The sequence below is a fragment of the Microbacterium sp. KUDC0406 genome, assembly GCF_021582875.1.
GTDB lineage: Bacteria > Actinomycetota > Actinomycetes > Actinomycetales > Microbacteriaceae > Microbacterium.
Map to the genome: position 1 here is coordinate 1 of NZ_CP091138.1, position 55,037 is coordinate 55,037.

Annotated in this window: 54 protein-coding genes, 3 rRNA genes and 3 pseudogenes (1 of these 60 running past the window's edge); 33 read left to right on the forward strand and 27 right to left on the reverse strand. The window is 68.1% G+C overall.

The features are described 5' to 3' along the window. The first annotated feature begins 353 nt into the window (after window positions 1-353). The 4 genes from L2X99_RS00005 to L2X99_RS00020 all read left to right on the forward strand — a co-directional run bounded on the left by L2X99_RS00005 (window position 354) and on the right by L2X99_RS00020 (window position 7,712). A 16S ribosomal RNA gene (locus tag L2X99_RS00005) occupies window positions 354-1,878 on the forward strand. Between the two features lie 351 nt (window positions 1,879-2,229). Beyond that, a 23S ribosomal RNA gene (locus L2X99_RS00010) occupies window positions 2,230-5,333 on the forward strand. A 104-nt stretch (window positions 5,334-5,437) separates the two neighbouring features. Next, window positions 5,438-5,554, forward strand: a 5S ribosomal RNA gene (gene rrf / locus L2X99_RS00015). The 16S, 23S and 5S rRNA genes sit together here, the layout of an rRNA operon. A 484-nt stretch (window positions 5,555-6,038) precedes the next feature. Next, the gene (locus tag L2X99_RS00020) at window positions 6,039-7,712 is read left to right on the forward strand and encodes an acyl-CoA dehydrogenase (protein WP_236135888.1); all 1,674 of its coding nucleotides are present in this window, start codon (window positions 6,039-6,041) and stop codon (window positions 7,710-7,712) included. Between the two features lie 90 nt (window positions 7,713-7,802). On the opposite strand, the gene soxR is transcribed toward L2X99_RS00020, so the two are convergent. Continuing rightward, window positions 7,803-8,270, reverse strand: a complete 468-nt coding sequence (soxR, locus tag L2X99_RS00025; protein WP_236125594.1) for a redox-sensitive transcriptional activator SoxR — start codon at window positions 8,268-8,270, stop codon at window positions 7,803-7,805. An 81-nt stretch (window positions 8,271-8,351) separates the two neighbouring features. On the opposite strand from soxR, the gene fdxA reads away from it, so the two are divergent. Both fdxA and L2X99_RS00035 read left to right on the forward strand, forming a co-directional pair. Next, complete coding sequence (fdxA, locus tag L2X99_RS00030) at window positions 8,352-8,678, forward strand: ferredoxin (RefSeq protein ID WP_236135476.1); 327 nt, start codon at window positions 8,352-8,354, stop codon at window positions 8,676-8,678. An 11-nt stretch (window positions 8,679-8,689) separates the two neighbouring features. After that, entirely contained in the window at window positions 8,690-9,202 is a 513-nt protein-coding gene (locus tag L2X99_RS00035; protein WP_236126787.1) for a flavin reductase family protein, read from the forward strand. Between the two features lie 6 nt (window positions 9,203-9,208). Here the strand turns inward: L2X99_RS00035 and L2X99_RS00040 are convergent, their stop codons facing one another. The 3 genes from L2X99_RS00040 to L2X99_RS00050 are packed head-to-tail and all read right to left on the reverse strand — an operon-like array spanning window position 9,209 to window position 11,260. After that, complete coding sequence (locus L2X99_RS00040) at window positions 9,209-10,390, reverse strand: FAD-binding domain (protein WP_236135477.1); 1,182 nt, start codon at window positions 10,388-10,390, stop codon at window positions 9,209-9,211. Window positions 10,391-10,443: 53 nt separating this feature from the next. Continuing rightward, entirely contained in the window at window positions 10,444-10,863 is a 420-nt protein-coding gene (locus L2X99_RS00045; protein WP_236125592.1) for a pilus assembly protein CpaE, read from the reverse strand. Window positions 10,864-10,891: 28 nt separating this feature from the next. Further along, window positions 10,892-11,260 carry a DUF6264 family protein gene (locus L2X99_RS00050; RefSeq protein WP_236125591.1) on the reverse strand — a complete coding sequence of 123 codons (369 nt, stop codon included), beginning with the start codon at window positions 11,258-11,260 and terminating at the stop codon, window positions 10,892-10,894. A gap of 158 nt (window positions 11,261-11,418) precedes the next feature. Here L2X99_RS00050 and L2X99_RS00055 point away from each other — a divergent pair, with 158 nt between their 5' ends. Next, on the forward strand, window positions 11,419-12,747 hold the full coding sequence (locus L2X99_RS00055) for a D-alanyl-D-alanine carboxypeptidase family protein (protein WP_236125590.1): 1,329 nt from the start codon (window positions 11,419-11,421) through the stop codon (window positions 12,745-12,747). A gap of 9 nt (window positions 12,748-12,756) precedes the next feature. Here the strand turns inward: L2X99_RS00055 and cls are convergent, their stop codons facing one another. Further along, window positions 12,757-14,217, reverse strand: coding sequence for a cardiolipin synthase (gene cls, locus L2X99_RS00060; RefSeq protein ID WP_236125589.1), 1,461 nt, complete (start codon window positions 14,215-14,217; stop codon window positions 12,757-12,759). A 121-nt stretch (window positions 14,218-14,338) separates the two neighbouring features. On the opposite strand from cls, the gene L2X99_RS00065 reads away from it, so the two are divergent. From L2X99_RS00065 to L2X99_RS00095, 7 genes and pseudogenes are all read left to right on the forward strand, one after another. After that, window positions 14,339-15,706: a 3' terminal RNA ribose 2'-O-methyltransferase Hen1 gene (locus tag L2X99_RS00065; RefSeq protein ID WP_236135478.1), complete on the forward strand. Its 1,368-nt coding sequence runs from the start codon at window positions 14,339-14,341 to the stop codon at window positions 15,704-15,706. Next, window positions 15,703-18,216, forward strand: coding sequence for a polynucleotide kinase-phosphatase (locus L2X99_RS00070; RefSeq protein ID WP_236135479.1), 2,514 nt, complete (start codon window positions 15,703-15,705; stop codon window positions 18,214-18,216). Before L2X99_RS00065 ends, L2X99_RS00070 begins: the two co-directional genes overlap by 4 nt. A gap of 200 nt (window positions 18,217-18,416) precedes the next feature. Next, a complete protein-coding gene (locus tag L2X99_RS00075; protein WP_236125588.1) occupies window positions 18,417-19,529 on the forward strand; it encodes a 3-deoxy-7-phosphoheptulonate synthase in 1,113 nt (370 codons plus the stop codon). 162 nt (window positions 19,530-19,691) lie between these two features. Further along, complete coding sequence (locus L2X99_RS00080) at window positions 19,692-20,519, forward strand: isocitrate lyase/PEP mutase family protein (protein ID WP_236125587.1); 828 nt, start codon at window positions 19,692-19,694, stop codon at window positions 20,517-20,519. A gap of 3 nt (window positions 20,520-20,522) precedes the next feature. Then, on the forward strand, window positions 20,523-21,035 hold the full coding sequence (locus L2X99_RS00085) for a macro domain-containing protein (RefSeq protein WP_236125586.1): 513 nt from the start codon (window positions 20,523-20,525) through the stop codon (window positions 21,033-21,035). A 150-nt stretch (window positions 21,036-21,185) separates the two neighbouring features. Beyond that, window positions 21,186-22,166 (forward strand): annotated as a pseudogene (locus tag L2X99_RS00090) (iron-containing redox enzyme family protein); the annotation flags it as partial. A gap of 22 nt (window positions 22,167-22,188) precedes the next feature. Beyond that, entirely contained in the window at window positions 22,189-22,380 is a 192-nt protein-coding gene (locus L2X99_RS00095) for a CDGSH iron-sulfur domain-containing protein (RefSeq protein ID WP_236126786.1), read from the forward strand. Window positions 22,381-22,389: 9 nt separating this feature from the next. Here the strand turns inward: L2X99_RS00095 and L2X99_RS00100 are convergent. Then, window positions 22,390-23,768, reverse strand: a pseudogene (locus L2X99_RS00100) (MFS transporter). Window positions 23,769-23,944: 176 nt separating this feature from the next. Between L2X99_RS00100 and L2X99_RS00105 the strand changes: the two are divergent. From L2X99_RS00105 to L2X99_RS00125, 5 genes and pseudogenes are all read left to right on the forward strand, one after another. Continuing rightward, window positions 23,945-24,307, forward strand: coding sequence for a PadR family transcriptional regulator (locus tag L2X99_RS00105; protein ID WP_236125584.1), 363 nt, complete (start codon window positions 23,945-23,947; stop codon window positions 24,305-24,307). A 1-nt stretch (window position 24,308) separates the two neighbouring features. Further along, entirely contained in the window at window positions 24,309-24,677 is a 369-nt protein-coding gene (locus L2X99_RS00110) for a DUF1048 domain-containing protein (RefSeq protein ID WP_236125583.1), read from the forward strand. Further along, window positions 24,674-25,425 (forward strand): annotated as a pseudogene (locus L2X99_RS00115) (ABC transporter ATP-binding protein). Before L2X99_RS00110 ends, L2X99_RS00115 begins: the two are co-directional and overlap by 4 nt. Then, window positions 25,422-26,186 carry an ABC transporter permease gene (locus tag L2X99_RS00120; RefSeq protein WP_236125582.1) on the forward strand — a complete coding sequence of 255 codons (765 nt, stop codon included), beginning with the start codon at window positions 25,422-25,424 and terminating at the stop codon, window positions 26,184-26,186. Before L2X99_RS00115 ends, L2X99_RS00120 begins: the two are co-directional and overlap by 4 nt. 116 nt (window positions 26,187-26,302) lie before the next feature. Beyond that, window positions 26,303-26,704, forward strand: a complete 402-nt coding sequence (locus L2X99_RS00125; protein ID WP_236125581.1) for a hypothetical protein — start codon at window positions 26,303-26,305, stop codon at window positions 26,702-26,704. Window positions 26,705-26,722: 18 nt separating this feature from the next. Here the strand turns inward: L2X99_RS00125 and L2X99_RS00130 are convergent, their stop codons facing one another. The 8 genes from L2X99_RS00130 to L2X99_RS00165 all read right to left on the reverse strand — a co-directional run bounded on the left by L2X99_RS00130 (window position 26,723) and on the right by L2X99_RS00165 (window position 31,782). Then, complete coding sequence (locus L2X99_RS00130; protein WP_236125580.1) at window positions 26,723-27,070, reverse strand: hypothetical protein; 348 nt, start codon at window positions 27,068-27,070, stop codon at window positions 26,723-26,725. A 110-nt stretch (window positions 27,071-27,180) separates the two neighbouring features. Beyond that, the gene (locus tag L2X99_RS00135) at window positions 27,181-27,660 is read right to left on the reverse strand and encodes a hypothetical protein (RefSeq protein ID WP_236135480.1); all 480 of its coding nucleotides are present in this window, start codon (window positions 27,658-27,660) and stop codon (window positions 27,181-27,183) included. Then, window positions 27,657-28,463 carry a prolipoprotein diacylglyceryl transferase gene (locus L2X99_RS00140; RefSeq protein ID WP_236135481.1) on the reverse strand — a complete coding sequence of 269 codons (807 nt, stop codon included), beginning with the start codon at window positions 28,461-28,463 and terminating at the stop codon, window positions 27,657-27,659. Before L2X99_RS00140 ends, L2X99_RS00135 begins: the two co-directional genes overlap by 4 nt. A gap of 1 nt (window position 28,464) precedes the next feature. After that, window positions 28,465-28,779: a hypothetical protein gene (locus L2X99_RS00145; RefSeq protein ID WP_236125578.1), complete on the reverse strand. Its 315-nt coding sequence runs from the start codon at window positions 28,777-28,779 to the stop codon at window positions 28,465-28,467. Then, window positions 28,776-29,153, reverse strand: coding sequence for a hypothetical protein (locus L2X99_RS00150; protein ID WP_236125577.1), 378 nt, complete (start codon window positions 29,151-29,153; stop codon window positions 28,776-28,778). Before L2X99_RS00150 ends, L2X99_RS00145 begins: the two co-directional genes overlap by 4 nt. After that, entirely contained in the window at window positions 29,123-30,406 is a 1,284-nt protein-coding gene (locus tag L2X99_RS00155; protein ID WP_236135482.1) for a radical SAM protein, read from the reverse strand. Before L2X99_RS00155 ends, L2X99_RS00150 begins: the two co-directional genes overlap by 31 nt. A 56-nt stretch (window positions 30,407-30,462) precedes the next feature. After that, window positions 30,463-31,536 (reverse strand): carboxylate-amine ligase, encoded by a 1,074-nt coding sequence (locus L2X99_RS00160; RefSeq protein WP_236135483.1) that lies wholly within the window; start codon window positions 31,534-31,536, stop codon window positions 30,463-30,465. Between the two features lie 24 nt (window positions 31,537-31,560). Next, on the reverse strand, window positions 31,561-31,782 hold the full coding sequence (locus tag L2X99_RS00165) for a CsbD family protein (protein WP_236125574.1): 222 nt from the start codon (window positions 31,780-31,782) through the stop codon (window positions 31,561-31,563). A 248-nt stretch (window positions 31,783-32,030) separates the two neighbouring features. On the opposite strand from L2X99_RS00165, the gene L2X99_RS00170 reads away from it, so the two are divergent. After that, the gene (locus L2X99_RS00170; RefSeq protein ID WP_236125573.1) at window positions 32,031-32,513 is read left to right on the forward strand and encodes an FBP domain-containing protein; all 483 of its coding nucleotides are present in this window, start codon (window positions 32,031-32,033) and stop codon (window positions 32,511-32,513) included. A 79-nt stretch (window positions 32,514-32,592) separates the two neighbouring features. On the opposite strand, the gene L2X99_RS00175 is transcribed toward L2X99_RS00170, so the two are convergent. The 7 genes from L2X99_RS00175 to L2X99_RS00205 form a co-directional block, all read right to left on the reverse strand. Further along, complete coding sequence (locus L2X99_RS00175; protein ID WP_236125572.1) at window positions 32,593-33,378, reverse strand: PaaX family transcriptional regulator; 786 nt, start codon at window positions 33,376-33,378, stop codon at window positions 32,593-32,595. Window positions 33,379-33,479: 101 nt separating this feature from the next. After that, complete coding sequence (locus L2X99_RS00180) at window positions 33,480-34,739, reverse strand: kynureninase (RefSeq protein ID WP_236125571.1); 1,260 nt, start codon at window positions 34,737-34,739, stop codon at window positions 33,480-33,482. A 1-nt stretch (window position 34,740) separates the two neighbouring features. Next, the gene (locus L2X99_RS00185) at window positions 34,741-35,787 is read right to left on the reverse strand and encodes a hypothetical protein (protein ID WP_236135484.1); all 1,047 of its coding nucleotides are present in this window, start codon (window positions 35,785-35,787) and stop codon (window positions 34,741-34,743) included. A 136-nt stretch (window positions 35,788-35,923) separates the two neighbouring features. Further along, on the reverse strand, window positions 35,924-36,814 hold the full coding sequence (locus L2X99_RS00190; protein ID WP_236125569.1) for a tryptophan 2,3-dioxygenase: 891 nt from the start codon (window positions 36,812-36,814) through the stop codon (window positions 35,924-35,926). A 47-nt stretch (window positions 36,815-36,861) separates the two neighbouring features. Beyond that, window positions 36,862-37,434, reverse strand: coding sequence for a cysteine hydrolase family protein (locus L2X99_RS00195; protein ID WP_236125568.1), 573 nt, complete (start codon window positions 37,432-37,434; stop codon window positions 36,862-36,864). Continuing rightward, window positions 37,431-38,882, reverse strand: a complete 1,452-nt coding sequence (locus L2X99_RS00200) for a purine-cytosine permease family protein (protein WP_236135485.1) — start codon at window positions 38,880-38,882, stop codon at window positions 37,431-37,433. Before L2X99_RS00200 ends, L2X99_RS00195 begins: the two co-directional genes overlap by 4 nt. Window positions 38,883-38,940: 58 nt before the next feature. Further along, window positions 38,941-40,263 (reverse strand): M18 family aminopeptidase, encoded by a 1,323-nt coding sequence (locus tag L2X99_RS00205; protein ID WP_236125567.1) that lies wholly within the window; start codon window positions 40,261-40,263, stop codon window positions 38,941-38,943. A 178-nt stretch (window positions 40,264-40,441) separates the two neighbouring features. On the opposite strand from L2X99_RS00205, the gene L2X99_RS00210 reads away from it, so the two are divergent. Next, window positions 40,442-41,305, forward strand: coding sequence for an EamA family transporter (locus L2X99_RS00210; protein WP_236125566.1), 864 nt, complete (start codon window positions 40,442-40,444; stop codon window positions 41,303-41,305). 15 nt (window positions 41,306-41,320) lie between these two features. Here the strand turns inward: L2X99_RS00210 and L2X99_RS00215 are convergent, their stop codons facing one another. Continuing rightward, window positions 41,321-41,914, reverse strand: a complete 594-nt coding sequence (locus tag L2X99_RS00215; protein WP_236125565.1) for a TetR/AcrR family transcriptional regulator — start codon at window positions 41,912-41,914, stop codon at window positions 41,321-41,323. 65 nt (window positions 41,915-41,979) lie between these two features. Between L2X99_RS00215 and L2X99_RS00220 the strand changes: the two genes are divergently transcribed. The 8 genes from L2X99_RS00220 to L2X99_RS00255 all read left to right on the forward strand — a co-directional run bounded on the left by L2X99_RS00220 (window position 41,980) and on the right by L2X99_RS00255 (window position 50,546). After that, window positions 41,980-43,401, forward strand: a complete 1,422-nt coding sequence (locus L2X99_RS00220; RefSeq protein ID WP_236125564.1) for an MDR family MFS transporter — start codon at window positions 41,980-41,982, stop codon at window positions 43,399-43,401. Between the two features lie 179 nt (window positions 43,402-43,580). Beyond that, the gene (locus tag L2X99_RS00225; RefSeq protein WP_236125563.1) at window positions 43,581-44,504 is read left to right on the forward strand and encodes a phosphate/phosphite/phosphonate ABC transporter substrate-binding protein; all 924 of its coding nucleotides are present in this window, start codon (window positions 43,581-43,583) and stop codon (window positions 44,502-44,504) included. A 118-nt stretch (window positions 44,505-44,622) separates the two neighbouring features. Beyond that, on the forward strand, window positions 44,623-45,444 hold the full coding sequence (phnC, locus tag L2X99_RS00230; protein WP_236125562.1) for a phosphonate ABC transporter ATP-binding protein: 822 nt from the start codon (window positions 44,623-44,625) through the stop codon (window positions 45,442-45,444). Beyond that, complete coding sequence (locus tag L2X99_RS00235) at window positions 45,441-47,216, forward strand: PhnE/PtxC family ABC transporter permease (RefSeq protein ID WP_236135486.1); 1,776 nt, start codon at window positions 45,441-45,443, stop codon at window positions 47,214-47,216. The genes phnC and L2X99_RS00235 overlap by 4 nt, the downstream gene beginning before the upstream one ends. Continuing rightward, window positions 47,213-48,358 (forward strand): TIGR03364 family FAD-dependent oxidoreductase, encoded by a 1,146-nt coding sequence (locus L2X99_RS00240; RefSeq protein ID WP_236135487.1) that lies wholly within the window; start codon window positions 47,213-47,215, stop codon window positions 48,356-48,358. Before L2X99_RS00235 ends, L2X99_RS00240 begins: the two co-directional genes overlap by 4 nt. Beyond that, the gene (locus L2X99_RS00245) at window positions 48,355-49,059 is read left to right on the forward strand and encodes a phosphonatase-like hydrolase (protein ID WP_236135488.1); all 705 of its coding nucleotides are present in this window, start codon (window positions 48,355-48,357) and stop codon (window positions 49,057-49,059) included. The genes L2X99_RS00240 and L2X99_RS00245 overlap by 4 nt, the downstream gene beginning before the upstream one ends. 132 nt (window positions 49,060-49,191) lie before the next feature. After that, window positions 49,192-50,277: an alcohol dehydrogenase catalytic domain-containing protein gene (locus L2X99_RS00250; protein WP_236125556.1), complete on the forward strand. Its 1,086-nt coding sequence runs from the start codon at window positions 49,192-49,194 to the stop codon at window positions 50,275-50,277. A gap of 65 nt (window positions 50,278-50,342) precedes the next feature. Further along, the gene (locus L2X99_RS00255; RefSeq protein ID WP_236125555.1) at window positions 50,343-50,546 is read left to right on the forward strand and encodes a hypothetical protein; all 204 of its coding nucleotides are present in this window, start codon (window positions 50,343-50,345) and stop codon (window positions 50,544-50,546) included. Here L2X99_RS00255 and L2X99_RS00260 read toward each other — a convergent pair whose 3' ends face one another. Genes L2X99_RS00260 through L2X99_RS00265 form a run of 3 tightly spaced genes read right to left on the reverse strand, consistent with a single transcriptional unit; the run spans window position 50,547 to window position 51,501 of the window. Next, window positions 50,547-51,077: an FHA domain-containing protein gene (locus L2X99_RS00260; protein WP_236125554.1), complete on the reverse strand. Its 531-nt coding sequence runs from the start codon at window positions 51,075-51,077 to the stop codon at window positions 50,547-50,549. After that, a complete protein-coding gene (locus tag L2X99_RS18065; RefSeq protein ID WP_329608079.1) occupies window positions 51,074-51,229 on the reverse strand; it encodes a CBS domain-containing protein in 156 nt (51 codons plus the stop codon). The genes L2X99_RS00260 and L2X99_RS18065 overlap by 4 nt, the downstream gene beginning before the upstream one ends. After that, the gene (locus L2X99_RS00265; RefSeq protein WP_329608081.1) at window positions 51,208-51,501 is read right to left on the reverse strand and encodes a CBS domain-containing protein; all 294 of its coding nucleotides are present in this window, start codon (window positions 51,499-51,501) and stop codon (window positions 51,208-51,210) included. The genes L2X99_RS18065 and L2X99_RS00265 overlap by 22 nt, the downstream gene beginning before the upstream one ends. Before the next feature lie 251 nt (window positions 51,502-51,752). Here L2X99_RS00265 and L2X99_RS00270 point away from each other — a divergent pair, with 251 nt between their 5' ends. Further along, complete coding sequence (locus tag L2X99_RS00270) at window positions 51,753-52,430, forward strand: DUF6766 family protein (protein ID WP_236126785.1); 678 nt, start codon at window positions 51,753-51,755, stop codon at window positions 52,428-52,430. A gap of 113 nt (window positions 52,431-52,543) precedes the next feature. On the opposite strand, the gene L2X99_RS00275 is transcribed toward L2X99_RS00270, so the two are convergent. Then, window positions 52,544-52,708 (reverse strand): hypothetical protein, encoded by a 165-nt coding sequence (locus L2X99_RS00275; protein WP_236125553.1) that lies wholly within the window; start codon window positions 52,706-52,708, stop codon window positions 52,544-52,546. A gap of 198 nt (window positions 52,709-52,906) precedes the next feature. On the opposite strand from L2X99_RS00275, the gene L2X99_RS00280 reads away from it, so the two are divergent. After that, on the forward strand, window positions 52,907-53,251 hold the full coding sequence (locus tag L2X99_RS00280; RefSeq protein WP_236125552.1) for a DUF7882 family protein: 345 nt from the start codon (window positions 52,907-52,909) through the stop codon (window positions 53,249-53,251). A gap of 10 nt (window positions 53,252-53,261) precedes the next feature. Here L2X99_RS00280 and L2X99_RS00285 read toward each other — a convergent pair whose 3' ends face one another. Continuing rightward, a complete protein-coding gene (locus L2X99_RS00285) occupies window positions 53,262-53,474 on the reverse strand; it encodes a hypothetical protein (protein WP_236125551.1) in 213 nt (70 codons plus the stop codon). A 179-nt stretch (window positions 53,475-53,653) separates the two neighbouring features. On the opposite strand from L2X99_RS00285, the gene L2X99_RS00290 reads away from it, so the two are divergent. Continuing rightward, window positions 53,654-54,541 carry an SDR family oxidoreductase gene (locus L2X99_RS00290; RefSeq protein WP_236125550.1) on the forward strand — a complete coding sequence of 296 codons (888 nt, stop codon included), beginning with the start codon at window positions 53,654-53,656 and terminating at the stop codon, window positions 54,539-54,541. 198 nt (window positions 54,542-54,739) lie between these two features. Then, window positions 54,740-55,037, forward strand: partial view of a hypothetical protein gene (locus L2X99_RS00295; RefSeq protein WP_236125549.1) — the 5' portion only. Its footprint extends 20 nt past the window's final position; only the first 298 of its 318 coding nucleotides appear in the window; the start codon lies at window positions 54,740-54,742; the stop codon falls past the right edge of the window.

The following is a 55,037-nucleotide window of genomic DNA, read 5'->3' on the forward strand; positions in this document are numbered from 1 at the left end:
TTACCTGTTCGCCCCAAGCGGTTGAGCGAAAGGCCGGAAGGCCCAGCTCCCCTCCAAGCGGCGGACACACCACCTCCAGTTCACTCCCGAGTGAACGGCACACGTGCCACGGATGTGGAAGAGATCACCTGCTCTGTTGAGACGGTCGCGAGACCCGACTTCAGGTGCGTCCGATCCTTGAGAACTCAACAGCGTGCACTTGTCAAATGCCAAATAACCTCGACTCTGCTTCGGCAGGGTGAGATTCCTTTGGATCAATTTATATGGATGTCAGCAATGATGTTCGTTTTTTGGTCATGGTTGAACTCGCTGCCTGTTCGCCGTTTTCCCGGTGGATGGGTTTGCATCTGTTTTTTACGGAGAGTTTGATCCTGGCTCAGGATGAACGCTGGCGGCGTGCTTAACACATGCAAGTCGAACGATGAAGCCCCTGCTTGCAGGGGTGGATTAGTGGCGAACGGGTGAGTAACACGTGAGCAACCTGCCCCTGACTCTGGGATAAGCGCTGGAAACGGTGTCTAATACTGGATATGTGCCATGGCCGCATGGTCTGTGGTTGGAAAGATTTTTTGGTTGGGGATGGGCTCGCGGCCTATCAGCTTGTTGGTGGGGTAATGGCTCACCAAGGCGTCGACGGGTAGCCGGCCTGAGAGGGTGACCGGCCACACTGGGACTGAGACACGGCCCAGACTCCTACGGGAGGCAGCAGTGGGGAATATTGCACAATGGGCGGAAGCCTGATGCAGCAACGCCGCGTGAGGGATGACGGCCTTCGGGTTGTAAACCTCTTTTAGCAGGGAAGAAGCGAAAGTGACGGTACCTGCAGAAAAAGCACCGGCTAACTACGTGCCAGCAGCCGCGGTAATACGTAGGGTGCAAGCGTTATCCGGAATTATTGGGCGTAAAGAGCTCGTAGGCGGTTTGTCGCGTCTGCCGTGAAATCCTCAGGCTCAACCTGAGGCTTGCGGTGGGTACGGGCAGACTTGAGTGCGGTAGGGGAGATTGGAATTCCTGGTGTAGCGGTGGAATGCGCAGATATCAGGAGGAACACCGATGGCGAAGGCAGATCTCTGGGCCGTAACTGACGCTGAGGAGCGAAAGGGTGGGGAGCAAACAGGCTTAGATACCCTGGTAGTCCACCCCGTAAACGTTGGGAACTAGTTGTGGGGTCCTTTCCACGGATTCCGTGACGCAGCTAACGCATTAAGTTCCCCGCCTGGGGAGTACGGCCGCAAGGCTAAAACTCAAAGGAATTGACGGGGACCCGCACAAGCGGCGGAGCATGCGGATTAATTCGATGCAACGCGAAGAACCTTACCAAGGCTTGACATACATCAGAACACCCCAGAAATGGGGGACTCTTTGGACACTGGTGAACAGGTGGTGCATGGTTGTCGTCAGCTCGTGTCGTGAGATGTTGGGTTAAGTCCCGCAACGAGCGCAACCCTCGTTCTATGTTGCCAGCACGTAATGGTGGGAACTCATGGGATACTGCCGGGGTCAACTCGGAGGAAGGTGGGGATGACGTCAAATCATCATGCCCCTTATGTCTTGGGCTTCACGCATGCTACAATGGCCGGTACAATGGGCTGCGATACCGTGAGGTGGAGCGAATCCCAAAAAGCCGGTCCCAGTTCGGATCGTAGTCTGCAACTCGACTACGTGAAGTCGGAGTCGCTAGTAATCGCAGATCAGCAACGCTGCGGTGAATACGTTCCCGGGTCTTGTACACACCGCCCGTCAAGTCATGAAAGTCGGTAACACCTGAAGCCGGTGGCCTAACCCTTGTGGAGGGAGCCGTCGAAGGTGGGATCGGTAATTAGGACTAAGTCGTAACAAGGTAGCCGTACCGGAAGGTGCGGCTGGATCACCTCCTTTCTAAGGAGCATCTGACACCTCCGGGTGTCCAGAACCCAGTACGAAGGCACACGTTCTTCGCTGGGGCTCATGGGTGGAACATTTGACATGCCATCACGGATGCGTGGTGTTCTCAGTACGCTGCTTCGGCAGTGGGAACGGGATGCTGCGGGGATGTGGTGGCTGCACGCTGTTGGGTCCTGAGGGACCGGGCCGGCCTTCGGGCTGAACCGTACCTCTAGGCCCTTACTTCTGTTGCCGGTTGGTTTCGGGGTGGGGGACCGCCCGTACTTTGAGAACTACACAGTGGACGCGAGCATCTTAAAGAAAACCGGGTCAACGCTTTTCCTGGCGTTGGCCTATCTCATGTGATTTCAAGTCTTTAAGAGCAAACGGTGGATGCCTTGGCATCTGGAGCCGAAGAAGGACGTAGCAATCTGCGATAAGCCTCGGGGAACTGATAAGCGAGTTTTGATCCGAGGGTGTCCGAATGGGGAAACCCCGCCAGGCGTTTGTGCGACCTGGTGACTCCCGTCTGAATATATAGGGCGGGTAGAGGGAACGCGGGGAAGTGAAACATCTCAGTACCCGCAGGAAGAGAAAACAACATGTGATTCCGTGAGTAGTGGCGAGCGAAAGCGGATGAGGCTAAACCGCTTCTGTGTGATACCCGGCAGGGGTTGCAGGAGCGGGGTTGTGGGACCCTCCTTATTGTTCTGCCGAACAGTGGGCGTGATGCGCGAGTGTAGACGAACGGTCTTGAAAGGCCGGCCATAGTGGGTGCCAGCCCCGTAGTCGAAATGCTTGGTGCAGCGTGGAGGGGATCCCAAGTAGCACGGGGCCCGTGAAATCCCGTGTGAATCTGTCAGGACCACCTGATAAGCCTAAATACTCCCAGATGACCGATAGCGGACAAGTACCGTGAGGGAAAGGTGAAAAGTACCCCGGGAGGGGAGTGAAATAGTACCTGAAACCGTTTGCTTACAAACCGTTGGAGCCTCCATGGTAGGGGTGACAGCGTGCCTTTTGAAGAATGAGCCTGCGAGTTAGTGATATGTGGCGAGGTTAACCCGTGTGGGGTAGCCGTAGCGAAAGCGAGTCTGAATAGGGCGATTCAGTCGCATGTCCTAGACCCGAAGCGAAGTGATCTATCCATGGCCAGGCTGAAGCGACGGTAAGACGTCGTGGAGGGCCGAACCCACTTAGGTTGAAAACTGAGGGGATGAGCTGTGGATAGGGGTGAAAGGCCAATCAAACTTCGTGATAGCTGGTTCTCTCCGAAATGCATTTAGGTGCAGCGTTGCGTGTTTCTTGCCGGAGGTAGAGCTACTGGATGGCCGATGGGCCCGACCAGGTTACTGACGTCAGCCAAACTCCGAATGCCGGTAAGTGAGAGCGCAGCAGTGAGACTGTGGGGGATAAGCTTCATAGTCGAGAGGGAAACAACCCAGACCACCATCTAAGGTCCCTAAGCGCGTGCTAAGTGGAAAAGGATGTGGAGTTGCTTAGACAACCAGGAGGTTGGCTTAGAAGCAGCCACCCTTGAAAGAGTGCGTAATAGCTCACTGGTCAAGTGATTCCGCGCCGACAATGTAACGGGGCTCAAGCACGCCACCGAAGTTGTGGCATTGACATTTTTGGTAGGCCTTCGTGGTCCAGCCGTGTTGATGGGTAGGAGAGCGTCGTGTGGCGGGTGAAGCGGCGGAGTGATCCAGCCGTGGACGCCACACGAGTGAGAATGCAGGCATGAGTAGCGAAAGACGTGTGAGAAACACGTCCTCCGGAAGACCAAGGGTTCCAGGGTCAAGCTAATCTTCCCTGGGTAAGTCGGGACCTAAGGCGAGGCCGACAGGCGTAGTCGATGGACAACGGGTTGATATTCCCGTACCGGCGAAGAACCGCCCACACGAAGTCAGGAGTGCTAAGCATCCCAAGACACGGGGATCCCTTCGGGGACGATCGTGTGGCGGCATGCGACCCCATCTGGTGGAGTGAGCGTATTAACAGGTGTGACGCAGGAAGGTAGCCCATGCCAGGCGATGGTTGTCCTGGTGCAAGTGCGTAGCCCGAGCGATAGGCAAATCCGTCGCTCATGCAGGGTGAGACACGATGCGGATGAAAAGTGGGTGATCCTATGCTGCCGAGAAAAGCATCGACGCGAGGTTCCAGCCGCCCGTACCCCAAACCGACTCAGGTGGTCAGGTAGAGAATACCAAGGAGATCGAGAGAATCGTGGTTAAGGAACTCGGCAAAATGCCCCCGTAACTTCGGGAGAAGGGGGGCCACCCACTTATACCCACTTGCTGGGGAAAGGGTGTGGTGGCCGCAGAGACTAGTGGGTAGCGACTGTTTACTAAAAACACAGGTCCGTGCGAAGACGCAAGTCGATGTATACGGACTGACGCCTGCCCGGTGCTGGAAGGTTAAGAGGACCGGTTAGCCACTTGTGGCGAAGCTGAGAATTTAAGCCCCAGTAAACGGCGGTGGTAACTATAACCATCCTAAGGTAGCGAAATTCCTTGTCGGGTAAGTTCCGACCTGCACGAATGGCGTAACGACTTCCCAACTGTCTCAACCGCGAACTCGGCGAAATTGCATTACGAGTAAAGATGCTCGTTACGCGCAGCAGGACGGAAAGACCCCGTGACCTTTACTACAGCTTGGTATTGGTGTTCGGTGTGGCTTGTGTAGGATAGGTGGGAGACTATGAAGCGGGTACGCCAGTATTCGTGGAGTCATTGTTGAAATACCACTCTGGTCACTCTGGATATCTAACTTCGAACCGTGATCCGGTTCAGGGACAGTGCCTGGTGGGTAGTTTAACTGGGGCGGTTGCCTCCCAAAAAGTAACGGAGGCGCCCAAAGGTTCCCTCAACCTGGTTGGCAATCAGGTGGCGAGTGTAAGTGCACAAGGGAGCTTGACTGTGAGACTGACAGGTCGAGCAGGGACGAAAGTCGGGACTAGTGATCCGGCAGTGGCTTGTGGAAGCGCTGTCGCTCAACGGATAAAAGGTACCTCGGGGATAACAGGCTGATCTTGCCCAAGAGTCCATATCGACGGCATGGTTTGGCACCTCGATGTCGGCTCGTCGCATCCTGGGGCTGGAGTAGGTCCCAAGGGTTGGGCTGTTCGCCCATTAAAGCGGTACGCGAGCTGGGTTTAGAACGTCGTGAGACAGTTCGGTCCCTATCCGCTGCGCGCGTAGGAAGTTTGAGAGGATCTGACCCTAGTACGAGAGGACCGGGTTGGACGAACCTCTGGTGTGCCAGTTGTTCCGCCAGGAGCACCGCTGGTTAGCTACGTTCGGGATGGATAACCGCTGAAAGCATCTAAGCGGGAAGCCGGCCTCAAGATGAGACTTCCATCACCTTCGGGTGGAGAGGCTCCCAGCCAGACTACTGGGTTGATAGGCCAGATGTGGAAGCACGGCAACGTGTGCAGCTGACTGGTACTAATAAGCCGACGACTTGATAACACTCTTGTTCTTCTGCGAGATGAACGCGTCCACTTTGTGGTTCTCGACGTACGGTCGGAACCCAAACAACACACACGTTGTGTTGCTTGAAACGTCAATAGTGTTTCGGCGGCCATAGCGTGAGGGAAACGCCCGGTCACATTCCGAACCCGGAAGCTAAGCCTCACAGCGCCGATGGTACTGCAGGGGGGACCCTGTGGGAGAGTAGGACACCGCCGAACTCCTTCTAAACGAAAGAGCCACCCAAAGCAGGGTGGCTCTTTCGCGTTAACGCACCCTCAACGCACCCGTGATTTGACTTCCCCTGCGGGCGGGCTATGGTCGATGGTTACGCCAGCCATCAGAAGGGGAAGCGAAAATCATGTCTGGAAAGACGCCGCAGTCACGCGCAGGAAAGAAGACGCCTCAGCTCTCGCTCAAGGAGAAGAGGGCGGAGAAGCGCGCAAAACGGGAGCCGGAGACGTTCATCAAGCCTCGCAAGGGCGCGAGCCGCTGATCTGACTCCAACTCCTGCGGGCGCTGCCGTGGACCGTCTTCCTGGTCTCGGCAGCGCCCGACTCCGTTCCTGGGCTCTCTCGTCGGCCGATTCCGCTTTCGGTGAAACTCGATCCCGGCTAGACTGATCCTCAGTGTCACCCTTGCGGTATCGCAGAATGGAGTCCTGATGGCATCCGACTACATCCCCCGGTCTCGGACTACGCGTTCCTGTTCGGCGAGGCCTTCGGCCTCGACCTGGTCGCGCGGGGCACCGGCGGCGCATTCAGCGCCGAGGACGCCACCGAGATCGTCGCGGGTGCCGGTGAGTTCGCGGCATCCGTCCTCGCGCCGCTCGAGACCGTCGGCGACCGCGAGGGCGCCCGTCTCGAAGACGGCCAGGTGCACCTTCCTGCCGGATTCGCCGAGGCGTATCAGGCCTTCGCCGAGGCCGGGTGGGTCACCGCCGAGGCCCCCGAGTCTGCGGGCGGCGACGGCCTGCCCGGCTCGATCCGCGCCGGACTCGGCGAGATCTGGAATGGCTCGAACGCGGCCTTCGCGCTGTGCTGGCTGCTCTCGGCCGGCCAGATCCACGCGCTGGACGCCGCGGCATCCGATGAGATCCGCGAGACGTACCTGACCAGGCTGGTATCCGGCGAGTGGACCGGCACGATGAACCTCACTGAGCCCGAGGCCGGCACCGACCTGGGAGCGATCCGCACCATGGCGACGCCGCGACCGGATGGCTCGTGGGGCATCAGCGGCCAGAAGATCTTCATCACCTGGGGTGACCACGACGTCGCGCCGAACATCGTGCACCTCGTGCTCGCGCGCACCCCGGATGCCCCGGCCGGCGCCAAGGGGCTGTCGCTGTTCGTCGTGCCGAAGTTCCTTCCTGACGCCGCAGGCGGGCCCGGTGAGCGCAATGCCGTCACCACCGCATCGATCGAGCACAAGCTCGGCATCCACGGCAGTCCTACCTGCGTGCTCGCCTATGAGGACGCCACAGGCCACCTCGTCGGCGAGGTCGGCGGGGGACTGGCCGGCATGTTCGTGATGATGAACTCCGCCCGCGCGGGCATGGGGTTCCAGGCCACCGGCATCTCGGATCGCGCCTACCAGCAGGCAGCCGCGTACGCCGACGAGCGCCGTCAGGGCGGCGTGCTCGACCGCCCTGCGGGCGCTCCCATCGCCGAGCACCCCGACGTTCGCCGCCTGCTGCTCTCGATGCAGAGCCGCGTCTTCGCGATGCGCGCGCTGGGCGTGTACCTCGGCGACCTGTTCGACCGCGCCGAGACCGACGGCACGGGCGCTCTGGCTGAATTCTTCGTGCCGATCCTGAAGGGCTGGGCGACCGAGGACGCCGTCGCACTGACCAGCGACGCGATCCAGGTGCACGGCGGCATGGGCTTCATCGAGGAGACCGGTGTCGCACAGCATTATCGGGATGCCCGGATCATGCCGATCTACGAGGGCACGACTGCGATCCAGTCGAACGACCTGATCGGCCGCAAGGTGATCCGCAACGGCGGCGCGACCGCCGAGGAGCTGTTCGCGCAGATCGAGCAGACCGTCACCGCCCTGCGCGGCCTGGATGACGCCGTCGCCGCGCGCACCGCGGATCGCCTCGAGCGCGCGATCGCGTCGGCTCGCACGGCCACCGCCGCGCTGCTCGGTTTCGGCCAGACCCGCGACGCCTACGGCGTCAGCGTGCCGTACCTCATGCTGCTCGGCACGCTCGCCGGCGGTTGGATGCACGGCCTCGCCGTGACCGCGGTGCTCGCGCATGACACGCAGGATGCTGCGGATGCCGCGCGGCTGGTGTCCGCCGACTTCTACGGCGCCCACCACCTGCCCCGCGTGCACATGCTCGCCGAGACGGTCGCGGCCGGCGAGATCGCATGACAGGTCGCCCCAGACGAACGAAGGCCGTGGCTCCGAGTCTCTCGGGTCTGCGGCCTTCGTCGTGTCCTCGGGGCGACCCGGCCGCGGCGCTCAGCCCGCGTCGTCCTGCAGACGCAGCGCGCCGGCGCCCCGCGTGCCGAGCGCGTCGTCGGGGTTCAGCAGTCCGCAGGCCCGCATCGACAGACATCCGCAGCCGATGCATCCGGTGAGTTCGCGCTCCAGGCGTTCGATGCCCTCGCGCCGCTTCTCGAGCTCGCGCTTCCAGCGTCGCGATGCGCGGGCCCACTCCGTGTGGGTCGGCGTCCGAGTGAGCGGGACGTCGGCGAACGCGTCCTTCACCTCGGACAGCGGCAGGCCGAGGTTCTTCGCGACGGTGATCAGCGAGACCCGGCGCAGCATGTGCCGGGCATAGCGCCGCTGATTGCCCGGCGTACGGGTCGAGGCGATCAGGCCGAGACTCTCGTAGAAGTGCAGTGCCGACGGTGCGACGCCGGTGCGACGGCTCATCTCGCCGATGGTCAGCGGGTCGTCCGGGGTGTGCGCGGGCTCTGTGGTCATCAGGAACTTTCGCTCGATTTGACCTCAAGGTTACTTGAGGTTTTACGCTGGAACTGTGACCCGAGTGAAGAACCTCCTCCGATGACCTACGTGATCGCACTGCCATGCGTCGACGTCAAGGACAGAGCCTGCGTCGACGAGTGTCCGGTGGACTGCATCTACGAGGGCGAGCGATCGCTGTACATCCACCCCGACGAGTGCGTGGACTGCGGGGCCTGCGAACCTGTCTGTCCGGTCGAGGCGATCTTCTACGAGGATGACCTGCCCGAGGAATGGGCCGACTACTACAAGGCCAACGTCGAGTTCTTCGACGAGATCGGCTCGCCGGGTGGCGCGGCGAAGGTCGGGGCGTACGACTTCGACCACCCCGTGATCGCCGCCCTTCCCCCGCAAGCGGTGGCTGAGTGAGCGCGCCGACGATGGTCCTGAAGCCGGGAGCGCCCGTCCCTTCCGAGGTGGGCGAGGCCATGAAGGCCGCCTTCCGCCGGCATCCCGCCGGGGTCGCGATCATCACGGCCATGACACCGACGGGCCCGGTGGGCCTGACCGCGTCGAGTGTCGCCTCGGTGGCTGTCGACCCTGCGGCGATCGTCTTCTCGGTCACGCGCGCGACCGGCAGCGCCGGCGCGATCCTCGCCGCGGACGGTTTCGTCGTGCATCTCATCGACGACGAGCACTCCGCGCTCGCGCAGAGCTTCGCCGTGAGCGGGGCAGAGCGGTTCACGCCCGAGCAGGGCTGGGACATCCTTCCCACGGGTGAGCCGCATCTGCCCGCCGCCCGTGTCGCGCTGCGATGCCGACCGCTGCAGACGGTGCCGGTCGGGGCATCGACCGTCGTCATCGCCGAGGTCGTCGAGGTGCTCTTCGGCGACGAGGGCCGCCCACTGGTCTACGTCGACCGCGCGTTCCACGCGCTCCCGCACGCCGACTGACGTCGGTCACGTCGCGGGGACCGGCGGCAGGTCGATCGGGTCGCGCAGGCTGCGGCCCATCGCGAGGTTCGCGATGAACGGGATGCCCATGAGCCCGAGCACGCCGTTGCGCAGCCAGAGCTGCATGCGATTCCGCGGGGCGAAAGCTGCTCCGAGGCCGATCGCAGCGTCCTGCTTGCCGCGCACGACCGCGGCGAGTCGCTGCTCCCAGGCGGCGAAGGCCGCCGCGTGATCGCCCTGCGCGTCCTGCAACGCCATGGCGAGCACGTAGGCCTCGACCATGGCCAGGGCCGACCCCTGCCCTGCCAGCAGAGACGGACAGGCCGCGGCGTCGCCGACGAGCGCGATCCGTCCATGTGACCAGGTCGGCAGGCGGATCTGACTGGCGCGATCCATGTAGAAGGTGCCGGCCGCCTGCATCCGATCGAGGATCTCGGGCACCTCCCAGCCCATGCCGCCCAAGCGCCCGCGCAGCAGCGTCTGCTGCGCTTCGACGTCGTCGAGCGGCAGATCGCCCTCGTGACGGAACATGAAGCAGACCATCGTCGAATCGTCGCGCAGTGCGATGCGCAGAGCCTGCGCTCCGACCTCCGTGTGCGTCACCGCGACCAGCTCGTCTCTCGGCCGGTATCCCGGAATGTCGAAGGCCGCGACCGTGATGCCGAGGTATCGCTCGACCTGCTGCTCCGGGTCGAACGACAGCGTCCGCACGCGGGAATGCAGCCCGTCGGCGCCGATCACGAGGTCGAATTCCCGGGGCGGCGCATGCAGGAACTCGACCTGGACCCGGTGCCCATCGTCGTGCAGCTGCGTCACCGTGTCGTCGAAGATCGTCTCGACGCCGCCCGGCACCGCGTCGTAGATCGCCCGGGCCAGATCGGAGCGGGCGATCGAGACGTACCGTCCGTGTGCGGCATCGATCAGGCGCAGTGGATCCAGATGTGACACGCGCCGCCCCCGGCTGTCGACCTCGCGCAGCTCGCGGAACCGGTATCCCTCATCGAGCAGCCTCGGCACTATGCCCATGCGTTCGGCCACGTCGTAGCCGGTGCCCCAGAAGTCGACGACATAGCCGCCCTCACGCAGCTGCGGGGCCCGTTCGACGATCGTCGGTTCGTGCCCGGTCCTGGCCAGCCAGTACGCGAGTGTGGGGCCGGCGATCCCGGCGCCGACGATGAGAATCCGCATGAGAATGTCCTCTGGCCACGATGAGGCGTATGAGTCCGAGGCTACGCCCCGAGTCACCGCGAGCGCGAGATCAACTCCAGCAGTGCTCGGCCGTAGGCCTCGGAGGGATCCGGATGCTCGAACAGCAGCCGTTCGCCGGTGATCTCGACCTCGACCTGAAAGGCGTCCTCGAGCCGGATGAGACGGCGGAACGTGCCGCGCAGCAGGTCGCGCAACTGATCCTCACGCGGGAGCCAGACGGCATCGGCGACGGCCACGGCATCCAGCGCCCACTCGGTCGTGCCGTTGAAGGCGAGGTTCGTGCCGCCGGTCGCCGGGCGCGCCTCGATCGTCATCGCACTCACCGTGAAGACATCGGCCTCCGCCTCGAGCTCGACCTCATCCGGCAGGTCGAGCTGGAAGCGGTCGCCCTCGGCGGGATGCCAGATGAGGCCGCCATCGCGCAGGGCTCGCGCGAGTTCGCGGGAGATCATCTCCCCACGCTATCCGTTCAGGGCTTCCCTATCTGTCAAGCATGGGAGTGGCGATGTCCACGGCAATGCACGTGACGATCGTCAGCAGCGCGACGGCGCCGATGCCGACGACCGGCACCCACCAGCTCGACCTGCCGAGCAGGGAACGCCAGGTGACACCGATCACGGCCAGGATCCAGAGCAGTGCGCTGGCCCAGATCTGCACCTGCATGCTCGCAGCGACCAGGTCGTAGTCGCACTGGTCGCTGCACCCGGCGATGCTCAGGGCTTGCATGACGAGAATCATGTATGCGGCGTACGAGGCGACCACCTGAACGAGCAGGTAGCCGAGGCCTGCCCCGATTCTGCTCACGGCGCGGCTGGGCGCCCGCTCCTGGGTGTGTGCCTCGTCGCTCATTCGTCTGCCCCCGTGTGGGAGCCTAGCGGCGCGGCATCCGGACATCAGGGAAGGACGGCACGCGCCGCATGCGGGAAAGCTCCGCGAACCGACGGAGAACGCGGCATGATGTGATCAGATCGATCTGCGCTGGGGGAGCCATCAAGACACACGACGACGTGACAGACGACCTCGCCGACCTGGCCGGGCTGTTCCAAGGACCACAGAGCTCGACCGAGGCGGCCCGCGCTGCCCGCGGCCGCGGCGGGCGGGCTGCTCTGCTGATCATCGCGATCATCCTCGTGCTGGCCCTCGGCAGCGCCGGCGGGTACGTCTGGTGGGCGCTGAACGCTCCGCTGCCTGCGCCGACCTCCTCGTCGCACACGCCCGACCCGCCGACCACCCCGGCGGCGGTGATCGCGGTGCCGACCGAGGTGGCCGCCTCCGCGCTCAGCCTCTCCGGTGCCGAGGAGTACCTCGGCAAGACCCCCGGTATCTGGGCCGAGAGCGGCACGAACGACCCGCGTCCGATGGCGAGCATCAGCAAGCTCATCACCGCACTCGTCGTGCTCGAGCGGAAGCCGCTCGCGAACGCCACCGATCCCGGCCCCACGATCCGATTCAGCAAGGCCGACCACGACCTGTACGACCAGTACTACGTGAAGGGCGCGACGATCGCGGCCATGCCCACCGGCAGCTCGATGTCGGAGCACGACGCGATCGCCATGATGCTCGTCCCGTCGGCGAGCAACTACGCGGACGCCGTCTCCACCTGGGCGTTCGGCTCGCGCGGGGCGTTCCTCAGCGCGGCCAGGAAGTGGCTCGCGAAGAACGGTCTGAACAGCACCGGGATCGTCGAGCCGACCGGCATCAGCCCGCAGAACACCAGCACTCCCAGCGATCTCATCGCGCTGGGGCGGCTGGCCGCGGCGCACCCGGCGATCGCCGCCATCGCCACGCAGACGTCGATCGAGATCCCGAGCATCGGCGGTTTCTCGAACACCAACAACCTGCTCGGCGTCGAGGGTGTCACGGGGCTCAAGACCGGCAACCTCGGCACGGGCTCGCACAACCTGCTCTACACGGCATCGATGAACGTCGGCATCGGCGAGCCGCTGCAAGTGGTCGGCGTCGTCCTCGGCGGCGCGACAGGTGGGGCGGTCGACGACAACGTGCGGACACTGCTCGCGAGCATCCGTGAGGGCTTCGATCAGGTCGAGGTGGCCAGCAGCGGTCAGGTCGTCGGGCACCTGGAGACGGCGTGGGGCGATGAGGCCCGGATGGTGATCCCCTCGAGCGCCTCTCTGCTCACCTGGTCGGACACGCCGATCGAGGTGAGCATGAAGATCGAGACGCCGAAGACCTTTGCCGATGGCGAGGTCGTCGGCAGCATCACCTGGACCGCCGGCCCGAACACGACCACGTCAGACATCCGTCTGGAGGGCACGATCGGCCAGCCCGACGAATGGTGGCGGCTGACCCACCCCCGCCTGCTCGGCGCGGAATGAGTCTCCGGCTCAGTTCAGCGCCGACGTCAGCCGGAACACCCCGTCCAGGAAGGTGGACTTCGCGGGCTCGCGCAGCCACTCCTCGAGGGTGAGCTCGCGGCCGGCGACCCGGTACTTCTGCTCGACCTCGCGCATCTGCGCCACGAACGACTCGCCGCGCACCAGCAGCGACATCTCGGAGTTCAGGCTGAACGAGCGGATGTCCATGTTGCTCGACCCGATCACGGCGATGTCGTCGTCGATCGAGAAGTGCTTCGCGTGCAGGATGTACGGCGCCGGGTACAGGAAGATGCGCACCCCGGCGCGCAGCAGCGTCTCGTAGTACGACCTCTGGGCGTGATAGACCATGCCCTGGTCGCCGAGCTCCGACACGAACAGCTGCACGTCGAGGCCGCGCTGGCAGGCGGTCGTGATCGCGTAGATCATCGCCTCGTCGGGCACGAAGTAGGGGCTGGTCAGGATGACCTTCTCGGTCGCTCCGTGGATCAGCGACAGGAACATCCGCAGGTTGTTCTCGGTGCCGTAGGCCGGACCGCTGGGCACCATCTGGCAGTGCAGGTCGCCCGCGGCAGGCTTCGGAACGGCGGATGCCGGCACCCGCTCGACCGCGGAGAGGTCCTCGCCGGTCTCGATCAGCCAGTCCGAGAGGAACACGGCGTCCACCTGCGCGACGACCGGGCCCTCGACGCGCGAGACGAGCTCCTGCCACATCAGCCCGCGCTTGATGTTCTTCTCGGCGTTGTAGTCGCGCGAGATGAGGTTCTGTGACCCCACGAAGCCGACCGCACCGTCGACGACGACGAGCTTGCGATGGTTGCGCAGATCGGGACGCTGGTACTGGCCTTTGAACGGGCGGAACGGCAGCATCCATGACCAGGTCACGCCGATGCGGTCGAGCTCGGCGAAGGTCTCCTCCGACTTCGGGATCTTGCGGGAGGAGATGTAGTCGGCCAGCAGTCGCACGGTGACGCCCCGCTGCACTGCCCGCTCCATGGCGGCGAAGAAGCCGCGGGTCGTGTCATCCCAGGCGGCGATGTAGAACTCGACGTGCACGTAGGCCTTGGCCGTGTCGATCGCCGCGGCCATCGCGTCGATCGAGCCCTGGTAGTCGTCGATCAGCTCGGCCGACGAGTCGCCGACGACCGGCAGGCCGGTCAGCGCGTGGTTCTGCATGGCGACGCGCTGCAGCCAGCGCGGGGCCTCGACGTCGACATGGTCGCCGGCCTCCTCCTTGATCATCGACGTGATGCGAGACTGCTCGTCCTGCCGCTTCTTCGGCAGTCGGAAGTTGCCGATCAGCAGGTACAGCCCCACGCCGATGAACGGGACCAGGAAGATCAGCAGCAGCCAGGCCATCGCCGCCGTGGGCTTGCGGCCGCGCGGGATGTAGATCAGCGCGAGCACGTTGATCGCGAGCGCGGCGATCGCCACGATCGTCCAGATCAGGTTGGCGGAGAAGAGTGCGGACATGCGTTTCCTTCGGGCTGGGATGCTTCAGTGTGGCACGTCGGGGCTCGCCGGTCCGTGAAGCTCATCCGGCGCGGGCGGGGTCAGTAGAATCGGGCGACTGTGCTGACCGGGGGAGGCGACGATGCTCGTCACGGTGACCTACGAGCCGGAGCAGGGCTCCGGCGTCGACGCGAGCGTGCTCGGATACCTGGTGCACAAGCATCCGGCGAAGCTGCAGATGTTCGAGGCGCCGGTCGGCGACATCCACGTCTTCTACCCCGAGGCGACGCCCGAGCGCTGCACAGTCGCGGTGCTGCTCGAGGTCGACCCGATCGATCTGGTGCGCAGCAAGCGCTTCCGCGGCGATGCCGGCTCGCTCGACCACTACGTCAACGACCGCCCCTATGTCGCCTCCAGCATGCTCGCCGTCGCCCTCGGCACGGTGTTCCGCACGGCGATGACCGGGCGCAGCGACAGCTGTCCTGAGCTGGCGGCCGCGCCGCTCCCGCTGCGGATCGAGATCCCGGTCGTGTCATCCCGCGGCACGGAGGACGACCTGATCAGTCGTGTCTTCGCGCCCTGCGGGTGGGAGGTCGCAGAGCGCCGAATCCCGCTCGACGAGCAGCATCCGGAGTGGGGCGACTCGCGCTACAGCTCGGTCGTGCTGACCGGGCGGGTGCGCCTGGCCGACGCGCTGCGGCAGCTCTACGTGCTGCTGCCCGTGCTCGACGACGCCAAGCACTACTGGGTCGGCGACGATGAGATCGCCAAGCTCGAGAGAGCGGGCGAGGGATGGCTCGCCGAACACCCGGAGCGCGAGCTGATCACCACGCGCTACCTCGTCCACCAGCGCTCGCTGCTCGCCACCGTAGACAAGGACGAGCGGCCGGCGCGCGAGACACCGCTGCGCGTGCAGCGCGCCGACGCCGTGCTCGCGGCGCTGCAGGATGCCGGCGCGCACCGCGTCGTCGACATGGGCTGCGGCCCCGGCGCCCTGCTCGCCCGCCTGCAGAAGGACCGCGCGTTCACGAAGATCGTCGGCGTGGACGTCTCGGCCCGCTCGCTCGAGCAGGCCGCCCGCGCGCTGCATCTGGACGAGGCATCCGACGCCGAGCGCGAGCGCGTCGACCTGCTGCACGGCTCGGTCGTCTATCGCGACGAGCGCCTGCGCGGCTTCGACGCGATGGTGCTGATGGAGGTCATCGAGCACGTCGAGCCCACCCGCCTGGATGCTCTGGAGGACGCTGTGTTCGCCGGCGCGGCACCGGCATCCGTCGTCATGACGACGCCCAATGCCGAGTACAACGTGCTCTACCCCGCGCTCGCCGCGGGCGCGTTCCGGCACGACGACCACCGTTTCGAGTGGACGCGTGCGCAGTTCCGCGCGTGGGCCGACGCGGTCGCCGCGCGGCACGGCTACGCGGTCGAGCTTCGCGCCGTCGGCCCCGCGGATGCCGCGCACGGCGCCCCCACCCAGCTCGCCCTGTTCCGGAAGGACGCCGCCGCATGAGCGTCCTCACCGTCCCGCAGCTGTCGCTCGTCGTGCTCGTGGGCGCGTCGGGCTCGGGCAAGTCCACCTTCGCGCGGGAGCACTTCGGCCCCTACGAGACCCTGTCCAGCGACATGTTCCGCGGACTCGTCGGCAACGACGAGTCCGACCAGTCCGTCACCGCTGCGGCGTTCGACGCACTGCAGTACGTCGCCGCAAAGCGGCTGGATGCCGGGCTGCTGACGGTCGTCGACGCCACGAGCGTGCAGCCGGAGGCGCGCCGCAAGCTGGTCGAGCTCGCCCGTGCCCACGACGTGCTGCCTGTCGCGATCGTGTTCGACCTGCCGATGTCGGTCAGCATCGCGCGCAACGCGGAGCGCTACGACCGTCACATCCCGGACGGTGTCGTGAAACGGCAGAACGACCAGCTGCGCCGCGGCCTGCGCCACCTCGGAAAGGAGGGGTTCCGCACCGTGCATGTCCTCCGCTCCGAGGAGGAGGTCGAAGCGGCATCCGTCGAGCGCACGCGACTGCTCACCGACCGCAGCGACGACCACGGCCCCTTCGACGTCATCGGCGACGTGCACGGATGCCGCAGCGAGCTGGAGAGCCTGCTCGGCCGGCTCGGGTACGAGATCGTCCGCGACGACCGGGGGCGTGCGATCGACGCCCGGCACCCCGAGGGGCGCCGGGTGGTCTTCCTCGGCGACCTCGTCGACCGCGGGCCGGATGTCGTCGGCGTGCTGCGACTCGTGATGGGCATGGTCGCGTCCGGTCACGCGCTCGCCGTGCCGGGCAACCACGAGGCCAAGCTCGTGCGCGCGCTGCGCGGCGCGAAGGTCACGGTCTCGCACGGGCTCGCCGAGACGCTCGCCCAGCTCGCCGGCGAGCCGGAGGAGTTCCGCGAGCAGGTGGCCTCGTTCTGCTACGACCTCGTCTCGCACCTCGTGCTGGACGACGGCAGGCTGATCGTCGCACACGCCGGTCTGAAGGAGCAGTATCACGGCCGGGCATCCGGGCGGGTGCGCGCCTTCGCGCTGTATGGCGAGACCACCGGTGAGACTGACGAGTACGGCCTGCCGGTGCGGTACCCGTGGGCGCAGGAGTACCGCGGCAGGGCCACGGTGCTCTACGGCCACACCCCGGTGCCGACGGTCGAGTGGGTGAACAACACCGCTTGCCTCGACACCGGATGCGTCTTCGGCGGCGCGCTGTCGGCGATGCGCTACCCGGAGCGCGAGGTCGTGCAGGTGCCCGCCGAGCAGGTCTGGTACGAGCCGGCGCGCCCGCTGACCCCCGCCGAGCCGGAGCGCGACGCGAGCGTGCTTGCCCTGGACGACATCCAGGGCAAGCTGATCATCGAGACCGGCCTGCACGGACGCGTCGGCATCAAGGAGGCGCAGTCCGCCGGCGGACTCGAGACCATGAGCCGCTGGGCCGTCGACCCTCGTCGCCTGGTCTACCTGCCTCCGACCATGTCGCCGCCGAACGCCTCCGAGCGCGAGGGCAGTCTCGAGCACCCCGATGAGGCGTTCGACTACTTCCGCAGCCAGGGCGTCACCGCCCTGATCTGCGAGGAGAAGCACATGGGCTCCCGCGCGGTCGCGCTGATCACCCGGGAGCCGTCGCGCTTCGGCGCTCCGGAGGGCTGGCGGGGGATCGTGCACACCCGCACAGGACGCCCGTTCTTCGACGACGATGCCGCCTTCGTCAGCAGCCTGGATCGCGCCCTGGAGGATGCCGGAGTCTGGGCCGAGCTCAAGACCGACTGGGTGCTCCTCGACGGTGAGATCCTGCCGTGGTCGCTGAAGGCGGGAGACCTGATCCGCGACCTGTACGCGTCCGTGGCTGCGGCAGGCACGACGGCGACCAGCGCCGCCTCGGCTGCGCTCGCCGCGGCTGCGGCATCCGGTGTCGACGTCGCCGCGCTCGAAGAGCGGATGCGGGGCCGGCAGACGAACGCGGCGGGCTTCCGCGACGCGTACCGGCGCTACGTCGGCGTCGCCGACGAGGTGCGCTTCGCGCCGTTCCAAGTGCTCGCCGCCGGTGGCGAGACATTTGAGACCCGCGACCACGGCTGGCACCTGTCCATCGCGGACCGGCTCGCGGAGGCCGCTCCTGAGCTGGTCATGAGCACGGGGCGTCGGCGCGTCGACCTCGACGATGCGGCATCCGTGACATCCGCCGTCTCGTGGTGGGAGGAGCTCACCGCTCGCGGTGGCGAGGGGATGGTGGTGAAGCCGTTCGCCAATCTCACCCGCACCGAGAAGGGACTCGTGCAGCCGGGCGTGAAGGTGCGCGGGCGCGAGTACCTGCGCATCATCTACGGCCCCGACTACCTCGAGCCGGCGAACCTGGCGCGGCTGCGCGTGCGCGACACCGGCCACAAGCGCTCGCTCGCGGCCCGCGAGTATGCGCTCGGCATCGAGGCGCTGCACCGGTTCACCGCCGGGGAGCCGCTCTGGCGCGTGCATCAGGCCGTGTTCGGCGTGCTCGCGCTGGAGTCCGACCCGATCGATCCGCGCCTGTAGTCAGGGGTGATAGGTTTGCACGCATGAACACCCGTCGGTATGCGTATTTCGAGTCGGCTCTGGAGGAGCCGGCGCAGATCTAGCGCGCACCGACCTCTTCCAGAGCCGACAAAGGCAGAGCGAATGCTCTGCCTTTCGCCGTTTTCGGCGGGCTCTGCTCTCGGGTCCGTCCGGAATCCACCCAGAACAGGACAGGATCCATGCCCACACTCGACGCCACCTCCGATCTGCACACCTCTGATCTGCACGTCGCCGGATTCACCACCATCCCGTCGCCCGCACAGGTACTCGCCGAGCATCCGGCGGGCGACGACGCGGCCGCGCTCGTCGCGCGCACCCGTGACGAGGTGCGCGCGATCATGTCGGGCGAGGATGATCGGCTGCTCGTCGTGGTCGGGCCGTGCTCGATCCACGACCCGGATGCCGGGCTCGAGTACGCCTCCCGGCTGACGCGCGAGGCTTCGCTGTTCGGCGACGACCTGCTGATCGTGATGCGCACGTACTTCGAGAAGCCGCGCACGACCGTGGGGTGGAAGGGGCTCATCAACGATCCGCACCTCGACGGCAGCCACGACATCGCCACCGGGCTGCGCCAGGCGCGCGGCTTCCTGCGCGACGTCGTCGAGCTGGGGATGCCGTGCGCGACGGAGTTCCTCGAGATGATCAGCCCGCAGTACATCGCCGACCTCGTCACGTGGGGTGCGATCGGCGCGCGCACCACCGAGAGCCAGCTGCACCGCCAGCTCGCCTCGGGCCTGTCGATGCCGATCGGGTTCAAGAACGGCACCGACGGCGGGCTGCAGGTGGCGCTGGACGCCGCGGTCGCGGCATCCGCTCCGCAGGCGTTCCTCGGGATCGACGCGGACGGGCGGGCGAGCCTGGTGGCCACGACCGGGAATCCCGACACGTCGGTGATCCTGCGCGGCGGCGCCGACGGTCCGAACTACGGAGCCGAGCACGTCGGCCGGGCCGCACAGCGGCTGGCCGCGGCGGGTGCCTGCGACCGGCTGATCATCGACGCGAGCCATAGCAACAGCGGCAAGGACCACCTGCGGCAGGCCGTCGTGGTGTCGGAGCTGGCAGCGCAGATCGCCGCGGAAGGGCGGGCGATCGGCGGCGTGATGATGGAGAGCAACCTCGTCGCCGGCGCGCAGAGGCTCGACGTGACGGCAGGCCCGGCCGGGCTGGTGCGCGGGCAGAGCGTGACGGATGCCTGCATGGGCTGGGACGTCACGGTCGAGGCGCTGGACCAGCTGGCGGACGGAGTGAGAAAGCGGCGGAACCTCACCTCGGGTGGCGCTCCGCGGCAGTAGTCCGGCCGCGCTCGGTACTCGCTCATGGCGAAGTTCTCGGCCTCCTGGGAGCTTCGCCGAGCGGGCGGACCCGGGGAGCCTCGCCGTGATTGCTCGCTGCCTCTTGACGGGGAGGTTCTGGAGGCGCTCAATAGACGGGGGGAGCGTCTGACAAGGGGACTGATGGACGTCGCTGACAGGCAGGGCGCCGCAGAGCGCGCGGCTGCTCTCATGGAACTGCACAAGGGGTCCGGCTTTCTGATCCCGAACGCGTGGGATGCGGGTTCGGCGCGCATTCTGGAGCAGATGGGCTTCCCGGCGATCGCCACGACGAGCGCCGGCATCGCGTGGTCGTGCGGCATGCCCGACGGCGGCCCGATGGGGCCGGATGCGATGTTCGAGCACCTGGTCGCGATCGTCGGCGCCGTGCGCGTCCCCGTGTCCGCCGACCTCGAGGCCGGTTACGGCGAGACCCCCGATGACGTCGGTTTCACCGTCGCCCGTGCTGCCGAGATCGGACTCGCCGGCGGCAATCTCGAGGACGCGATGGGCGGGGAGCTGCTGGATGCCGGCGCTGCGGCGGAACGGATCGCCGCGGCGCGCGACGCGGCCCCCGCCGGAACGTTCGTGATCAACGCGCGCACCGACGCCTTCTTCTCGTCGTTCGAGGGCGACCCCGTCGCAGAGGCCGTGGATCGCGCCTCCCGTTACATCGAGGCCGGCGCGGACTGCGTCTTCGTGCCCGGCGTGCGGGATGCCGAGACGATCCGTCGCCTGGCATCCGAGATCCCGGCTCCGCTGAACATGGTCGCCGGTCTCACCGCTCCCGTACTCGATGCGCCGACGCTGTTCTCGCTCGGCGTCGTGCGCGTGAGCGTCGGAGGAAGCATCGCCAGGGCGGCGTTCAGCGCGGTCGAGAAGGCGGCGAGGGAACTGTTCGAGACGGGTACGCTCGACTTCCTCGACGGCGCGGCGACGTACGGGGATCTGCAGCAGAGGTTCGGTGGCTGATCGATGACCGAACTCAGCGTCGTCCTGGGCGACATCACAGCACAGCGTGTCGACGTGATTGTCAACGCGGCGAACAACGCGATGCGCGGCGGCGGGGGTGTCGACGGTGCGATCCATGCCGCGGGCGGGCCTGCCGTCCTGCAGGACTGCATCGCCCGCTTCCCGGACGGGCTCGCGACGGGTGATGCCGGCTGGACGACCGCCGGAGATCTGCCCGCCCGCTGGGTCGTGCACACGGTCGGACCCGACTGGAACGCCGGGCAGCGCGACAGGGTGCAGCTGCAGTCCTGCTACCGGCGCGCTCTGGAGGTGGCGGACGAGCTCGGCGCCCAAAGCATCGCCTTCCCGCTGATCAGCGCAGGCGTGTACGGCTGGCCGAAGGCGGATGCGATCGACGCGGCGATCGGCACGATCCTCTCGACCCCGACCGCGGTGGAGGCAGCCCGCATCGTCGCCCTCGACGAGAGCACGCATCGACAGGTGCAGGAGGCGCTGGACGCGCGAGGAACCGGCTAGACCTACCCGTGCCCGGCGCGGCCGTCAAGCCCCGTGCGGCCCGTTCCCGACCGGGCGATGATCGGTGATCGACGATCCGAGGAGGACCAGGTGACCGTACTCTCCGACATCCCTGAAACGACGACGATCCCGATCGGGGCCCGCGGCCCGCTGAGCCTGCTCGTGCTCGACCGGCTGTCCGATGACGGCGAAGAGCCCGCAGCGGACGACCAGAGCGTCATCCTCGCTCAGGAGCTGACCTCGGCCAGCCGCGACCTGGTGCACGACGACGACCTGCAGCTGTCCCTCTTCCTGCTCTACGCCTCGCACTACGGATCGGTTCCGGGCCTGGACGCCGACCGGGAATGGGACGGCGAGCTCCTCGGCATCCGCCGGGTCGTGGAGGACGCCTTCGAAGCCGACCTGCGACGCCGCGTCGCTGTGCCGGAGCTGCCGGAGCCGAGCGCTCCCGCCGTCGCTGAGGCGCTGTTCGCGCTGACCGGGGAGGACGGCGGGCCGAGCCTGGCGCGCTTCGTCGCGAAGAAGGCGGATGCCGGTCAGGCGCGCGAGTTCCTCGTGCACCGCTCGATCTACACGCTGCGCGAGGCCGATCCGCACAGCTGGGCCATCCCGCGACTGACCGGCAGAGCGAAGGCGGCGCTCGTGGAGATCCAGTCCGACGAGTACGGCGGGGGACGGCCGGAACGCGTGCACGCCGAGCTCTTCGCCGCGGCCATGCGCGGCGCAGGACTGGACGACGCCTACGGCGCGTACGTCGACGACGTCCCCGCTGTGACGCTGGCCTCGATGAACACGATGTCGCTGTTCGGGCTGAACCGACGGCTGCTGGGCGCGATCGTCGGCCACCTCGCCGCGTTCGAGATGACCTCGTCGATCCCGAGCCGGTTCTACTCCCAGGGGCTTGCCCGCCTCGGTTTCGGCGCCGACGTCACCGGCTACTACGACGAGCACGTCGAGGCCGACGCCGTGCACGAGCAGATCGCCGGGCACGACCTTGCCGGCGCACTCGCCGAGGACCGGCCGGACCTGCTTCCCGACATCCTCTTCGGCGCCGCCGCATGCCTGGCTGCGGACGGCTGGGTCGCGGAGCGGATCCTCGGATGCTGGGAGGCGGGGGTGTCGTCGCTCCGCGGCGACGGAGAAGAGGCGCGTCATGAACCCGTCGACGATCACCGCCTATCCGAACGGGCCGCTGCTCGTGCGCGGTCCGTTCGAGCTTCAGGGCGAAGACGGCGAGCGGATCCCGCAGCACCGTCGCACCATTGCGCTGTGCCGCTGCGGGCTCTCCGCGATCAAGCCGCTCTGCGACGGATCGCACAAGGCGGCGGGCTTCCGCACCGACTGACCGGAGTGCTCAGGCCTCGGCCGGCTCGGCGGTCCGCTCGACCGGATTCCGGCGGATGCCGATCCATGACACGACGCCGCCCGTGATCATCAGCCCCGCGGTGACCAGCGCGGCGCTGTGGAAGCCCTGCAGATCGAGCATCCCGCCGACGATCGTCGAGATCATGGCGACGACCAGCAGGCCGGCGACGCGGGAGACGGCGTTGTTCACCGCTGAGGCGATGCCGCTGCGGCGTTCGTCGATCGCTCCGAGGATCGCGGCGGTGAGCGGCGCGACGGTGAGCGACAGACCGAGACCCATCACGAGCATCGATGGCAGCACCTGCCACCAGTAGTTGAACTCGACGCCGACCGTGAGCAGCAGCAGGGCGCCGGCGCCCATCAGGAGCGGTCCCACGGTCATGAAGATCCGTGGGCCGTACCTGCCCGCCCACGCACCGACGCGCGAGCTGAGCAGGATCATCAGGATCGTGATCGGCAGGCTGGCCATGCCGGCGGCCGTCGCGCTGAGGCCGGCACCCTGCTGCAGGTAGACCACGACGACGAATCCGTTCAGCGACAGCGCGGCGTACACGAAGAGGGTCGCCAGGTTGCCCCAGCCGAAGTTGCGCACCCGGAACATGTCCAGCGGCATCATCGGCGCGGTCACTCTCGTCTGCCGGACGAGGAACGCGATCAGCAGCGCCGCGCCACCGACCGCGGGATCCAGATCGCGGGGGACATCCAGCCCAGCCGCGGCTGCTCGATCAGTGCGAACACCAGCGCGCCGAGGCCCGTCGCGCAGAGGGTGCCGCTGAACCAGTCCACGACGGCGCCGCGCGGATGCTCGGGCAGCTTCAGTCGCGTCAGGAGCACGAGCGTGACGGCGATCGGCAGCACGTTGATGAGGAACACCATTCGCCAGGAGAGGAAGTCGACGAACAGGCCGCCGAGCAGCGGTCCGACGAGTTGCGCGCCGGTCGTGAATGCGGTCCACACGCCGATCGCCCTGGCCTGGATCTCGCCGCGCATGGTCGCGGTGATGAGCGCGAGCGAGCTCGGCACCAGCAGCGCACCGGCAGCCCCCTGACCGGCGCGGGCGACGATGAGCATGAACGGGTCGACCGACGCGGCCACGACGACCGATGCGATGCCGAACGCGATCAGTCCGATCCGCATGATGAGCACGCGGCCGTAAGCGTCGGACAGCGAGCCGGCGAGCAGGATCAGGGCGCTGAGCGTGATCAGGTAGGCGTCCACCACCCACTGCTGGGTGGTGATGCCGCCGCCGAGGTCGTCGCTGATCGCGGGGAGGGCGACGTTCACGACCGTGCCGTCGAGGAACGTCACGAACGACGCGAGTACGGCGATCGAGACGACCAGTCGCTGGGTGCCGGTGAAGGATGCCACGGCCCGACCCTACGCCCGAACCTGCACGCCCGCGCCGAAACGGGGGCGTAGCACCTCAGTCTCGGCGCGGGCGTGCAGTCTCGAGAGATTCGCAGTATTCGGTGTTGCTAAGTACTGGTACTCAGTGATACTTTGTACTGGTAGTCAGCAACGCCGAGTACTGAAGGAGGGATCCGATGGGCAAGCAGGAGACCGAGATGCTCAAGGGCGTCCTCGAAGGCGTCGTCCTCGCGGTCATCGCCAAGCGCCCTGCCTATGGATACGAGATCACCGCCTCGCTGCGGGATCGAGGATTCGCCGACATCGCCGAGGGCACCGTGTATGCGGTGCTGGTGCGCATCGAGCAGCGCGGCATGGTCGACGCCCTGAAGGTGCCGTCCGAGAAGGGTCCGCCGCGCAAGGTCTACACGCTCAACGCGCAGGGCCGGCAGAGCCTCGAAGAGTTCTGGAGGACGTGGAGCTTCCTCGCAGACCGGCTCACCCAGCTCCACACCGAAGACATCGACGCAGACAACGCAGACAACGCAGAAGGAGCCTGACATGGCCGCCAAATGGATCGAAGCCATCACCGGACCGCTCGAGCAGAAGAAGCAGTACCGGCAGGACAGGGCCCGCATCGAAGGCCTTCCCGAGCCGTACGGGACGGCGGCCAAGGCGATGCACCGCTACCTCCTGAACACGAGCGGCATCACCGACGGCGACGTCATCATCCGGATGCTCACCGACATGGCCGATCTCTGGGAGGCAGCAGCGGCCGATGGCACCCCGGTGCGCGACATCGTCGGGGACGACCCCGTGGACTTCGCGGAGACGTTCGCCAAGGCGTACGCCGCCAAGGAGTGGCAGGACAAGGAGCGCGCGCGCTTCACCCGGGCGATCGCGGAGGCCGAGAAGGAGCAGCGATCATGACCGCGGCAATCCAGGTGAAGGGCCTCCGCAAGTCCTTCGGCGACCTCGCGGTGCTCCGCGGCGTCGACTTCGACGTCGAGAAGGGCAGCATCTTCGCCCTGCTCGGCTCGAACGGTGCCGGCAAGACGACGCTGGTGCGCATCCTCTCGACCCTGCTGAAGGCGGACGCCGGCACGGCATCCGTGCACGGCTTCGACGTGGCATCCGCTTCCGGCGATGTGCGCGAGTCGATCAGCCTCACCGGGCAGTTCGCCGCGGTCGACGAGGTGCTCACCGGTCGCGAGAATCTCGTGCTGGTCGCGAGGCTGCGCCATCTCGGAAACGCCGGAGAAGTCGCGGACGACATGCTCGCCCGGTTCTCCCTGACGGATGCCGGCGACCGCAGGGCGGGGAGTACTCCGGTGGCATGCGGCGCCGGCTCGACATCGCGATGAGCCTGATCGGCGACCCGCCGATCATCTTCCTCGACGAGCCCACCACGGGCCTCGACCCGCAGGCACGCATCGAGGTCTGGCACACCGTCCGGCAGCTCGCGCAGAACGGCACCACCGTGCTGCTGACCACGCAGTACCTCGACGAGGCCGAGCAGCTCGCCGACCGCATCGCGATCCTGCATCAGGGCGCCATCATCCAGAACGGCACCCTCGTCGAGCTCAAGGCGCTGCTCCCGCAGGCGACCGTCGAGTACGTCGAGAAGCAGCCGACCCTCGAGGAAGTGTTCCTCGCGCTGGTGGGGGAGGCATCATGACCACGCACGTCCTCGCCGACACCGGCGTGCTCACCGGACGCTCGCTGAAGCACATCCTGCGCAGCCCCGACACCATCATCACCACCGCGATCACCCCGATCGCGCTGATGCTGCTGTTCGTGTACGTGCTCGGCGGAGCCATCACCACCGGCACCGACCAGTCGTACATCGACTACATGCTCCCGGGCATCCTGCTGATCACGATCGCCTCCGGGATCTCCTACACGGCGTACCGGCTGTTCCTCGACATGCGGGGCGGCATCTTCGAGCGGTTCCAGTCCATGCCGATCGCGCGCTCGAGCGTGCTGTGGGCGCACGTGCTCACGTCGCTGGTGTCGAACATCGTGTCGGTGGCGATCGTCATCGGCGTCGCCCTGATCATGGGGTTCCGCACCGGAGCATCCTTCGGGGCCTGGCTCGGCGTCGCCGGCATCCTCGTGCTCTTCACCCTGGCGCTGACCTGGCTGGCCGTCATCGCCGGCCTGTCCGCGAAGACGGTCGACGGGGCGAGCGCGTTCAGCTACCCGCTGATCTTCCTGCCCTTCATCAGCTCGGCTTTCGTGCCGACGTCGTCGATGCCTGGTCCGGTGGCCTGGTTCGCCGAGAACCAGCCGGTCACCTCGATCGTGAACACGATCCGGGCGCTGTTCGCGGGCCGGTCGGTGGGGGCGGATATCTGGATCGCGCTGGCGTGGCTGCTCGGCGTCCTGATCGTCGCCTATGCAATCGCCGTCTCGATCTACCGGAAGAAGCTTCGCTGACGGGATGCGCCGAATCGGCTCCCCTCGGACTCTGTTCAGAGGGGAGCCGTCGGCGTACCCTGGCGTCAGGCGGACGAGTCGCCCGCCGGATCCAGATGAGGAAAGGTGCGGGCGAGATGGACTCGATGATGATGGACATGATGTCGGACGACATGAAGATGGCCGACATGCAGACGATGGACATGTCCGTGATGCAGGCCTGCATGGATGCGTGTTCGGCCTGCGAGCAGGCGTGCACGGTCTGTTCGATGCAGATGATGGACTGCGCGCCGGCCTGCATGAACTGCGCCGACATGTGCAACACGATGATGCGCGGCATGATGCGCATGCAGGGCATGACGTCGCCGGTGATGATGGCGATGCTCGACGCCTGCATCGCGATGTGCCAGTACTGCATGGACAAGTGCATGGAGCATGCCAACCACAGCGAGGTCTGCAAGATGTGCGCTCAGGCGTGCAAGGCCTGCATGGACGCCTGCATGGCGATGCGCGAGTCGATGATGATGGCGGCGTCCTGAGACGGACACCGCGGATGCTCAGACGGCCGCGACGTTGAACTGGATGCGCCCGTAGGCGAGCACGCCGTAGTCGCGATGCAGGGCGACGGGGCTGCCCGCAGCTGCCTCCAGGGCGGCTCCGCCGGCATTCCAGACCACGTGCAGGTCGCCGTCGAGCGTGCGCAGCGACAGGATGCCGGATGCCGGGTCGGCGTGCTCGACGATCGCGTCGGTCCAGCCGAGCGGAGTGGCAGACGCCATGCGCGCCTGAATCAGGTGCAGGGCGTGGCCGGGGGCGAAGGAGGAGCAGGCGAATCCGCGGTCGCACATGCACGCCGCACGCTCACGCACCTCGAGGGGCGAAAGGCGGGTCGGCTGGCTGGTCACGGTGGATTCTCCTGACGTTCGGTTGCACCGAGAGTACGTCGGCATCCTGGATCGCGCGATCAGGGGCGAAACGCAGCGCAACAATCGCCGGATCGATCCGAGTCAGATCCTCAGTAACCGCCGAACAGGCCGAAGCACGGTCCGATGATGATGATGCCGAAGGCGGCGACCCCGATGAAGAACAGCGCGGCGAGAGAGCCGCAGGTGATCCCGAGAACCTTCCCGGTGTTGTTCGGCGCGGGCGGCGGTCCCGGCTGTGGATGAGGGCTCGGATAGGAGCCCGGATAACCCTGCGGCGGATAGCCGGACTGGTCGTACGGGGCGCCCGGCGCTGCCGGATGACCGGGTTGCGGCGGACCGGGCTGCCCGGACGGCGGCGGGAACCCGGACGGCGGAGCGAAAGGGGACGGGTCCGCGGCCGGGGGAGGAGGGGGCGTCGGCGCCGGCGGCGGCAGGGCCGGGCCGGCCGGAGGCCGCACCTCCCAGGAGGGCTGCTGCGGATCGGGCTGCGGCGTCGCCGGATTCTGTTCCGGAGGCCCCTGTTCGGACCGGCCGGGTTCGTTCACGGGATACTCAGGCGTGCTGCTCATGCGGGCACCGTCCTCTCCACCGAAGGCGCCGCCGTGGCGCGGAACCGCCCGCGGCGCAGCATCCAGATGATCCGCGCCGCGAGCAGCGGGATCGTGACCAGCAGGAACAGCTGAGGCCTGGTCAGCCCCAGCCACGCGACGTCGTTGCCGCGCACGAACTCGACGAGGAAGCGGAAGAGCGCGTACCCGGCGATATAGATCGTGAGGGTCTCGCCGGCGGCGATCGGGCGGTGCCGCAGCCAGAACCACAGCACCGCGAACGCCGCGGCCTGGAAGACGATCTCGTAGACGAAGCTCGGATGCAGCGGTACGCCGGCGATCGAGCCGGTGCGCGCAGCCGCTTCCGCGTCGAGCACGATGCCCCAGTCGGCTCCTGTCGGTGTGCCGGGGCGCTCGGTGAGCTGGCATCCGATCCGTCCGATCACCATCGCCAGCGCGAACGCCGGAGCGAACAGATCGCCGGTGCGATCGGGGTACTTCACGATCTTCTTCGCGACGTGCACGCCGAGCCACGCGCCGACCATCGCCGACAGCACCGACGCGTTGCCGCGCAGCAGCTGCTCGCCCAGGCTGAGGTTCTTCGACGGGTCGAGGTGCTGCGCCCAGGTGCCCAGGCGCGACATCACGGCCGCGCCCACCATCGCACCCAGCACCAGATTGACCAGGCGCGGATCGGTCACGCCGCGGCGGCGGCGCTCCACGAGGAAGACCACTCCGGCGGCGAGCATGCCCAGCGCGACGAAGACCGAGTGCGTACCCAGCGGGGGCAGCCACGGCGCGATGTCGCGCAGGGTCGGGAACACGTCAGCCTCCCAGCATCCGCATCCAGAGCATGACCCAGAACGGGATCGCCACCGCCGCGGCCACCGCGATCACCGACAGGTAGGCGAGCACCAGACGCGTGTCGCCGAGCCTGCAGCGCGAGCGCAGCAGGCCGCCGCGGCGGGCCTTGGTGTATCCGGCGATCGCGATCAGAGCGAACACCAGCACGGCGAGCGGGCCGAGGACGCACGAGATCACAGCGATCGTCGTGAACACGCACAGCCGCAGCGGGTCGTACGGCTTCGCATCGGGCACCGACGGATCGCGCTGGTTCAGGTGGCTGAAGTCGTGGGTCATGGCGTCACCACCGGCAATCGCGTGCGGCCGCCCGTCTCGCGCACGTCGGTCGTCGACCCGGCCGGGCGGCCGGTGGCCGTGGAGATGCGGGTGCGACTCAGCGGCGCCCAGGCCTGCAGAGCGCAGAACGGCGCGCACTGATGCGCGTTCGTCTGCTCGTTCACCGACGCCACGTGCACGCAGCACTGCGTGAGCCGCTCCTCGATCATCGTGTTGATGTCCATGAACGGCTTCACCGTGATGCGCAGCACCCTGTCGGCGAGCATCGCGCGCATCCGGCCGTGCTGGCCGGGCAGCCTCGATGCGGCGAGCGTCGCGAGCGTGCCGATCCCGAGGTCGCAGTTCACGCAGATGTCGCGCCAGATGTCGCCCATCGACGGATGCGAGAGACGACTGCTCGCTGAGCAGGTCGAGCAGCGAGTTCTTCACGACGTCGCGGATCGCCCTGTTGACGTTCGAGTCGGCGATGCGGTTGGCGATCAGGTCGGGGTTGAGATCGAGGAACTCCTTGAGCCGGCCGTGCCCGATCAGGCTCACCAGCGACTGCCACGCCCCGGAGTCGTCCTTGAGGAAGTAGCCCACCGAGCAGCAGTGCGGATGACTGCACGGCAGTGCGGTGAGGTCCTGCCAGGTGATGTCGCCGTCGGTCTGCGGACCGAGCCGGGCGAGTACGCCGGTGTGCGTGAGCCGATCGTCGGGATCGATTCCCGCCGAGCGCCCCGATCCGAACACAGGCTGGATCGTCACGCCGCCGACGTACGGCGTCGCCTGCGCCCGCCGGATCACGGCGCCGATCTCGTGGTCGTTCACTCCGAGCGTCGCGGTCATCGTGAGGGTGGTGAAGACACCGGCATCCGACAGCCGCTCCAGCGCGCGTTCCTTGAACCGGCGGATGTCGGCGCCGCCGGTGGAACGCGACCGATGCGGCCTCTTCTCCGTCATACTGCAGGTACACCTCGACGCGCTCACGGTGCTTCTTCAAGAATGCGACGAACTCGTCGTCGTTCGCGATCCGGAGGCCGTTCGAGTTCAGCAGGATGCGCACGATCGGCCGGGCGACCAGATGCTCGATCAGCTGTTCGAGCCACGGATAGAGCGTCGGCTCGCCGCCGGAGAGCATCAGCACATCGATGCGGTCGTTCTCGCGGCCGAGCTTGGCGTCGACGGATGCCAGCACCTCGGCCAGCGGGGCCACGGCGGCCAGCGCCGGGCTCGACTCGGCGAAGCAGGTCGGGCACTTCAGGTTGCAGTGGTCGGTGATGTCCTCGAGCAGGATGCAGGTGTGCTGCGTCTGCATCTCGGGCAGCCCGTCCTCATAGGCCTGCGGCACCGGCTTGAAGTTGCCGGCCGTGTCGGGGGTGTGCACCTTCGTCGGTGCGGTCCACTGCTCGAGATACCGAAGGATCTCGGCGTTCTCGTCGTACATCGTGGAGACCAGGCCGTGCTCGGGGCATCCGCGTTCCAGCCAGACGGTGCCGTCGCGATCCGCCAGCCAGCCCGACAGCCGCCGCACCTCGGAGAGCGGCTGATCCGGCTTCTCCTCGTGACATCGCGGGCAGAACGCGTTCACATAGCGATGCACGCGATAGTCGCGCAGCGGCATCCCGGTTCCGGCAGACGGCGTCATGCGTTCACCCTAGTGGCCGCGCGCGGACGCGTCAGGAGCACAGCGGCAGGCCTCGGCTACGGCGACTCCGTGCTCGAGCGGTAGAGGTCTCGGAGCCCGGCCACACCGTCCCGATCCCAGGCGAGCTGCTGGCGCTGCGCTCCGGTGCCGTCGGCCCTGATCGCGTCGAGGCGATCGCGGACGAAGTCCTCTTCGCCGAGTTCGCGCAGCACGGGACCGATCGCGTCCAGCAGGCGGGCCGCGATCAGCCACACGCCGTCGACCTCTCCGGTCATCGGGTCGATCACGCGGGCATTCGTACCGTCGCGTGCGGCCATCCACAGCGATGCGTCGATGCCGTCGAGCTCCGCGGCCGGAGCGACGGCGGCGTCGCCGCCGAGCGCGATGGCGCGCGCCAGGGAGACGGCGAAGAGGGACTCCGCCGGAGTGAGCTGCGCATCGAAGACGCGCAGCTCGACGGTGGGGAAACGTTCGGAGAGGCGCACAGCCCAGGCGAGCGACGCCGCCTCGGGGATCGCGCGCAGGTCCACCAGCCGCTCCGTCCTGGTGCGGTAGTCGTCGTAGTCGTGGAACTGCGGCGGGCACCACGACGACGGCAGCCGACGGATGAGGATGCTGCGCCAGCTCTGGAACCCGGATGCCACACCGTGCGCGAACGGGGCGTTCCCCGTCAGCGCGAGAAGCAGCGGCAGCCAGCCGCGCAGCCGGTTCAGGGTGCGCACGCGCTCCTCGTCGTCGCCCGACTCGACGTGCACATGCAACCCGTTGACCAGGTGCTCACGGGTGATCTCCGCGAGCTGGTCGGAGACCTCGTGATAGTGCCCAGATGGTGAGACGGCGAGCCCTCCGGGCGAGATGAAGGGGGTTCCCGTAGAAGCGGCGACGCCGCCGTGCTGCGCGGCGTAGGCGGCGAGCAGTCCGCGGAGGCGGCGCAGATCCGCGTCCGCCTCCGCGAGTGTGGAAAGGGGCTCGGTGACGCACTCGAACTGGCAGGTCAGATACTCCGGCACGACTTCTCCGCCGGCGTTCCTGCCGGTGATGCGCTCCCGGGCGCCCGGTCCCATTCCGAGGGGGACGAGGGTCCGGTCATCGAGGAGGACGAACTCCTCCTCGATGCCGATCCGGGCCACATCGTCCTCCTGCGGGTGGGGTGCTCAGTCGCGGTCGGTGGCGTCCCTGGCCGCGTCCTTGACGTGGTCCGCCGCGTTCTCCGCGGCATCCTTCACATCGTCGCCCGCCTTCTTCGCGGCGGCCTTGGCCTGGTCCATCTTGCCCTCGGCCTCGAGACTGTCGTTGCCGGTGAGCTTGCCGGCGCCCTCCTTGACCTTCCCGGCCATGTCCTCGGCGGTGTGCTTCATCTTGTCTGCGGCACTCATCGTTCGCTCCTCTCATTCGGCTGTCGGGCAACAGTCGCATCCGTTCGGTGAATGCCGCGACGGGATTGACGAGGCGGACAGGAACCGCTAGGGCGACCGGTGTAGGCTCACGGGGTGCATCTCGTGAAGGTGGTCGTCGGCGCATCGTGCGCCGGCGGCAGAGGCTGATGGTCGGCCGGCGGCGGAACTCCCGTCACCGGTGATTCATCGCACCCATTCCCGACTCACCTCTCATAGAAGGCACTTTCATGCTTCCCCTCGACGAGCGCGCCATCCGCGCCTCCTTCATCAACGCCTCTCGCAAAGAGGCCGCATCGCTCACGCTGCCTGCCGACTTCGACGCGATCGACTTCGCCGATCTCGACTACCTCGGCTGGTTCGACCCGAAGATGCCCAAGCGGGCGTACGTCATCGCCGAGGTCGATGACCGCCCGGTCGGCGTGCTGCTGCAGCGCGCCGAGAACCGGGTGGTGCGCCGCGCGCAGTGCTCCTGGTGCGACGACGTGACGCTTCGGAACGACGTGCAGTTCTTCTCGGCGCGCAAGGCCGGCCCGGCCGGTCGCAACGGCGACACGATCGGCACCCTGGTATGCGAGAACTTCGGCTGCTCGACGAACGTGCGGCGGCTGCCGCCGCTCGCCTACGAGGGCTACGACCGGGAACTCGCCCGGGAGCTTCGGATGCTTCGGCTGCGGGAGCACGTGGCGGCGTTCGTCGCCGAGCTCGGCTGACACCGCCGCGCGCTGCCTGCCCCGCTGCGCTCCGGATGCTCCTATGACATCCATAGGAGCATCCGGAGAAGGGAAGGGATCAGGTCGTGACGGCTCGCACGTGAGCCCAGGCGGGTTCTGCGAGGCGGGCGGACAGGTCGGCGAACGCGGCGAAGCTGCGCTCGCCGAGCCAGTCCGCGGGCAGCAGCTCGGCGGCGAGTCCGGGATCGACGTAGGGCAGCACCCGCCAGCTGTCGATCAGGCGCACGTAGGCCGCGAACGGGTCATCCGGCAGTGCGTCGACGGATGCCTGGAACCGCAGATGCTCGGCACGCAGCGCGTCGAGGTCCCACCAGCCGGCGACCGCCGCACGCAACGAGGTCGCCGGCCGGGGGTCTTCGGTGCGGAACAGGGTCGCGAACTCGCGGGCCCCGAGCTCGTCGAGCAGCTGTTCGACCTCGTCATCGAGATATCCGGGCACGATCCACAGCCCCGGCGCGACGGACCCGGCGCCGATGAACTGCAGCCGACGGCGCAGCTGGTGGCGCAGGTCGCGCCGCGCCTCGGGGATGGTCGCGGAGATCAGGCACCACGGATCGCCCGCCTGCATCCGGCGCACGTGGAAGATGCGGCGGTCGCCGCGCTCCAGCATCCGGACCGCCGCAGGATTCAGGCCGTAGCCGCCGCGCGCGGCGAGCAGCAGGCCCTTCTGCTTGAGCCGGGTGACCGCGGTGCGTGCGGGCGCGGGAAGCACACCGAGATCGCCGGCCACCCGCACCAGTGCGCCCGACGAGATCGACCCGCCGAGCCGCCGCAGGTACAGCCCGATCGTCGTGCGCAGCAGCGACGTGGTGCTGCCGGGGCGTGCGTCGATGTCGTCGAGCACGGTCCCGTTCTCGTCGAGACCCCGTCCTGCTGCCGAGGCCCCGCCTGGCCGGCGTCGCTCAGGCGGGGTCTCGGCGACAGAGAGGGGTCTTGGCGAGGGGGTCATGTGAGCGCGTCGCGGATGGCCACGACACCGCGCAGGGTCTCCTCGTGCGACGTGCTCAGCGGCGAGAGACCGAGGCGGATGCCGTCGGGGAAGCGGAAGTCCGGGATGATCCCCTGGCCCCACAGCTCCTGCGTCACGCGCTGGAACGACGGATGCCCGATCGTGATGTGCCCGCCGCGGCCGGCGGCATCCCTCGTGCTGAGCAGCCGCACGTCCAGCGGGGCGAGCAGCTCGTCGTAGGCGCGCACGGCGAAATCCGTCAGCGAGATCGACTTCGCCCGCACGGCACCGATGCCGACGTCGTCGATGAGGTCGAGCATGCCCTGCATCCCGAGCATCGACATCACCGGCGGCGTGCCGCTGAGCAGCTGGCGGATGCCGGGGACCGGCGCGTACTCCGGCCCCATCGCGAAGATGTCGGCCGCGCTCCACCAGCCGTGGATCGGCTGCGTGATCTCCGGCTGCAGATCGGCGCGCACGTAGCCGAACGCGGGGGAGCCCGGTCCGCCGTTCAGGTACTTGTAGGTGCAGCCGACCGCGAGGTCTACGCCCCAGGCATCCAGCTGCATCGGCACGACACCCACCGAGTGGCACAGGTCCCACAGCATCAGCGCACCGGCGTCGTGCACGGCCGCCGTGACCCCCGGCATGTCGGCGAGCGCGCCCGAGCGGTAGTCCACGTGGCTGAGCACGACCAGCGCCGTGCGCTCACCCACGATCGCACGCACGTCGTCGGCGCTCACGCCGGTGATCTCGTCGGGCTCCACCCAGCGCAGCGTCGCACCGACCTCACCGGCGATGCCCGCGGCGATGAAGCGGTCGGTGGGGAAGTTGCCGGCCTCGATGACGATCTCGTCGCGTCCGGGACGAGCCGCGACAGCCGCCCGGATGAGCTTGTAGAGCATCACGCTGGTCGAGTCGGCGACCACGGTCTGCCCCTCCGCCGCTCCCAGCGCGACGGAGGCGATGCGGTCGCCCAGGCGCATCGGCAGCTCCATCCACTGCTCGTCCCAGGAGCGGATCAGCCGGGTGCCCCAGTCGTCGCGGATGAACTGCGCGACCTTCTCGGGCATGTCGGCGAGCGGACGCCCGAGCGAGTTGCCGTCGAGGTACGCGGTCACACCGGGGGCGTCGGCGAACGCGGTGAGATGGTGCGCGAGCGGGTCGGCCGCATCGAGCCGGGCGGCCTCGGCGTCGAGGTCGGGGCTCAGGATGCCGGCGACGCGACGGTGCTCGTCTTCAAGCGATTCGGTCATGTCAGTCCCTCAGGTCGTCGTCGATCAGGAAGCGGGCGCGGGCGGGGTCGCCATCGGGCAGGAAGAGCAGGGGCTCGCCGGGATCCAGCGGATCGGCGGGGGCGAGCGCCCGGAGCAGGTCGATGCCGTCGACGCCGGCCTCGCGCAGCGCGGTGACCTCGCTCTCGCGCAGGTCGACGGGAGTCGGGCCGTTGCCCATGTCGCTGCCGTAGACCAGCTCGCCCCCGGCAGCGGCGAAGCGCCGCACGTTGTCGACGACGTGCGCGTACTGCTCGCCGTCGTGGATGGCCATGGTCGAGATCCACGACACGGATGCCGCCTGTGCGGCGATCTCGTCATCGGTGAGGCGCTCGGTGAACGGCGAGTGGGCGAGGCGGTCGGCGCCCAGACGGACGGCGCGCTGCGCCTGGCCCGCCCCCTCGGCGTGCGCGACCAGAGGCAGCCCGTGTGCGGCGGCGAGCTTCGCGAGCTCCCGGAACAGGTCGTCGTCGAGCACGGGACCGGCGTCGACGTTGCCGACGGTCTTGAGGTACGAGACCCCGGCCGCGGCGAGGTCGGCGACGACGGATGCCGCATGCGCAGCATCCCTCAGCTCGATGACCGACCCCTCCGGTGCCCAGTCGCGGTCGGAGGGGTAGCCGCCCGGCGCGGTGAGGAACGGCCCGGCGTACTCGATCGTGACGGGCGCTACGACCCCGGCAGGAGGAGGCGAGGAGGAAAAGGCAGCTTCGGGGTTGCGCACACCGGCGTTTTCCTCCTTGCGTGGGAGCGGCGGGGCGGCATCGGCCGGGACCTGCCGATGCGAGGAGGAAAAGGCGGCTTCGGGGATGCGCGCGGCGGCGTTTTCCTCCTTGCGTTGGGAGGCGGCGTCGCCACGATGCGAGGAGGAAAAGGCGGCTTCGGGGACGTGCGCACCGGCGTTTTCCTCCTTGCGTTGGGAGAGGACAGCGGCGAGCCTCCGGATCACGTCGACATTCGCGCCGAGATCCACCACGCGGCCCAGCCGCGAGCCCGGGAGCAGCGACGGGTCGATGAGCTGCAGGTGCACGTGGTGATCGGTGAACCGGCCGGTGATGATGCCATCCAGGCGCGGAGCGCCCGCGGGGCCGGCTCAGCGACGAGCCGCCCCTCGACGAGGGCGCCGTCGCGCAGCATCCGCCCGTCGAAGAAACGCACGGAGCGCATCAGCGGCCGATCCGCTCGTCCTTGCCGATCTCGGTGCGCACCGTGTAGAGCTCGGGGAAGAAGGTCAGCGAGAGCGCGCGCTGCAGGAAGTCCACGCCGGTCGATCCGCCGGTGCCGCGCTTCATGCCGATCGTGCGGGTGACCGTGCGGAGGTGCCGGAAGCGCCAGAACTGGAAGTTGTCCTCGACGTCGACGAGCTCCTCGCACGCCTCGTAGAGCTCCCAGTGCTCCTTCGGGTCCTCATAGACCTCGCGGATGACGGGCACGAGGTCGGGAGTCTCGCGGTACGGCAGCCGCACGTCGCGCTCGAGGATGGATGCCGGCACCGGCAGCCCGCGTCGGGCGACGTAGCGCAGGAACTCGTCGTAGAGAGTCGGGCGCTCGAGCTCGGCGGTGAGCAGCGCGAGGTTCTCGGGGTGGTCGCGGAACAGGCCCAGCATCCGCTCGTTCTTGTTGCCCAGCGCGAACTCCACCGCGCGGTACTGCACGGACTGGAACCCCGACGAGTTGCCCAGGTCGCCGCGGAACTCGGCGTACTCGGTCGGGGTGAGCGTGGCGAGCACGGACCACTGCTGGGTCAGCACCTCCTGGATGTGCTTGATGCGGGCGATGTGCTTGAGTGCGGCACGGAGGTCGTCCTCGGCGAGGCGGGTGCGCGCGGTCTGCAGTTCGCGCAGCACGAGTTTGAGCCACAGCTCGGTGGTCTGGTGCTGGATGATGAACAGCATCTCGTCGTGGTGCTCGGGCACCGAGACCGGATGCTGTGCACCGAGCAGCCGGTCGAGGTCGAGGTACGACCCGTACGTCATCCGGTTCTTGAGATCGGTGACGATCCCGTCCTCGAGCGCGCGCTCGTTCTGCCCGGTGCCGTTGTCCTGGTCGGTAGCCATGCCGCGAGAATAACACCATTGCGACGGCCGTCACAATGGTGAAATCGCTACGCAGCTGCGAGCACCGCCGCCGTGTCGGAGATCGTCAGCTGCGGCGGGTACAGCCCCATCACCTGCAGTGCCGCTGCGTGGTTCTCGGCGGTCGATCCCGCGCAGGCATCGGCCGCGATCGTGGCGCGGGCGCCGGCATCCGCCGCGGCGAGAGCCGTGGACAGCACGCAGCAGTCGGTCGACACCCCGGTGAGCACGACGTGCGCGCCTCGCCCGACGATGCCCTCCATCTCGGCGCCCCACTTGCCGAACGTGGGGAGGTCGAGTGTCGGATGCGACGACAGGTCGCGCGCCTCGATGACGAGGTCGAACAGCGGATCGGATGCCGCCCTGTCGGCGAACGGCCAGGCCTCGAAGTACTCGCCCCAGGATGTGGAGCGGTCGGCCGTCGGCATCCACCGGGTGACCAGCACGCGGTCGCCGAATGCATCGGCCAATCGCCGGATGTTCGCGAACGCCTCAGCGAAGAACGGCGATCCCCACTCGGATTCCGGCGCCGCGAAGATGTTCTGCGGGTCGATGACGACCAGCCATGGCTGGGTCTCTGAGCCTGTCGAAGGGAGGCTCATCCCTGCTCCTGCCGGCGGATCCGGCCGGCCCGGGCGAACCAGGTCACCAGGAACGAGAGCACCAGTGCGAAGAAGACGCCGAGGTTCGCATAGGCCCAGTCGCCGTCCTTGCCCCCGATGAGGCCGAGCAGGTACCCCTGCCAGTTGTTCCACGCCGCTTCCGCGGCGAAGTTGTTGACGACGAAGCCCCAGCCGATCAGCGAGGCGATGACCATGGTGATGATCGAGGTCCAGTCCCAGGCGCCGTAGCGACCCTTCGCATCGAACAGTGCATCCTCGTCGTAGTCCTTGCGGCGCCGCAGGATGTCGGCGATGAGGATGCCCGCCCAGGCGGCCAGCGGCACGCCGAGCGTGATGAGGAACGACTGGAACGGTCCGAGGAAGCCGGTGTCGCCGAACACGACCAGGATCGTGACGATCGTCAGGATGAGCCCGTCGATGCCTGCGGCGGCGGGCCGGGGGATGCGGATGCCGAGGCTCAGCAGCGTCAGCCCCGAGGAGTAGATGCCGAGCACCGCACCCGAGACCAGCGCCAGCACGGCGGTGACGAGGAACGGCACGAGCACCCAGATCGGCAGCAGGGTGGCGAGCGCGCCGATGGGGTCGGCGGCGACGGCGTTCAGCAGGTCGTCGTTCGAGCCCGCCAGCAGCAGACCGAAGACCACCAGGATCACCGGCGCGATCGCACCGCCGAAGGTGTTCCAGAAGATGATCGCCCCGTCCGATGCGGTGCGCTTCTGATAGCGCGACCAATCGGCAGCGATGTTGATCCACCCGAGTCCGAAACCGGTCATCACCATCACCAGCGCGCCGATCACCTGCCCGATGTTGCCGTCCGGCTTCGACAGCGCCGCGGCGAAGTCGATGTCGGGGATGGTGAGGATGATGTAGAGGATCGTGACGACGCCGGTCACCCAGGTCAGCACCGACTGCAGCTTCATGATCGTGTGATAGCCGAGCACCGAGGCGGTCACGATGAGGGCCGCGACGATGACGATCGCGACGATCTTCAGGGCCACGCTGTCTCCGTCACCACCCAGCTGCGTGATGACGGTGGCGGTGGCCAGCACCGCCATGATCGCCAGGAACGTCTCCCAGCCGATCGAGGTCAGCCAGGACACGATGCCCGGCACCTTCTGCCCGTGCACGCCGAACGCCGCTCGCGAGAGCACCATCGTCGGCGCCGAGCCGCGCTTGCCGGCGATCGCGATCAGTCCGCACAGGAAGAACGACACGACGATGCCGATGATCGACACGATCGTCGCCTGCCAGAACGAGATCCCGAATCCCAGCACGAACGACCCGTACGACATGCCGAACACCGATACGTTCGCCGCGAACCACGGCCAGAACAGATCACGCGGCTTCGCGGTGCGCTCGGATTCGGGGATGATCTCGATCCCGGTGCGCTCGATGAGCGTCGACGTCGAGGTGCTCTCTGCGGTCATGCCCTCATCCTGGCACCGCACGTCGTGCCGCGGCCAGGGCGTCAGCTCGTCACGGGACTCAGGCGGTGAAGAACGCCTCTGCGACGCGGGACAGGTCGTGCAGGTCGCTCACGCCGGCGAGCTCGCGGGCGGAGTGCATCGACAGGATCGGGATGCCGATGTCGACGGTGCGGATGCCGAGGCGCGTCGCGGTGATCGGGCCGATCGTGGAGCCGCACGGCACGGCGTTGTTCGACACGAACTCCTGCGATGCGACACCCGATGTCTCGCACCAGGCGGCCCAGGCCGCGGCGCCCACGGCGTCGGTCGCGTAGCGCTGATTGGCGTTGATCTTCAGGATCGGGCCGGAACCGAGCAGCGGCTGCACCACCGGGTCATGACGCTGGGAGTAGTTCGGGTGCACCGAGTGGCCGACATCGCTGGAGAGATGCCAGGAGGCGGCGTAGGCGCGCCGCCGGTCCGCGGCATCCGCCCCGAGCTGCTCGTAGACGCGCTCCAGGACGTCTTCGAGGAATGGGCCCGCGGCACCGGAGCGGGAGGCCGAGCCGAGCTCCTCGTGGTCGAAGGCCGCGAGCACCGGGATGACGCCGGACTGGGGCCCTGAGCCGGTCGATGGGGTCCCTGAGCCTGTCGAAGGGTCCGCGGCGGCGAGCAGCGCGACCACGCCGGCATGCACGGATGCGAGGTCGTCGAGGCGGCCGCTGGCGAAGAAGGCGTCGTCCTTGCCGAACACCGCGCCCCGCGCCGAGTCGGCGACGACGGCGTCGAAGCCGCGGACGTCGCGGGGGTCGACGCCGGCGGATGCCGCGAGCTCGGCGAGCAGGTCCGCGTCGGCGGGGTCGCCCAGTCCCCACACCGGCTGGGTGTTCGCCTGCTTGTCGAGGGTGAGGCCGTCGTTGGCGCCGCGGTCGAGATGGATCGCCAGCTGTGGCAGACGCAGCAGCGCTCCGGTGTCGGCGAGCACGACGCGACCGTCGGCGAGTGCGAGCCGGCCGGCGAGGCGAAGTTCGCGGTCCAGCCAGGAGTTCAGCAGCGGGCCGCCGTAGACCTCGACGCCGGCCTGCAGCCAGCCGCGGGAACCGGTGGTCGGCTTGGGCTTCAGCTTGAAGCCGGGGGAGTCGGTGTGCGCGCCGAGGATGTGCACGGGCGTCGTGGCCGCGGCATCCGTCGGCACGACCCACGCGATCGCCGCACCGTCGCGCACGACGACGTAGCGCCCGCCGGGCTGCGCGGGCCAGGCCGCCTCCTCGTTCAGCCGGGTGAATCCGGCGTCCTCGAGCCGGCGCGCGACCTCTTCGGCGGCGTGGTAGCTCGACGGGGAGGCGGCGACGAAGTCGGCCAGATCGGCGGCATGTGCGAGGGCGGCGGGAGTGACGGGCATCCTTCGATCGTAATCGGGGCCCGTGGCGACCTCGGTCGCTGAGCGGAGCGCCGGAGGAGCGCAGACGAAACAGGGTGACGTTCCTCGGCTGCCGTCGCATGTTTCGTCTCGCTGGCGCTCGCTCAACGAACAGGGCCGCATAGGGTGGTTCCTGACGGCGGCAAGAAGGGTGCACATCGTGTCCGGTATCGCCATCGCTCTGGCACTCGCCGCTGCTGTCGTGCACGCGGCGTGGAACGTGATCGCGCACGACGTGAGCCGTGCCGGCGTCGCGTTCCTGTGGTGGGGCGCGGTGGCCAGCGCGGTGATCTGGGGCGGCGTGATCCCGTTCACCGGCGGCTTCGGCACGGACGACCTCGGCGGCATCGCGATGGGACTCGGGGTGTCGGGCGTGCTGCATGTCACCTACATGTCCGTGCTGCAGCGCGGCTACCGGGCCGGCAACCTCTCCACCGTGTACGCCACCGCGCGCGGCACCGGACCCTTCCTGTCGGTGGTCATCGCGATGCTGCTGCTGGGAGAGCGACCGAGTCCGATCGCCCTGATCGGCGTCGTGCTGGTGATCACCGGTGTCGTCGCGATCGGGCTGGTCGACCGCGGTCGTTCGACGGAGCGGCGGGGCCTCGACCCGGCGATCGTGTTCGGGCTGCTCACCGGCGTCGCGATCGCCGGATACACGATATGGGACGCCTTCGCGCTGCGCACCTGGCGCCTCTCGCCGGTGGCGTTCATGGTCGGCGTCGCCATCGCGCAGATCCCGTTCTTCACGATCGGCGTCGGTCGCCGGTGGAGCGCGGTCGGTGCCCTCTGGCGCACGCAGTGGCGGCGCATCCTCGCCTTCGGCGTGCTGTCGCCGCTGGCCTACATCCTCGTGCTGCAGGCGATCACGATCGCCCCTGTCGCGCTGGTCGCCCCGCTGCGCGAGGTCAGCGTCGTGCTGGTCAGCCTGTTCGGCGTGTTCGTGCTGCACGAGAGCCGGCCGGGATGGCGCATCGCGGCGTCGGTCGTGGTCGTGGCGGGCGTGGCTCTGATCGCGGTCTGACCGCGGCCGGACCGATCACAGCGGACTGACCAGTGGCAGGAAGATCTCGTCGACGATCGCGGCGAGGTCCTCGTCCCGCGACGGGCGCAGCGTCATGAGCATGTCGTGCCGGAGCAGATCGGTCGCGACCGTCTGCACGCGGGGCGTGAGGCGGGCCGGGTCGAGCTCACCGCGTGCGGCGGCGCGCTCGAAGATCTCCGTCATGGTGGCGCTGACGCCCTCCCCGAACGCACGCCGCCTCAGATCGGCGAAGCTGTGCCCGGAGTCGGAGAAGTAGGCGCCGATGAACACGCTCACGAGCGGGGCGATCTCACGACGTGCAGCGACGACCCTTCGCAGCATCTCGATCATGTCTCCGCGCAGGGATCCGGTGTCCGGAGCGGACGGACGGTCCTGTTGCAGCCCGAACGTGACGGCCGCCTCGACGAGAGCGATGCGATCGGGCCAGCGGCGGTAGACCACGGAGCGACTGGTGTCGGCGCGGTCGGCGACCGCGTCGATGGTGAAGTTGCCGTAGCCGCCCTGCAGGAGCTGATCCCATGCGGCCGTCAGGATGGCGTCTTCGAGTTCTCGGCCGCGCCTGCGGCGCACCCCGTCATCAAGATCCATTTGTGTATCTTATCGAAGGAGCGTATCGTGCTGTTAGATACATTCCTGTCTCTTAAGGATCTCTCATGACCGTACAGCCGGCTCCCGCGCTTCCGCGCCGAGCCATCGTCACCGCTCTCGTGCTCGTGGTCGGCGGTCTCGCCGTCATCTTCGACAGCACGATCATGAGCATCGCGCTCAAGACGCTGGCATCGGATCTCCAGGTGCCGGTGAGCACGATCCAGTGGGTCACGACCGCCTATCTGCTGGCGCTCGGCGTCGCGATCCCGGTCGTCGGGTGGGCGCAGGCGCGGTTCGGTGGGAAGCGTGTGTGGATGTTCGCGCTCACCGTCTTCCTGCTCGCATCCATCGCCTGCAGTCTCGCGTGGGATGCGTCGAGTCTCATCGCGTTCCGCGTGGTGCAGGGGCTCGGCGGCGGCCTCATGATGCCGTTGATGGCGACTCTCGCGATTCAGCAGGTCCCTCAGGGAGCCGGGCTCGGCAAGCTGATGGCTGCGGTGAGTCTGCCCGCGGCGCTGGGGCCCATTCTCGGACCCACCATCGGCGGCCTCATCCTGAACACGCTCGACTGGCGCTGGCTGTTCTGGGTCAATGTGCCGTTCTGCCTGATCGGCCTCGCGCTCGCGTGGCGCTTCATCCCGAAGGACGACCCGACCGGCAGGCCGGTGCTCGACTGGGTCGGTCTCGTGCTCGTCTCTCCTGCCCTCGTCGGGCTGCTCTACGGCCTGTCCAACGTCAGTCAGGACGGCGGTTTCGGCCGGGTCGACGTCTGGCTGCCCGCGACCGCGGGCGTCGTGCTGCTCGCCGCTTTCGTGACGACGCAGGTGCGGCGCCCGGCCACGGCGCTGGTCGACGTCGGACTGCTGGGCAGGCGCCCGGTGGCTTCGGCGTCCGCCGTGCTGTTCCTCTCCGGCGCGTCGCTGTACGGAGCTATGCTGCTGCTGCCGCTGTACTTCCAGATCGTGCGCGGCACGGATGCGCTCACCGCTGCCCTTCTGCTGATTCCGCAGGGCGTCGGTGCGCTGCTGAGCAGAACGATCGCCGGGCGCTTCACCGACACGATCGGCGCCCGTGTCGTGGCGATCGCCGGTTTCGTGCTGATGGGCGCGGCGACCGTGCCGTTCGCGTTCGCCGATGCGGGCACGAACGACTGGTGGCTCATGGCCGTCCTGCTCGTGCGCGGTTTCGGGATGGGGGCCGTCATGATCCCGGTGATGTCGGTGGCGTTCGTCGGCCTCGACCGCTCCGCCGTCCCGCACGCGAGCATCATCACGCGGCTGGCGCAACAGCTCGGCGGCGCGTTCGGAACGGCGATCCTCGCGGTCATCCTCGAGGCGGCGACGGGCGGCGCGCAGAGCGTCGTGGACATCGTGCACGGCTTCGACGTCGCCTTCTGGTGGGCTGTCGGCTTCACCGTCGTCGCGATCGGCGTGTGCTTCGCGCTGCCGGCCAAGCAGAAGGTCGTCGTCGACCCCGCAGAGGTGTGACGCCGCTCAGCCGGCTGCGGGGCGCAGGTACTGGCCGTCGGCCGCAGGCGCTCGACCATGGTCGGTCGAGGGAACCCTTGGTGAACGACGGGCGAACAGTGCCGAGATAGGTGCATCTGTGGGCATTTCGGGTGTCATTCTGGGTCGCGGATCCCGCCACACACACCCGAAAGGTCCTCATGAAGCTCCGTGCTCTCCCCGCCCTGGTCGGCGCAGCAGCCCTCGCGCTCGGCCTCGCCGCGTGCTCCGGTTCGGCCGGCGCCACCGGTTCTTCTGAAGAGCCCACGGCCGAAGGTGGCTACGCCGTCGACGCGAGCACCCTCGTCTTCGGCGTCGTGCCCGACTCGGTCGACACCGAGACCAATTACCAGCCGCTGATGGACTACATCGCGAAGGAGACCGGCAAGAAGGTGGAGTACCACGAGTCCACCGACTACGCCGCGCTCATCGAGGCCGCGATCGCCGGCAAGGTCGACGTCGCCTCCTTCTCGGGCTTCACCTACATCACAGCCACCAACAACGGCGCCGAGCTGACCCCGATCTCGTCGATCGTCACCAAGGAGGGCCAGGAGCCGGGCTACTACTCGCAGGCGATCGTGCCCAAGGGCTCGTCCGTCAAGAGCCTCGCCGACTTCACGGGCAGGAAGGTCTGCTTCGTCGACCCGTCGTCGACCTCGGGATACCTGTTCCCGTCGTACAACCTGCTCGAGGCCGGCATCGACCCCGAGAAGGACATCACCCCGGTCTTCGCCGGCAAGCACGATGTCAGCGTCACCAAGGTCGGCGAGGGCAAGGAGTGCGAGGCGGGCTTCGCGGAGGACAGCGAGGTGGCGAAGTCGGACAAGGTCACGAAGATCGCCGAGACGATGGTCCCCGGCGCACCGCTGGTCTACGCCGACGCGCTTCCGGACGACGTCAAGAAGAAGCTCACCGACGCCCTCTCAGAGGTCACGATCGACGACATCATCGCGGCCGGCGTCTCCAGCGCCGACTCGGACGCCTTCCGCGCGACCTTCTACGCCACCAAGCCCGTCGATGACAAGTACTACGACGTCATCCGCGACATCTGCAAGAAGACGAACGCGACCCAGTGCCAGGGCTGACGCCCGGACCAACTTCCCGGGTTCGGGGCGCATCCCCGCCATCGGGGCGGTGCAGGTCCGCCCCGAACGCGAGAATCCGCCCCAAACCCGGGGGTGAGAAGTGGGAGAGAGGAACGACATGACTGCGACGACGACCGACCAGGTCATCCGCATCGAGGCGCTCACGAAGCGCTTCGATGAGACCACGGCACTGGCAGACGTCGACCTCAGCGTCGGCCGCGGCGAGATCGTCGTGCTGCTCGGCCTCTCGGGGTCCGGCAAGTCCACCCTGCTGCGCCATCTCGACGCGCTCGAGCTTCCGACCTCCGGCCGCGTGAACGTGCTCGGCCAGGACGTGACCCGCCTGCGCGGACGAGCCCTGCGCCGGCTGCGCAGCCGGGTCGGCTTCATCTTCCAGCAGTTCGAGCTGGTGGGGTCGCTCACGGTGCTCGAGAACGTGCTGACCGGGTCGCTCGCCGGCCTCCGCGGCCCGCGACTCGGCCTGTTCAGCTACTCGCGCGCCCACCGGCAGCGCGCCCTCGGCCATCTCGAGCGAGTCGGCCTCCTCGACCGCGCATACCAGCGCGCCGACACGCTCTCCGGCGGCCAGCAGCAGCGCGTCGCGATCGCCCGCGCCCTCATGCAGAACCCCGAAGTGCTGCTCGCCGACGAACCGGTCGCCTCGCTCGACCCCGAGTCGAGCTCGCAGGTCATGGCACTCATCCGCGAGATCGCCGCCGAGGACGGGCTCACCGTGCTGTGCAGCCTGCACCAGGTCGACCTCGCGATCGACTGGGCGGATCGCATCGTCGGCCTGAGGCACGGCGAGGTCGTGCTCGACACCACGACAGACGATCTGGACAAGGCCCAGGTCATGGAGATCTACGGTCGCGTCGCCACCACCACCGCAGAGATCAACGCGCTGGAGGCCGAGCTGCTCGCCGCGGAGCCGGTGGCATGACGTCCCTCATCGAGCGGCCGCAGGGTCCTTCGACCGGCTCAGGGACCCAGGCGCCGCCGGCCGACATCGACGCCCGGGCTCCGCGCCGCCGCATCAGTCCCGAGCGCATCTCCGCCGCGGGCACGCTCGTCGTCATCGCCGCCCTGGCCGTGGCATCCCTCGCCGATCTGAACATCTCCTTCGCGGGGCTGTTCGACAGCTGGGGGAACGCGCAGAACTTCTTCGCGCGGGTCGGCGGCCTGACCTTCCCGCCCGCCGAAGAGCTGCTCCAGCTCACCGTTCTGACCGTCGGGCTCGTGCTCACCGGCACCGTGCTCGCGGCAGCGCTCTCGGTGCCGATCGCCTGCTTGGCGGCATCCAACACCACCCCGAACGCCGTTGCGCGCGCGATCGCCCGGTTCATCGGCGTGTTCACGCGCGCGCTGCCCGACGTCGTGCTGGCCATGGTGTTCGTGCTGATGTTCTCACTCGGCACGCTGCCCGGCATCCTCGCGATCGGCATCCATTCGATCGGCATGATCTCGAAGATGTTCGCCGATGCGATCGAGCAGATCGACGAGGGTCCGCGGCTCGCGATCCGCGCCGCCGGCGGAACCCGGATGCAGGAGTTCTTCTCGGGCGTGCTGCCGCAGGTGCTTCCCAGCTGGGTCGCCACCGTGTTGCACCGCAACGACATCAACCTGCGCGGCTCCGTCGTGCTCGGCTACGTCGGCGTCGCCGGCCTCGGCCTCGAGATGTCGCACGCCTTCAAGTCGCTGAACTACGGTCTCGGACTCGGCATCGCCCTGGTGATCTTCCTGCTCTGCGTCGTGATGGAGGTCGTCTCCAGCGCCGTGCGCGTGGCGATGCTCGGCGAGAAGGATGCCGGGAAGGGTGTGTTCGTGCGGCTGTTCACGGCCCTTCGATCCCCACGCGCCGCTCAGGGACCGGGGAACAATGACGGGTCGCTGAGCCTGTCGAAGCGCCGCCGGTTCGCCTCCGTCGACGCCGCGATGCGCCGCCCCTGGACCGCGGCGAGGGTCCGCAACGTCTCGGGCGGGCTCGTCGCGATCGCCGTCGTGATCGCCGGCGTCGCCGTGAGCGACATCGTCTGGAGCGATCTGCTCACGTTCTGGGTGAAGATCCCCGAGGTCGCCGCGCAATTCTGGCCGCCGGACTTCGGCAACTACGGCTTCCCGGTGATCGCCGGCGCCATGCTCGACACCGTGAAGATCGCGCTCGCCGCGTGCCTGATCACCCTCGTGCTCTCGCTCGGCATCGGCTCGCTCGCGGCGCGCAACGTCGCACCGAACGCGGGGGTGCGCGGAGGGTTTCGACTGCTGCTGGTCGTCATCCGCGGCATCCCCGAGCTGATCCTGGCGATCGTGCTGATCGTGATCACCGGCCTCGGCGCCCAGGCGGGCACCATCGCCCTCGCCTTCGGCGGCATCGGCCTGCTCGGCAAGCTGATCGCCGACTCGTTCGAGGAGGTGCCCCGCGGACCGGAACGCGCGATGACCGCAGCCGGCGCCACCCGCCTGCAGCGCTACGCCGCCGCGACCCTGCCGCAGGGATCCCGCGCACTGATCGGCCACACCTTCTATCTGCTCGACACGAACATCCGGGCGGCGACGCTGCTCGGGATCGTCGGCGGTGGCGGGGTCGGCTACTACCTGCTCAATGCGGGACAGGGCTCGAACTACCCGCTGGTGACGAGCATCGTGCTGATGATCCTGGTGACTGTGCTGATCGTCGAGGGCATCGCGATGTGGATGAGGAAGGTGTTCCGATGAGCCGGGCAGACGTCGTCATCGTCGGATCGGGGATCGTCGGGCTGGGTGCCGCCTACGCGGCGGCGCGCCGAGGCCTGAGCGTCGCCGTCGTCGATCGCACCGCGAGTCCCGTGGGCGCCACCGTCCGCAACTTCGGACACCTCTGCATAGGTGCGCAGGCCGGCGAGGCCCGCCGCTACGGAGACGTCTCCAGAGAACTCTGGCTGCGCCTCGCACAGGACGCCGGGTTCTGGCTGCGCGAGTCGGGAACACTGGTGGCCGCCCGTCACGACGACGAGCTCGCGGTTCTCGAGCGGGCGGCGCTGGACGGCGGCATCCGGATGCTGGATGCCGCGGAGCTTCGCGGCCGCGCGCCGCTCCGCCGGGGCGACCTCGTCGGTGGTGCCCACATCGAGGCCGACCTGCAGACGAACCCGCGTGAGGCCGCCGACGCCATCATCCGGCACCTCGAGGAGCTCGGCGTGGACCTCCGGTTCCGCACCGCGGTCACCGCCGTGGAGACCGGCCGGGTGCACACCACCCGCGGTCCGATCGACGCCGGCCAGGTGGTGGTCGCCGTGAACCACGACCTCGACCAGCTGCTCCCGGGAATCGCCGCGGCATCCGGCATCCGGCGCTGCGCGCTCGACATGATGCGCGTCGCCGCTGATCTGCCCGCTCCGCTCACGGCGCCGCTGCTCACCGGCTGGTCTCTTGTGCGCTACGGCCGCTTCGGCGCTCTGCCGGCGACTGCGGTGCTGCGTGATCGCCTTCACGCGGAGCGCCCCGACCTTGCCGCACTCGACCTCAACCAGATGTACACGCAGCTGCCGGACGGGTCGCTGCTGGTCGGCGACTCGCACGTGAAGGACGTACAGCCGGCGCCGTTCCAGTCCGAGGGCGTCTTCGAGGTGTTCCTCGACGAGGCGCGGGCGCTGTTCGCCACCGATCGCTTCCGCGTGCTCGAGCGCTGGCAGGGCGTGTACGCATCCGGCCCTGCGGAGTTCCACCGCGAACACGTGGATGACGGAGTGCTCGCCATCGCGGCGACCACCGGCATCGGCATGACCTGCGGTCTCGGACTCGCCGAGAACGCCCTTGCAGAGACGCTCGGGTGGACGTCATCGTCCGCCCCCGAACCCGCCCAGGAGGCACTCGCATGATCCCCGTCCAACTCGTCGTCCTCGACATGGCAGGCACAACGGTGCTCGATGGCGGCGTCGTGGAGCAGGCCTTCCAGCGGGCGGCTCAGCTCACCGGCGTCGCCGAGCGGATGCCGTGGGACGATGCCCTCGCCTATGTGCGCGAGACCATGGGGCAGTCCAAGATCGATGTGTTCACGCATCTTGCGGGCGGAGACCGGTCGGAGGCCGAGCGGGCGACCGCGGCATTCGAGAGCGCCTACGAAGAGATCATCGCGGAACAGGGCATCACCGAGATCCCCGGTGCGCGCGCGGCGATCGAGTCGCTGAAGGACGCCGGCCTGCGGGTCGCGCTCACCACGGGCTTCGCCCCGGTGACCCGCGACGCGATCATCGCCGCGCTCGGCTGGGGAGATCTCGTCGACATCGCGCTGTCGCCCGCGGACGCCGGACGGGGGCGTCCGGCGCCCGACCTCGTGCTCACCGCCCTGCTGCGCACCGGGGCGGCGGATGTGCGCGCCGTCGCCGTCGCGGGAGACACCGCCAGCGACATCCGTTCCGGCCGCAGTGCGGGCGCCGGGTTCGTCGTCGGTGTGCTGACCGGTGCGCACGACCGCGCCGCCCTGACGGATGCCGGCGCGGATGCCGTGCTGGCGAGCATCGCCGACCTGCAGCCGGCGCTCGTCGCGCAGAGCCTGCCGCCGCTCGCGGCTGCCGTCTGATGCGGCGCACGAGGGGCGTGCTGTCCGCGAGTGCATCACGTGCCGACGAGTGCACCGGCTGTCGACGTCGATACGTGGTGCGTTCGACGGCAAGCAGTGCTCTCGCCGCCGGCAGCGGGGGAGGGCGCTGACATGAGGGTGACGCTGACGCGACCTCCGGGCATCCGTCGCGATGTCGCGCTGCGACCGCCGGCCGTGGCGATGGCCTTCCTGGGCGAGGGAGTGCCGCACGAGGCCGTCGCGGTGCCCGGTGTGGCACTCGGCGAGCACGAGGTGCTGGTCGCGGTGGAGCTCTCGACGGTGTGCGGGTCGGACGTGCACACGGTGCAGGGCCGCCGGCCCGCTGCGGTGCCGCTCGTACTCGGGCACGAGAGCGTGGGGCGGATCGTCGCCGTCGGCGACGGCGGTGTGCTCGACGCGGAGGGCGCGCCTCTCGGAATCGGCGATCGCGTGGTGTGGTCGGTCACCGCGTCGTGCGGATCGTGCGATCGCTGCACCGCCGGGCTCACGCAGAAGTGCCGCTCGGTGATGAAATACGGGCACGAGCGCATCGGCGTGCACGGCGAACTGAACGGCGGCTTCGCGAGCCACGTGCAGCTGCGGCCGGGGACGACGATCGTCCCGGTGCCCGAACAGCTGCCCGCGGCGATCGCCGCACCGGCATCCTGCGCGACGGCGACGGCCTGGGCGGCGGTCGCCAGAGCGCGTGCGATCCGTCCTCTCGAAGGGACGAGGGTGCGCGTGCACGGTGCCGGCCTCGTCGGGCTCACCGCCGCCGCGATAGCCGCCGAGCACGGCGCGGTCGTCGATGTGCGAGACCCGGATGCCCGGCGCACGGCAGTGGCCGAGGAGTTCGGCGCCACCGGGTTCGACGATGCGCCGGATGTCGTGATCGAGGCATCGGGCCGCGCGGTTTCCGTCGCACTGGACGAGGCGGAGGTCGGCGGCACGGTCGTGCTCGTCGGGAGCGTATTCCCAGCGCCTGCCGTGCCGTTCGACGCGGAGGGCATCGTCCGCCGCCTCGTGACAGTGGCCGGAGTGCACAACTACACCGGTGCAGACGTCTCCGCCGCGGTCGGTTTCCTCACCGGCGCAGGCCGGGCTTATCCCTTCGCGACCGCGGTCGGGGCGGTGCACCCGCTCAGCGAGCTCGACCGGGCGATCGCCGCCGCCGCCGCTCCCGGTGCCGCACTGCGCATCGGCGTCGCGATGCGCTGATCCGGCAGGAGGCCGGTGCGCGGTCGAAGGAAGAGGAGCACACTGGAATCAGGAAGGAGGAGATCATGTCCGATCCTGAGATCCACACCTGGTGGCCGCATCTGCACGCCGCGACGAAGGACCTGCTCGATGGAATCGGCGACGACCCGCTCCCCGCCGAGGTGCTCGATGAGATCGCCGTCATCACCGGCAGGCCCGTCCCGGAGGACTGTCACCTGACAGCGCACGACCACGACTTCATCCGCACCCAGCGCGAGGAAGTCGACTGATCAGGCCTTCTTGACCTCCAACTCCGGTCCCGGTTCGTCGTCGGGGTCGGTGTAGTCGGGGCGCTCGGGCTGTGGTGGCTGGTCGGAGAGCTCGCCGCCCTCCCGCCCGCCATACGGGCGGCCGTGGTCGGCGTACTCCTCGCGCATGAAGACCAGCGTCCATTCCGCGACCGTGAACCGCGCACCGGTGCGCAGGATCTCGCTGCGGTCGTCGCCTTCGGATCGGGCGTTCATCTCGCCCTCGCCGTGCAGCGTGAGCACGTACTCGTCTCGATCGTCATGGACGATGGTGGCGTGCACGGAGTCGGCACCGTCGAGGACGAGTTCGTTGCCCGGTGCCGAGCCGATGCGCGTCACGTCCAGCGCGAGCGGATGCTCCAGCCTCGTGTCCTCCCTCGTCACCCGCAGGCGCGGATCGCCGGCACCCCACTCGGCGTGGGTCGTCATGGCGTCCGCCGGACGCCGGCTCATGTCGCGGGCCATCGCGTCTTCGTCACCACGCATGTTCTTCTCCTCCTCGTCTGCGGTCATCGCGAGATCTGCTCGACGGTCTCGCCGGTCTGCTGGGGCGCCATCGCACGGGCGATGTCGGCCTGCGCGATGATCCCGACCAGAACATGGTCCTCGATCACCGGCACACGGCGCACCTGGTGCTCCTCCATCACCTCGAGCGCCCGGCGCACGTCGTCCTCCGAGTCGACCATGTACGGCCGGCCCTGAGCCAGAACTCCGCGGCGGTCCTGTCGGGGTCATGCCCGTTCGCGATCGCCTTGACGACGATGTCGCGATCGGTGAGCATGCCCTTCAGCTTCCCGTCCTCGCCGCAGATGGGAAGCGAACCGACCTCCAGATCGGCCATCAGCCGTGCTGCCGTCGCGAGCGTGTCGTTCTCGCCGATGCAGCGTGCACCGGGAGTCATGATGTCCTTCGTCAGGATCTCCTGCCTCAGAGTCATCTTCCCTGCTCCTTCCTGTGGAGCATCGACGCTACGGACGCCGGGCGGGTACCGCGCGGGGGTTGACAGGCCGGGCAGTGACCGTCAAGCCCCTTCGCCCCGGCGCGGGACTGCTCGACGATCGAACGGAGGAGGCGGAACATGACGGACAGGGATGCGACGGGGCCCGCGGTGGTCTTCTGGATATGGATGGTCGTGACGGCGGGCGGTCTGGCGACCATGCTCGCGATCGTGATCGGAGGCCGGTGACCATGCGACGGACGCTGCGTGACAACGCGCTCGGACTCTTCTTCCTGCTGCTGTTCCTGCTGGCGATCGGCGGTCAGTCGGTCGCCGGCTACTTCCGGCAGCTCGAGGAGCTGGCGGAGCACGGCAGACCCGCCGTGGACTTCCTCGCTTTCGTCCTGTCACCCGACTTCGTGGTCGACGTCGCAGAGAACTGGCAGTCGGAGTTCCTGCAGTTCTTCCTGTTCATCGGGGCCACCGTGTGGCTGGTGCAGCGCGGGTCGCCGGAGTCGAAGAAGCCGGGTGATGAGGGCCGCGAGAGCGACGAGGCCCAGAAGGTCGGTGCGCACGCGCCGGATGACGCCCCGGCGTGGGCGAAGGCCGGGGGCTGGCGGCTGGCGATCTACGGCAACTCGCTGCTGATCGTGATGGGCACCGTGTTCGTCCTGTCCTGGCTGATCCAGTCCCTCGCAGGCACGATCGTCGCGGGCGAGGAGAGCGCGATGCACGGGATGGCGGCCCCGACCTGGGGCGAGTACGTCGTCTCCGCGGACTTCTGGGATCGCACCCTGCAGAACTGGCAGTCCGAGTTCCTCGCGGTCGGCACCATGGTGGCCTTCTCGATCTACCTGCGTCAGCGCGGGTCGGCGGAGTCGAAGCCGGTGGGGATGCCGCACGCCGTGACGGCTGCGGAATCCGAATGATCACCGGACACCAGGCGGGAATCAATCCAGGTCGCGCCGGCCGGGATCGACCAGCGCGACCTGGATGACGCCGCTCTCCTCTGCGGTGCGGGATGACGATGTCATCGCTGGGTTCAGGGCGCGTTCCTGCCGGAGATCGCGCGGATGAGCCAGGCGATGACGGCCAGCGCCAGCAGTACGAGTCCGACCCAGAGCAGGAAGTTCAGCGACTGCACGAATCCGCCGGTGATGGCGAGGATGATCGCGACGATGACGATGATGATGAACAGGATGTTCACGTCGACCCCTTTCGTCTGCGGGGCGGGAGCGCCCCGGCATCCGGAACGCTACCGATGCCGGCCTTCTGCGGACAAGGGGTTGACGGGGAGAGGTCGATGCTGGCATGAGCGGCGCGTAGGAGAAGGACGGTCACAGCGCCTAATGTGGTCCTCAGATCCGGTGCTGCACCGCAGCGCCCACGGACGAAGGCGGTGTCGATGGGAAAGTTCATCTATGAGGGCGGCGTCAAGACCGAGATCGAGGACCGGGCTCTGCTGCATCTTCAGCTCGTGATCACGGCGAAGCTGCGGCGGGGCGAGCCGTTCCCGTTCAGCTGGCGGGAGGACGCCAGCGTGGGCGGCGGCCGGACCACGGTGTGGATGCAACCCGGCAGCTCCCTGGTGTTCAAGTACTACGGCAGCCGTCAGCCCTCGATCAACCGCGGATGGGTCGAAGGTCTCGCCTTCACCGCGAACTCGCCGGGAGGGCTCTATCTCGTGCCGGAGCCGCCGGACGGCGGCGGCCCCGCCACCGAAGAGGTGAACGTCGGGCCGCCCGAGTGACCCGGGAAGGCTAAGGCTCCCGGCGGCTCCTCGGGGAGCGCTCGTCCTCCGGCTGATCCTCTTCGGGAGGACTCGTGGAGGGGTCGATCCGGTGGTGCTCGCGTTCACGCTCCTCCTCCTCACCCTCCTGACCCTCGTCGGGAGAGCGATCCTCTGACCCATCGTCCGCGCCCTGCGGCTGCACGAAGTCCGGCGTGAGCCCCTGATCTCCGATGCCACTCATTGCTCCTCCTTCTGTGCGGTGAGCATCCAGTGTGCCGCCGGTGCCGGCGCACACTCGCGCCCGTTGACAGGCGACGGGCGGCCGCCTATGAGACTGTGCTGTCGGCGTCAACCCCCTGGGAGCAGTCCCCGGACTCTGCGACGGTCATGTCGAATCGACAAGCGTGAGGAGATGATGAGATGAGCGACGGCAATGCGACCGATCCGCGTCATGCGCACCGTGAGGAGCCGGCCCCACCTCAGCAGCAGGACCAGCCGGGCAAGACGGGCAGGACCGAGCCGACGCCCGACCACGGCGAGGATCGCTACGTCGGGCACGGCAGGCTCGCGGGGCGGCGCGCCCTGATCACCGGAGGAGACTCCGGGATCGGTCGTGCCGTCGCGATCGCGTACGCCCGCGAGGGCGCCGACGTCGCGATCGTGCACCTGCCGGAGGAGCAGAAGGACGCGGATGACACGGTGCGGCTCATCACGGCAGAGGATCGCCGCGGCATCAGCATCCCGGGCGACCTGCGCGACGAGGCGTTCGCAGAGGACGCGGTGCGGCGGGCGCTCGACGAGCTGGGCGGCCTGGACATCCTCGTCCTGAATGCCGGCTATCAGCACGACATCGACGAGTTCCCGCAGCTGCGCACCGAGGACATGCGCCGGGTGTTCGAGACCAACCTGCTCGGCACGGTGATCCCGGCGCGGACCGCCTTCCCCGAGCTCGAGCCCGGAGCGAGCATCATCGTGACGGCGTCGATCCAGGCGTTCCAGCCGTCGCCGGGCCTGATCGACTACGCGATGACCAAGGCGGCGCAGGTCGCGTTCGTGAAGGCGCTCGCCGAAGAGGCCGGGCCGCGCGGCATCCGGGTGAACGCCGTGGCGCCGGGTCCGGTGTGGACGCCGCTGATCCCCGCGACGGGATGGGATGCCGAGAAGCTCGCGCACTTCGGGACGGACACCCCGATCGGGCGTCCCGGGCAGCCGGTGGAGCTCGCCGGCGCGTACGTCTATCTCGCCTCCGACGAGGCGTCCTACGTCTCCGGTGCCGTGCTCCCGGTGACCGGCGGCAAGCCGCTCTGATCGGCGACCTGCTGCGCTCCGAACCGGATAGCGCCTGGATCGTGGCCGCGTCAACCCCGATACGGGAACGGGGGCGCCGTGCCTATGGTCGATCCGACAGGAGCGGAGAGCGACATGGAGAACGCACGGACCATCGGGGCGGATGTCGCGGCGGAGCGGCCCTCCGCACGCGGCTGATGCTCCCGTGAGCCGGTACAGGTGAAGATCATGATGAGCGAGGACGATTCCGCCGATCCCCGCTGGGACGTCAAGGCGATCGACGGTACGCGGTGGCGCATCCGTGACGGTGCCTGCCGGGCGAACGACGCAGACTGCCTCGTCGCCTACATCGAGCGCGATGGGCTCGGACTGTACGACGTCCTGTGGCTGCGCAACCCGTGCCCCGCCCGGACCCGGTACCGCGACATCGCCCACGTGCTGGCGGACCTCGACGGCGTGGCGGGGACCGCGGCCGCACCGCGAAGGCGGAGGTCCGAGGCCCCCACACCGATCCCGC

Excerpts from the sequence above, each read along its gene's own strand:
- L2X99_RS00255 (WP_236125555.1), top strand. The coding sequence starts at position 50,343 with ATGTCCGATCCTGAGATCCACACCTGGTGGCCGCATCTGCACGCCGCG.
- soxR (WP_236125594.1), bottom strand. The coding sequence starts at position 8,270 with ATGACCACAGAGCCCGCGCACACCCCGGACGACCCGCTGACCATCGGC.
- L2X99_RS00225 (WP_236125563.1), top strand. The coding sequence starts at position 43,581 with ATGAAGCTCCGTGCTCTCCCCGCCCTGGTCGGCGCAGCAGCCCTCGCG.
- L2X99_RS00215 (WP_236125565.1), bottom strand. The coding sequence starts at position 41,914 with ATGGATCTTGATGACGGGGTGCGCCGCAGGCGCGGCCGAGAACTCGAA.
- L2X99_RS00155 (WP_236135482.1), bottom strand. The coding sequence starts at position 30,406 with ATGACGCCGTCTGCCGGAACCGGGATGCCGCTGCGCGACTATCGCGTG.
- L2X99_RS00245 (WP_236135488.1), top strand. The coding sequence starts at position 48,355 with ATGATCCCCGTCCAACTCGTCGTCCTCGACATGGCAGGCACAACGGTG.
- L2X99_RS00105 (WP_236125584.1), top strand. The coding sequence starts at position 23,945 with ATGGGCAAGCAGGAGACCGAGATGCTCAAGGGCGTCCTCGAAGGCGTC.
- L2X99_RS00080 (WP_236125587.1), top strand. The coding sequence starts at position 19,692 with ATGGACGTCGCTGACAGGCAGGGCGCCGCAGAGCGCGCGGCTGCTCTC.
- L2X99_RS00045 (WP_236125592.1), bottom strand. The coding sequence starts at position 10,863 with ATGATCTCCCGCGAACTCGCGCGAGCCCTGCGCGATGGCGGCCTCATC.
- L2X99_RS00180 (WP_236125571.1), bottom strand. The coding sequence starts at position 34,739 with ATGACCGAATCGCTTGAAGACGAGCACCGTCGCGTCGCCGGCATCCTG.
- L2X99_RS00190 (WP_236125569.1), bottom strand. The coding sequence starts at position 36,814 with ATGGCTACCGACCAGGACAACGGCACCGGGCAGAACGAGCGCGCGCTC.
- L2X99_RS00095 (WP_236126786.1), top strand. The coding sequence starts at position 22,189 with ATGAACCCGTCGACGATCACCGCCTATCCGAACGGGCCGCTGCTCGTG.
- L2X99_RS00165 (WP_236125574.1), bottom strand. The coding sequence starts at position 31,782 with ATGAGTGCCGCAGACAAGATGAAGCACACCGCCGAGGACATGGCCGGG.
- L2X99_RS00280 (WP_236125552.1), top strand. The coding sequence starts at position 52,907 with ATGGGAAAGTTCATCTATGAGGGCGGCGTCAAGACCGAGATCGAGGAC.
- L2X99_RS00260 (WP_236125554.1), bottom strand. The coding sequence starts at position 51,077 with ATGACCGCAGACGAGGAGGAGAAGAACATGCGTGGTGACGAAGACGCG.
- L2X99_RS00120 (WP_236125582.1), top strand. The coding sequence starts at position 25,422 with ATGACCACGCACGTCCTCGCCGACACCGGCGTGCTCACCGGACGCTCG.
- L2X99_RS00290 (WP_236125550.1), top strand. The coding sequence starts at position 53,654 with ATGAGCGACGGCAATGCGACCGATCCGCGTCATGCGCACCGTGAGGAG.
- L2X99_RS00250 (WP_236125556.1), top strand. The coding sequence starts at position 49,192 with ATGAGGGTGACGCTGACGCGACCTCCGGGCATCCGTCGCGATGTCGCG.
- L2X99_RS00195 (WP_236125568.1), bottom strand. The coding sequence starts at position 37,434 with ATGAGCCTCCCTTCGACAGGCTCAGAGACCCAGCCATGGCTGGTCGTC.
- L2X99_RS00145 (WP_236125578.1), bottom strand. The coding sequence starts at position 28,779 with ATGACCCACGACTTCAGCCACCTGAACCAGCGCGATCCGTCGGTGCCC.
- L2X99_RS00135 (WP_236135480.1), bottom strand. The coding sequence starts at position 27,660 with ATGAGCAGCACGCCTGAGTATCCCGTGAACGAACCCGGCCGGTCCGAA.
- L2X99_RS00040 (WP_236135477.1), bottom strand. The coding sequence starts at position 10,390 with ATGCGGATTCTCATCGTCGGCGCCGGGATCGCCGGCCCCACACTCGCG.
- L2X99_RS00220 (WP_236125564.1), top strand. The coding sequence starts at position 41,980 with ATGACCGTACAGCCGGCTCCCGCGCTTCCGCGCCGAGCCATCGTCACC.
- L2X99_RS00050 (WP_236125591.1), bottom strand. The coding sequence starts at position 11,260 with ATGAGCGACGAGGCACACACCCAGGAGCGGGCGCCCAGCCGCGCCGTG.
- L2X99_RS00170 (WP_236125573.1), top strand. The coding sequence starts at position 32,031 with ATGCTTCCCCTCGACGAGCGCGCCATCCGCGCCTCCTTCATCAACGCC.
- L2X99_RS00150 (WP_236125577.1), bottom strand. The coding sequence starts at position 29,153 with ATGGGCGACATCTGGCGCGACATCTGCGTGAACTGCGACCTCGGGATC.
- L2X99_RS00240 (WP_236135487.1), top strand. The coding sequence starts at position 47,213 with ATGAGCCGGGCAGACGTCGTCATCGTCGGATCGGGGATCGTCGGGCTG.
- fdxA (WP_236135476.1), top strand. The coding sequence starts at position 8,352 with ATGACCTACGTGATCGCACTGCCATGCGTCGACGTCAAGGACAGAGCC.
- L2X99_RS00265 (WP_329608081.1), bottom strand. The coding sequence starts at position 51,501 with ATGACTCTGAGGCAGGAGATCCTGACGAAGGACATCATGACTCCCGGT.
- L2X99_RS00075 (WP_236125588.1), top strand. The coding sequence starts at position 18,417 with ATGCCCACACTCGACGCCACCTCCGATCTGCACACCTCTGATCTGCAC.
- cls (WP_236125589.1), bottom strand. The coding sequence starts at position 14,217 with ATGTCCGCACTCTTCTCCGCCAACCTGATCTGGACGATCGTGGCGATC.
- L2X99_RS00270 (WP_236126785.1), top strand. The coding sequence starts at position 51,753 with ATGCGACGGACGCTGCGTGACAACGCGCTCGGACTCTTCTTCCTGCTG.
- L2X99_RS00235 (WP_236135486.1), top strand. The coding sequence starts at position 45,441 with ATGACGTCCCTCATCGAGCGGCCGCAGGGTCCTTCGACCGGCTCAGGG.
- L2X99_RS00125 (WP_236125581.1), top strand. The coding sequence starts at position 26,303 with ATGGACTCGATGATGATGGACATGATGTCGGACGACATGAAGATGGCC.
- L2X99_RS00205 (WP_236125567.1), bottom strand. The coding sequence starts at position 40,263 with ATGCCCGTCACTCCCGCCGCCCTCGCACATGCCGCCGATCTGGCCGAC.
- L2X99_RS00285 (WP_236125551.1), bottom strand. The coding sequence starts at position 53,474 with ATGAGTGGCATCGGAGATCAGGGGCTCACGCCGGACTTCGTGCAGCCG.
- L2X99_RS00065 (WP_236135478.1), top strand. The coding sequence starts at position 14,339 with ATGCTCGTCACGGTGACCTACGAGCCGGAGCAGGGCTCCGGCGTCGAC.
- L2X99_RS00200 (WP_236135485.1), bottom strand. The coding sequence starts at position 38,882 with ATGACCGCAGAGAGCACCTCGACGTCGACGCTCATCGAGCGCACCGGG.
- L2X99_RS00085 (WP_236125586.1), top strand. The coding sequence starts at position 20,523 with ATGACCGAACTCAGCGTCGTCCTGGGCGACATCACAGCACAGCGTGTC.
- phnC (WP_236125562.1), top strand. The coding sequence starts at position 44,623 with ATGACTGCGACGACGACCGACCAGGTCATCCGCATCGAGGCGCTCACG.
- L2X99_RS00110 (WP_236125583.1), top strand. The coding sequence starts at position 24,309 with ATGGCCGCCAAATGGATCGAAGCCATCACCGGACCGCTCGAGCAGAAG.
- L2X99_RS00070 (WP_236135479.1), top strand. The coding sequence starts at position 15,703 with ATGAGCGTCCTCACCGTCCCGCAGCTGTCGCTCGTCGTGCTCGTGGGC.
- L2X99_RS00035 (WP_236126787.1), top strand. The coding sequence starts at position 8,690 with ATGGTCCTGAAGCCGGGAGCGCCCGTCCCTTCCGAGGTGGGCGAGGCC.